This window comes from Advenella sp. RU8, from assembly GCF_048381675.1.
Taxonomy (GTDB): domain Bacteria; phylum Pseudomonadota; class Gammaproteobacteria; order Burkholderiales; family Burkholderiaceae_B; genus Advenella.
In genome coordinates, this window is record NZ_JBLWIS010000007.1 from 55,144 (window position 1) to 111,695 (window position 56,552).

A 56,552-nucleotide genomic window follows, 5' to 3' on the forward strand; every position below is an offset into this window, starting at 1 on the left:
ATTCAAGAATTCCTTCATCTTCCTTTAACTGAAGATGCCTGATTTCATCAGCATTGGCGGGACGCTGATATACCTTCAGCAAACGGGCCTCGGCGCTATATCCCAGGGCACTGAAAGACTCGCTATAGGCGCTGTCGGCACGCACCGGATACAGCATGGGCCGGTTCAGCACCTGGGTACCTTTACCCTTGATGCGAATCACGCTGCCTTCCTGGGCCAGGATATCCAACGCCCTGCGAACCGTATGCCGGTTAACGCCAAAACGCCTGGCCAGCGGCAATTCACCAGGCAATAAATCTCCCGCCTGATAAATAGACAACTCCGCCCTTAGCGTGGCTGCCAATGTCAAATAAACCGGACCTTCTTGTCTAGACAAGTTCATGGTTGAAAAAGGGCAATTGAATGCCCATGATCCTTTAGATGAAAAAGCGGCGTAACCGTTGTGAAATCATGTCAATAATGCTGACCGCGGCAATAATGATTAACAGGATGGCAGCACTTTGCCCAAACTGAAAACCACGGATGGCTTCCCACAACAAGACACCAATACCACCGGCCCCCACCATGCCCACAACCGTTGCGGAACGCACGTTTGATTCAAAACGGTAGAGGACATAGGAAATCCACAGTGGCATGACCTGGGGAATAACCCCGAAAATCACTTCCTGCAAGGCACTTGCGCCAGTGGCGCGCACACCTTCCACCGGGCCGGGATCAATGGACTCGACCGCTTCGGCAAACAACTTGGCCAAGACCCCCGTTGTTCCCAGAAACAAGGCGAGCGTTCCGGCAAAAGGACCCAAACCAACCGCAACCACAAACAGCATGGCAAAAACCATTTCATTGATTGAACGCAAGGCATCCATCAGGCGGCGAACGGGTTGATTGATCCACCATGGCACAATATTGGCTGATGAAAGAATACCCAGCGGAATGCCGGCAATCACGGCCAAAACCGTACCCCATACCGCAATCTGTATGGTGATGATCATTTCGCGCAAATATAATTGCCAATCCGTAAAATTAGGCGGAAAAAAATCTGCGGCAAATTCCAGCATGTTGCCCGAGTCTTTCCACAGCAGTGTCGGATTCATTTCCGCCCCTTGCCAGGACCATCCCAGGATTGCCAGGAACAATCCCCAACCCAACAGGCTTAGTAAAGAGTTGCGTTGCGGCTTTTGCAAATTGATTGGTGAAGTAAGTGTTGTCATATCTTTTCTGTCTCTGTCGTGCATGGCAAATAGCCATGCACTTTTTAAATCCTGCTATTGAAATCAGGATTTGGTGGCTTCCAGTTCTTTCATGCGAGCGGCCAGTTTTTCCAGGTCAGCATCCAGTTTTTGCAACTGGGCCTGTTTATCGGCCTCGGACAGTTTGCTGTCACCTGCCACCTGATTACGCTTTTTAAACAGCTCCAACTGACGGATTGGCAACAACTGGTCATTGCTGGAGGGCTTGAATTTAGCCCAGCCCAGCACATTTAATACAGCCAGTTCTTCCGGTTTGTCACCATAAGTATTGAAGAATTCGGTGAATTTTTCCTTGGCATCATCAGGCAAATTTTTACGCCACACGATCGGATCTGCCGGAATCAATGGGGAACGCCAGATTTCCTTGATAAGTGCGGCTTTTTCAGGGTTTGAAACTTTCAAACGGTCAATGCTTTCGGTGTTATTGGTCGCGATATCAACCTGTTTATTTGCTACCGAGAGCGCGTTGATTTCATGGCTGGCGTTCACGGTACGCTTGAAAATCTTGTTCGGATCAATGTTATTCTGGGCAAAAACGTAATAGCCGGGCACCAGGAAACCTGAGGTAGAGTTGGGATCACCGTTACCAAAATTCAGGTTTTTGGCTTTGCTGATCATGTCTTCAACATTATTGATCGGGCTATCTTTATGCGCGATCAACAGGCTCCAGTAACCGGGCTTGCCATCTTTATCAACCGTTTGATAAATAACTTCACCATTGGCACGATCAACCGCTTCCATGGCTGATTTATTGCCATACCAGGCAATGTCAACTTTATCAAAACGCATGCCCTGAATGATCCCGGCATAATCCGGCGCAAAGAAGGCCTTGATTTCATAACCGGTTTTTTTGGACATATCATCCAGGAAAGGATCCCACAACTGTTTTAAGTTTTGTGAGGACTCCGTGGAAATGATACCGAAATTGATTTCCTTTTTATCTTTTGCATAAACAGCACCTGCTGACAGGGCCGATGCTAATAGGGAAATGCCCACACGCTGGTAAATTGATTTAAACATCATGTATCTCTGGTCTCGGGTTATAAATAAAAAACAAATGAACTAATAAAGGAATACAACAACTTCAAGAAGGGGTTTTTCCAAGTTCTTTCATACGCAAAGAGATTTTTTCCAGCTCCGCATCCAACGGGGCAATTTTTTCCTCTTTTTGCGCGGCACTCAGTTTTTCATCACTTACAATCGCCGACCGTTGCTTAAACAGATCCAATTGGCGGATCGGCAATAATTGGTCATTGTCAGAAGGTTTGAATTTAGACAAGCCCATGTCATTGAGTACCTTCATGTCGACCGCCTCATCGCCATAAGCATCAAAAAACATCTTGATGGCACGCTTGGCATCATCGGACAGGTCGGTACGCCACACAATTGGATTGTCAGGAATCAGGGGAGATTTCCAAATAACCTTCAGTTTCTCGGCTTTATCAGGGCTATTCTTTTTCAGGCGCTCCATGGCACCGGTATTAAAAGTGGCCACGTCAAGCTGCTTGTTAGCCACAGACAGGGCATTGACTTCATGATTGCCATTCATCGAACGCTTGAAAATCTTGTTTGGTTCAACATTATTTTGGGCAAAAACGTAATAGCCTGGCACCAGATATCCCGAGGTGGAGTTAGGATCACCATTGCCAAAATTCAGGTTTGCCGCCTGAGCCAGCATCTCTTCAACGCTATTGATCGGGCTGTCTTTATGCGTAATCAGCAAACTCCAGTAACCCGGTTGCCCTTCCTTGTTCACCAACTGGTAAATCACCTCGCCCTTGGCTCGGTCTACGGCCTCCATGGCCGAGTTATTGCCAAACAAAGCCAGATCCACTTTATTGAAACGCATGCCTTGGATAATCCCGGCATAGTCAGGTGCAAAGAAGCCCTTCACTTGGTAGCCGGTTTTTTTTGACATCTCCGCCAGCAAAGGCTCCCATTTGTTTTTCAGATTCTGGGATGACTCGGTTGAAATAATGCCAAAATTGAGCTCTTTAACTTCCTGGGCTTGTGCAACGCCCATGAGCATAGAAACGGTGAGCGGCAAAGTAGCCAGCACTTTATATATCTTTTTCATCTACATCACTTTTATTTTAAATTTAAATCAGGCAACCTTGCGTTCCACTTGCTTAAGCATTGGTTCGCTTTGTTCTTGCCTGGTTTCTTGATGCTCGGAAAACAACAAATTCGTCCCCAACTCGGCCCCATACAAATCATTCAGAAAATGATTAGTCAGGCCACTGATTGGACCATCGAAGTGCTTTTTGCCATTTTTCAGGGCAACCGCATGTTTACAGTACTTCACCGCATAATCCACCTGATGCAAGGTGACAATCACTGTTTTGCCGTCTTTTTTATTGATATCGGCCAAGGCATCCATCACATTACGGGCAGACTCCGGATCAAGAGAAGCAATGGGTTCGTCGGCCAGGATAATTTCTGCCTGCTGGCAAAGCGTACGGGCAATCGCCACCCTTTGCTGCTGGCCACCCGACAAGGTTGAAGCACGTCGATAGGCATGTTCAAGCAGGCCCACACGTTCAAGTGCGCGCAAGGCCCGTTCTTTTTCTTCAGCATTAAACAAACCCAGGGTGCCACGCAAACGGGACATCCGGCCCAGACAGCCCAGCAATACATTTTGCAGCACGCTTAAGCGGCCAACCAGATTGAATTGCTGAAAAATATATCCAATATCCGAACGAATGCGACGCACGTCACGGCTCAGATGACCATCGCCCTGGACCTGTTTACCCAATGCATGAATGGTTCCGCCATTTGCCCGATCGGCACAGGCCAGGCCCGACAAATGTCTCAGTAATGTTGATTTACCCGAACCTGATGCGCCAATCAGCGCCACCATGGCACCTATGGGTACATCCAGTTCCATATTGAATAAAACCTGTTTGGAACCAAAAGTTTTGTTCAGGTTTTGTACTTGAATAGCTGAAGCCATTTTTCTGCCTTTTTACAAAGGATTAATTCGAAAGATGGCTGCATCATAATGAGGTGATATGACAGGATAGTTAATGATTTATGACGAAATGGCAATATTATTCTTTGATAACCATCCCGAAAACCAGACAGGTTAACCCCGACAAAACCTGACGCTATCTATGTAATAAAAAAGGAATTGCCGAATTTTGGCAATTCCTTGATGACCCAAAAACTAGACAGGTTAAATGAAAAATTTAATTTGTAATAAGCGTACACAATGCAAAAAAAACTTCACCTCCTGTCGCATATTGCCGATTAACCACGCATGGTCACAAACTCTTCCGCTGTAGTGGGGTGAATGCCAATCGTACTGTCAAACCCGGCCTTGGTGACCCCTGCCTTGACGGCAACCGCAAAGCCCTGAATGATTTCACCGGCATCCTCACCCGCCATATGCATGCCTACCACTTTATCAGTGGCCACATCCACAATCAGCTTCATGAAAACCCGTGCGCTACTGCCGCTAAGTGTATGCTTGAGCTGACGAAATTCGGAACGAAATACCCGGATATCGCCAAATTTCTCCCAGGCTTGCTCTTCTGAATAGCCTACCGTGCCGATATTGGGATGGGTAAACACAGCTGTTGGAATATATTCATAACTCATTTTTTTCTGGTTTTTACCAAACAAGTCATCCACCAGCACCATTGCCTCGGCAAGGGCCACAGGCGTAAGCTGGATCCGGTCTGTCACATCACCCAGGGCAAAAATCGAAGGAATCGTTGTCTGATAACGCTCGTTAACCTTGATGGCCCCGTTTTTGGCGGTTTCACCACCCAACTCCTCAAAGCCCAGCCCACTGATATTGGGCGCACGGCCGGTGGCATATAAAATCTGGTCTGCCACCAGGACAGAGCCATCCTCGAGGGTTGCTTTCAGGCCTTCCATGGTTTTTTCAATTGAGGCGATATTCGCATTGACCCTTATATCGACACCCGCCTTGCGCATTTCATCGGCCACAAAATCACGGACTTCACGATCGAAGCCACGCAGGATCTGTTCGGAGCGGTACAACTGGATAACCGTTGAACCCAAACCATTAAAAATAGAAGCAAATTCGCTGGCAATATACCCCCCACCCACCACCAGCAGGCGCTGCGGAAATTCGGGCAGGTCAAATATCTCATTAGAGGTAATCACATGTTCTTTACCCGGCACATCCGGAACGGTGGGCTTGCCACCGGTAGCAATAAGGATATGCTTTGCCGTATAAGTTTGCCCGTTATCAAGCTGAACCGTGTGCGGATCTTGTAATTTTGCCCACCCGCGTACCAACTCTACACCGGCCCCCTTGAAGAGGTTTTCATAAACGCCGTTAAGACGGCTGATCTCTGTAGCCCTACGTTGCTTCAGGGTTTCCCAGTTAAGCACCGGCTTTTCCCCTTCCCAGCCATAGCCATGCGACTCTTCGAATGCCTCGGCATAATGCGCCGCATAACTGTACAATTTTTTGGGAATACATCCCAGGTTCACGCAGGTCCCCCCCAAAGGAGCCCCTTCTGCAGCGGCTACCCGTGCCCCTGTCTGGGCGGCCATACGGGCAGCCCGTACACCACCACTTCCGGCACCAATTACAAACAAATCAAAATCAAATTTATTCTGTTCACTCATTGTTGTTTCCCACGTTAATCATCCGGTTCATTATACGTGCTTTGGCCCGATCTCAGGATTGAAGGAAAATGCCTGCACCGCAATGCCTGTTCCGCCCACCGGAACAGGCATTTCATTTATTCAAAAATCACATTAATTAAATTCAGTAATTAGTTGTTTTAAAACAATATATTTTAAATAAATATATTTATTATGACGGCAAAACCTTTATAAACAGCTTATTGCCTGCGATACTGTAAGCACACTTTCTTGCCCAAGGTGCCGCCATGTCGATCCGTTTTTTTCTTTCCGCTCTTGTCTGTTCCTTGCTGCTGGCGGGTTGTTCCAGCAGTCCAAAGCTTGCCGGTTCATCCAAATACGCCAGTGTCGATGCTGCCAAACGACAACCCGTCATGAAAAACGCCCTGTCTTATATTGGCACCCCCTATCGTTATGGTGGCAACCATCCCGAAGAAGGTTTTGATTGCAGCGGTTTTGTCAATTATGTATTCAACGAAACCGCCAATGTCAAACTGCCTCGCAAAACCTCAACAATTGCCAGCGTTTCAAGACCAGTATCCAAATCGGCCCTGAAAAAAGGCGACCTGGTTTTCTTCAATACTTCGGGCCCTTACACTCATATGGGGATTTATATTGGCGATGACAAATTCGTGCATGCCCCGTCCAGTCGCAATAAGGGAAAAGTCAGGGTTGACTCCTTAAGCAGCCGCTACTTTGCACAGCGGTTTACCGATGCACGAACGCTGTTTATCCAATAGAAAAAGCCCGCCTTAACCAGCGGGCTTTTGTCACAATAAAGCAGGCATGGCCAGCACTTTATAGTGTGGCCATAAAATCATGGTTCTACTGCTTGAATTCTGGCTCGTGCAACCAAGCTGCATGCTTGGGTGCTTTTTTGGTTTTTGACCATTCTTCCAGCATATCCCATTTCACCTCATCAAGCTTGCGATCCATTTCAGGGGTTGCGGTTTTTGCCGCCAACTCTAAACGATGGCCGTTAGGATCACGGAAATAGATGGACTTGAAAATCACATGATCAGTTACCCCAATCACGTCGATGCCCTTAGCCTGCAACCTTGCCTTGGTTTCTTCCAGCTCTTCAACGCTGCCAACCTGAAAAGCAATATGCTGAACCCAGTCGGGCGTATTTTGGTCACGACCCATTGGCGGAGAATTGGGTACCTCAAAAAAAGCCAGGATATTGCCGTTGCCGGCATCCATGAAAATATGCATGTAAGGATCAGGCGCTTTGGTTGAAGGAACCTTGTCTTCTGCGATGGCCAGGACGAAATCCATACCCAGGTTTTCTTTGTACCAAAGTACGGTTTCTTTTGCATCTTTGCAGCGATAAGCAACGTGATGAATTTGTTGGATTGCCATGATATTTGCCTCTAAAAATTTTGTGTGTGTATTTGAGATACCGGATTAATTAGTAACCATGGTTACCATTAAACCAATATTATTTATTGATGTCAACAATAATTAATAAAAATCAATTATTTATTAAAAAAACATTATTTTTTAGGTATCATTAAATTAATAATTTTTGTTACTATATTGCCTTCATCCATTTTTTCCATTATGAACCTGAACCTGGACGATTTCCTTCCTTACCAGATTACGGCATTGGCTGAACTAGTCAGCCAGTCGATTGCCCCTGTCTATCAGGCCCGCCACGGCCTTATGCGGGATGACTGGCGGGTTTTGTTTGCCCTCAACCAAGGCAAACATATGCGCGCCACCGACATCGCCCATCATGCAAGCCTTGATAAAATGCAGGTCAGTCGCGCCATTGCGCGGCTGGAAGAGAAAAAATTGCTGGCCAGAAGCGTTGATGAACAGGACAAACGCAACCTGATCATTTCAGTCACGCCCAAAGGCCGCTCGGTCTATCAGGAAATTGCACCCGGCATGCTGGCCCGCAACCAGTTCCTGCTCGAAGGCCTGCACCAGAACGAACAGGAACAGCTCAAAACCATCCTGCAATCCATCCACCAGCGGGCTGAACAGCTTATCAGGCAAGGCTAGCCCTCTTCAACCCGGCACGCAATTTAAGTTATCATTATTGGCATTCTGAACAGATATAAATACGGACTGGACTTGATTAACAATACACTTACCATTGCCGGGATGGATCCTTCCGGCGGAGCCGGCATACTGGCCGACGTAAAAACAATGAGTGCCCTGGGCACCTATGCCTGTGCTGTCGTGGCGGCACTTACCGCACAAAATACGCAGGGTGTGACCGGTGTACAGGCAATCACCCCCGAGTTTGTCGCCTTGCAGCTGGACACCCTTTTTCAGGATGTACGCATTGACGCAGTCAAGATCGGCATGCTAGGCCATGAGAAAGTCACCCTGGCAGTTACCGAAAAGCTGGCACAATTCAAGCCCGAATATATTGTGCTGGACCCTGTCATGGTCGCCAAAAGCGGGGATGTACTGCTTGAAAAAAATGCTATTCATGCATTAAAAGATGCACTGATTCCCCTGTCTACCATGATTACGCCCAACCTGCCCGAAGCCGGTGTCCTGCTTGATTCCCGTCCGGTTGAGACCATCAAGGAAATGTACCGTGTTGCAGAAAAACTGCGCAAACTGATGTCTGACCGAGAGAACAAATGGGTTCTGCTTAAAGGCGGACACCTGCCAGGCAATGACACCATCGACTTGCTGTATAACGGCGACCAAATGATAGAACTGCCCGGACAGCGGATAGCCACCAAAAACACCCATGGCACCGGTTGCACGCTATCAGCGGCCATTTGCGCCCTCTTGCCGCAACGCCAAAACATCCCGGAAGCCACAAAACAGGCCAAGGCCTACCTGGTTGCCGCAATTGCCCAGGCAGACCGGCTTACGGTTGGCAACGGTCACGGTCCCGTGCAACATTTTCATGCATGGTGGTAAGGATTACGACAAAACACGAATGATCTTAGTACAATAGGTCCAACTTTCATTTGAATGATTACAAGAAGCCAATATGAATGCCCCAACATCTTTAATTGAACAAAGCCGCTTTAACATGGTAGAGCAGCAGATCCGCCCGGCCAATGTTTTTGATAGTGCAGTACTGGATGCCATGCTTGCATTGCCGCGCGAGAACTTCGTTCCCGAACGCTACAAAAACCTGGCTTTTTCCGATATTGAAATTCCATTGGTCATCAACGGAATTGATACCCATGAGACCATGCTGCCACCTAAAATAGAGGCGCGCCTGGCACAGGAACTTCAATTAAAGCCCACTGATGCAGCACTGGAGATCGGTACGGGTTCAGGCTTTCAGGCTGCCTTGCTCAGTCGCTTGTGTGCACAGGTTCTCAGCATCGAAATCGATACGCATATCGCCGCTTTCGCCAAGGAAAATCTGCAGCGTGAAAAAATCAGCAATGTCAATGTTGAAATTGGTGATGGCCGCACTGGCTGGGGCTCGGCCGAGTTCAATGCCATTCTGGTTACCGGTTCCCTGCCCAGCATCCCGGACTCCCTGAAATACCAGCTTGCCATCGGTGGTCGCCTGGTTGCTGTTGTAGGTCAGGCTCCCGCCATGACTGCCGTACGGATTACCCGTACCACAGCCGCCTCCTTCGAAACCGAATCTTTGTTTGAAACCTGCATCAAGCCACTTAGTGGCACCACCGTTTCACACTTCAAGTTCTAGGCATTCTCTTCAGGCGCCTGCCCTGCTTCCCTGATTTTATTCACCAGGGAAGTGGTGGAGCGCTGAAACTCAAAGGGAATGGCTATTGCCTTGCCACCCCAGCTTTTTACCCTTGCCGTTTCTGGCAGTTTTTCCATTTCATAATCGCCACCCTTGACAATAATGTCTGGCTTTAGCTGCTCTATCAGCTCAAGCGGCGTGTCTTCAGCAAAACTAGTAACGGCACTTACGCAAGACAATGCCGCCAACAAAGCCGCCCGGTCTTCCTGACTATTCAAGGGGCGGTCGGGCGCCTTGCCCAGGCGTCGTACCGACTCATCGGTATTGACGGCAACAATTAACGTAGCACCCAGTTGTGCCGCCTGATCAAGATAACTGACATGTCCGCGATGCAAGATGTCAAACACCCCATTGGTAAATACCAGGGGACGCTTTAATTCACCCTTTTCCACTGCCTGCAAACATTGCTCGCGACTGAGTATTTTTTTTTCAAAGCGAATCGTCATTATTGCCTCAACTCCTTATTTATTGAACAAGCCTGCATTGACTGCCAGCCACAAGAAAAGAAATGCATTAAGTGCCAGGACAATCCCGACTACGGTTAACACCCGTTTGGTCTTGACCTGCGTCTGGTTAAGTTTTTCCAGTTCTTTCCTGAGCTGGGGCTGACTATAATCACGAGCCAGGCTGGCATGCACCAAACGGGGCAATTCGGGAATGATCTGCGACCATTGGGGGGCCTCATGCTTGATGCGCTCAAGCAGTCCTTTAGGTCCAATACGGTTCCACATCCATTTTTCCAGGAAAGGCTTGGCAGTTTTCCATAAATCCAGATCAGGATCCAGTTCACGACCCATCCCTTCAACATTAAGCAGGGTTTTCTGCAGCAGGACAAGCTGGGGCTGGATCTCAACATTAAAGCGGCGGGAAGTCTGGAACAGCCGCATTAACACTTGCCCTAATGAAATCTCAGAAAGAGGCCGATCAAAATGCGGTTCACATACCGCCCGCACAGCCGCCTCAAGCTCTTCCTCTCGGGTATTTGGCGGTACCCAGCCCGATTCAATATGGAGCTGGGCCACGCGACGATAATCGCGCTGGAAAAATGCCAGGAAATTTTGGGCCAAATAGTTTTTATCAAATTCGGAAAGGGAGCCAACAATCCCGAAGTCAAGAGCAATGTACTTGCCCATGGAAGCGGGCTGCTCTGACACCAGGATATTGCCCGGATGCATGTCTGCGTGGAAAAAGCCGTCTTCAAACACCTGGGTAAAGAAAATTTCCACCCCCATGCGCGCGAGTTTCTTGATATCTACCCCCGCCTTGCGCAAGCGCTCAACCTGGCTGACCGGAATCCCGTCCATCCATTCCATGGTAAAAACCGTTTTGGAAGTCAGGTTCCAGATAACCTCGGGCACCATGATCAGCTGGCTACGCTCGGGACTGGCAGAAAAATTACGTCTTAACTGACTGCAATTAGCGGCTTCAACCTGCAAATCCAGTTCATCATGCAGGTATTTATCAAATTCGGCCACCACTTCCTGAGGCTTAAGGCGACGGCCATCAGCCAACATTTTTTGTATCAAGCCGGCAAATACCCGCATGATGGCCAGGTCTTTCTCAATCACCTCAAGCATGCCGGGCCTGAGCACCTTAACCGCTACCTGTCGCCCATCATGCAACACCGCCCTGTGGACCTGGGCAACCGAAGCCGATGCCACCGGAACAGGATCAAACTTGGCAAACAGTTGATCAGGAGACTTTCCAAAAGCCTTGGTAATGCTTTCGATGGCAAGCTCAGATGAGAATGGCGGGACCCTGTCCTGCAAAGCCGACAATTCATCGGCAATATCAAGGGGAACCAAGTCACGCCGGGTCGACAACACTTGCCCGAATTTGACAAATATCGGGCCCAATGACTCTAGCGCCAGGCGCAATCGCTCGCCACGCGGTTTCTTGTATTTACGCCCAAGACGAACCACCTTCAGCAAATTAGTTGCAACAGGATGCTTGATACCGCTTAAAACCAGTTCATCCAGGCCATACCGGATTGAAATTAAAATAATCCTGATAAGCCGAAAAAAAGTCATCATCATGAAACACCCCGGTCACTTCGTTTGGTTTGCAGTGCCCGGACTCTGTTTTGCAAGTCATCCAACCGTTGGTTTTTTTGCTTCACCTGTTCCTGAAAGCTTTCAAAAGCAGGACGCGACAATATCATGCGCGCCTCTTCAGACAAATATTCGCTGACATTTTCCGCCCCCCGGCGGACCAGTTCCTGCCCGTTGTCCCGAACAAAACCAAAACTTTTGATAAGCCGTTTGGCCAGAATGGGGCCAACCATACGCCTCAGGTCATGCTCGACATCCCAACGCAAGTCGCGGGCCAGGTCTGACACCAGTTGAGCCAGCCCGGCATCACCCTCAAGGTGCAGCAAGGAAGACAAAAGCTGGGGATTATCACGATTACGGATGGCATCGGGAAGTTCGCTAAACTTGTCTTCAGGCAAGGAAAGACTCACGTTGGGAACGATCGCGGCATCAGCCACGCTTAATGAACCATCATAGTGCAGGGTATAAAGGAACGAAAAACGGGCGATATTGATCCGCACGGTTTTACCTGCATGCGCAGCGACCTTATCCTTGGCCCAAGGCTCTCGGTTAAGTAAGGCGTTCAGCAGATTAACGGAAACCTGATTAGGATGAAGAAAAGAGGGGAACATTTGATGCGTCCGGCAGAAAAAACAGTTTGGCAAACAAACTTCAAGTTTACCTTTTTTTGTCATGGCCCTGCCATAAACCTAAGCGGAACAAAGAATCCAGGCTGGCAAGGCCACCAATATAATCAAGCACAAACAAATAAAGGCGCCCTATAAAAGAGCGCCTTTATGATTATAGGCCGGCCAATTAAATTAAAAAGCAGGCACAGCAATCAGATGGCATCAAGATGCAGAGTCAACGGGAATTTGCTGGATACCCGCCAACAGCCACCCGCCCTGCTCGGGCTTGTACAAGTTCCATACCTCTTCAAAACGGAATGCGGCAGTATTCACCTCTTCACGCAGCATGCCAGAGAAGCGGACACTGGCCAAGTGACCGTCATTGACCTGTTCGATACCCAGCAGCTCTGCATTGAGCAGCACCACTTCAGTCACAGTCTGGCCGGCACGAGCGGTAATTTGCGGTGTCAGCTCGGCAATCAGGTCGTCAGTGAGGTATTCTTTAAGGGCCGGTATATCGCCCTTGTCCCAAATACCCTGAATGGCCTTGAACTGTTGCTTGGCATTCTGCAAGAAAGCAGGCGTGTCAAAATCGGCCGGTACAAACCAGGTTTTATCAACATTGGGGTTTTCGGCAGCAACCACTTCGGGCTGGGTCGTTGAAACCGGCGCAGCCACAGGGGCCGGCGCGGCGGCAGGCATGGCCGGCTTTTGGCCAAACATGGGCTGCTGTTCGTTCTGGCGATACATATTGTTATTGCCAGCGGCACCTTGCATGGCAGGCTTGGCTACGCCACCACGCAGGCGGCGAACGATAAACATGATGGCAAAAATGACAATACCAATCAGGATTGCGCTGGAAAGGAACTCAAGAAAAGCGCCACCTAAGCCCATGCTGGATAACAAGGCTGCAATACCCAAGCCAGCGGCGATGCCCGCGATAGGTCCCAAAAAGCGTGAAAAACCGCTTTTTTGCGCAGCAGCACCGGTTGCAGCAGCTGTACTGCCAGCGGCTGCAGAACGCTGTGTTGTATTGGCAGCTGCCGGAGGAGTCGTTGCTGCACGATTCTGAGTAACGTTACTGGACTGACGGCCAACGCTGCTACCACCACCCATGCGACGCGCTTCGGCATCAAAAGAAACCGTCAGCATGGCGGAGGTTGATACCACCACCAATGCCGCGGCTAAAAATTTGGACCATTTCTTAGTCATTAAAACTAGCTCCTTGTATATAATCGGGCCTGCCTTCGCAGGCGTATCGGCTAATCTTACAAAAAGCTGAACGTTTTCACAAGTAAAAAAAACCAAAAAGGCAAGGCTATTGTTTCAAAACACTACTTTTCAACCATTCCCTGCCCTGTTTTATGACACCAACCGAGCTTGCTTTCAGCCCAGCTTGATACCCTCGTGCACAGCGGCAACGCCCGCAGTCAGGTTAAAATACTGCACCCGATCAAAGCCAACTTCACGCATCATGCCTGCCAGCGTTTCCTGGTCAGGATGCATGCGAATGGATTCGGCCAGGTAACGGTAACTGTCTTCATCGCTGGCAATTTTCTTGCCCAGCCAAGGCAATATATTGAAAGAGTACCAGTCATAAGCAGGTTCCAGTGGCTTGTAAACCCTGGAAAACTCAAGTACCAGCAGTTTGCCGCCCGGTTTGAGCACCCTGAACATTTCAGCCAGCGCTTTTTCTTTATGTGTCATATTGCGCAAACCAAATGCCACCGTTACGCAATCAAAATAATTATCGGGAAACGGCAAGTACTCAGCGTCACAAACCGCTGTAGGCAAGACGACACCTTTGTCGATAAGACGGTCACGGCCCACACTTAACATGGAACTGTTGATATCGGTATGCCAGACCTCTCCAGTATCCCCCACTTTTTTCCCAAAAGCCAGGGCAAGGTCTCCGGTGCCTCCGGCGATATCAAGCACCTTCATGCCCCGGCGTACATTGGCCCGGCCAATGGTGAACACTTTCCAGACCCGATGCAACCCTACCGACATAAGATCATTCATGACATCGTAACGGGAAGCCACCGAGTGAAAGACTTCCGCCACCTTGCTGGCCTTTTCGGATTCATTGACGGTCTTGAAGCCGAAATGGGTGGTTGAATTTTCGCTGCTTTCTTGGTTCGTATCAGGTTTCATACAATAATCTTATTTAAACGGAGTGTTGTCACAAACATGACATAATTAGGCAATACCATAAGTGTCATACATAAGTATTGCATTTTAACATTGGTACCATTACAAATTTTACTTCATTATGGCAAGCACAATCCTCGTAGTAGAAGATGAGCCGGCAATTCAGGAACTCATTTCCGTCAATTTATCCTTTGCAGGTCATAAAGTTTTACGCGCACTTGATGCTGAACAGGCAAAAATCCTGATCAACGCAGAGCTCCCTGACCTGATTCTGCTGGACTGGATGCTACCCGGTGCTTCGGGCCTGAGCCTGGCCAGAAGCCTGCGGTCCGATGAACGGACCAAGGGCATTCCCATCATCATGCTAACAGCCAAAAGCGCTGAAGAAGATAAAGTTGAAGGCCTTGAAAGTGGTGCCGACGACTATATTACAAAGCCCTTTTCACCCAAAGAGCTAATGGCACGCATCAAGGCGGTTTTACGTCGCCGGGCACCACAACTGACCGATGATGAAATTGAAATTGCCGGCCTTAAACTGGATCCGGTTTCCCACCGAATTACCGGCAATGGCAACAACCTGCCCTTGGGGCCCACTGAATTCCGCCTTTTGCATTTTTTCATGACCCACCCCGAACGTGTCTTTACCCGCAGCCAGCTACTTGACCAGGTGTGGGGAGATCATGTGTTTCTTGAAGAAAGAACGGTCGATGTCCATATCCGCCGTTTGCGCAAAGCGCTTGAACCCTCGGACCATCATGGCCTGATTGAAACCGTTCGTGGCAGCGGGTACCGTTTCACCACCCGTCTTCCACAATAACGACCGCATAATGCGATAAAATCCCGTTGGCAGACCAAACGGCCTGTTATTTACCCTTCATTTACACGTTATTTTGGGCATACAGGCCCGGTGGTTGCTTATCATGAGATGGATAAAACCCTTGCTATGGCTTTGTTTCGCAGTATTGTTCTGCATGGGCATTCAATATCTGGCACAGGGTTATTGGGGTATCGTCTCTCTGGGGCTCATCTTTGCGATTTACTATTACCTCGAAGACAAGTACTTCCAACTTACCGTCAAATGGGCCAGGGATACTGAAAATCCGCCCTCTCCCGATCTTGGCAAATATGATGACATTGTCACGCCCATTTACAAGATCCTGCGTTTTCGTGGCAACGAACTGAAAGCACTCAAACACCTGTCCCACAGTGTTTTATCTGCCGCCCAAGCATTGCCCGCCGCTGCCATAACACTAGACCGCAATTTCCATATCGAATGGTGTAACGGCCTGGCGGAAAAAATGCTGGGCCTTAGTTATGAGCAAGACAAGGGATATAACATTTTCAACCTGGTCCGCCTGCCCGAATTTATTGAATATGCACAAAATGGTGACTGGAGCGATTCTTTTGTCACCCACATGGAATCGGATGGCCAGTTCCGATGCCTTAAATTTGACCTGAACCAATATTCGGAAGAAGGCATCCTGATGCTCTGCCAGGATATCACGCAGCTCGAAAAACTGCGCACCACGCAACAAGACTTTGTGGCCAATGTTTCTCACGAAATCCGCACACCGCTTACCGTTCTAATCGGTTTCCTGGAAACACTGCAAGACCTGCCTCCCGAAGCGGTTTCTCCTGAACAACGCAAACAATACGAAACGCTCATGCACGAGCAGGCCCAGCGCATGATGGCGATTGTTGCCGATTTACTGACCCTGTCCACGCTGGAATCCACCCAGGCCAGCAATGGGCAAAAACTGGTGCTGGCCCAGCTGATCGAGTCTGCCGGCCAACAGGCCCACTCCTTGTCCAAAGGCAAGCACAAATTCATTTTTGACATAGACGACAAACTGGCCATTAATGCCCAGCAAACCGAAATATCTTCAGCCATCAGCAACCTGATGACCAATGCCGTTCGATATACTCCTGCCGATGGAACCATTACCGTCAGCTGGCATAAGGACGACAAAGGCAATGCCGTTTTCAGTGTCAAAGACACCGGGCTGGGCATTTCCAAACAGGATATTCCCCGCATCACGGAACGCTTCTACCGGGTCGACAAAAGCCGCTCACGGGCCTCGGGCGGCACCGGACTGGGCCTGGCCATTACAAAACACATCATAATACGGCATAATGCCAAATTGGTCATCGACAGCGAAATCAACAAGGGAAGTACATTCAGCATCATATTTCCCCCCGATAGCATTATTAATGAGCCCGACACCCGTTCATCAAAAAAACTGGCAGTTCACGCCTGAAGGTGATGCGTGCCTGATCATCCGCTTCACGCCTGAAGGCATCAGCACCCGGATCAGCCAGCTTTGCCTGCAGGCGGCCCGAAGCATTGCCAACGCCTGCCTGCCTGGCATCAGCGACATTGTGCCCGCCTATAACTGCGTGGGCGTGCATTACCAGGCTTCCTGCTGGGGCAACATGCCCTATGAAAATCTTTGCCATACTCTGGACGCATTGCTGAAACAACAGCATGACCCTGCCAAGGCAGCAGCCGAAAAAACCGTTGAAATCCCGGTTTGTTATGATCCTGAATATGGCATCGACCTTGAGTTACTGGCAAGCAAATTCCAGTGCAGCATTGAACAGATCATTGCCTTGCATACGTCACGTACGGCACGGGTTTTCATGCTGGGCTTTGCACCAGGCATGCCGTACATGGGCACCCTTGATGAAAAACTGGATGTCCCGCGCCTGGCCACCCCACGCCTTGCCATCGCTGCCGGCTCGGTCGCCATCGCCAACCGGCAAACCGTCATTTACCCCCATGCCTCACCAGGCGGCTGGCATATTATCGGCAGGACACCGATTGCACTGTTTAACCCGGAACGTGCCCCCCACTCACTCCTGTCCCCCGGAAACATGGTCCGTTTCAAGGCAATCAGCAAGGAAACGTTTGCAACCCTAAAGCAGGATAACAATGAGCATCCAGGTCATTAGCCCAGGCGTGCTTTCCACCTTTCAGGATGAAGGCAGGCACCGGTTTCAGTCAATTGGCGTACCCGTTGGCGGTGTCATGAACCAGAGCAGCCTGCGGCTGGCCAATTTACTGGCTGGTAATCCGCCTTCCGAGACAGTACTGGAAATCACCTTAAGCGGTCCCAGGCTGTTGTTTGAAGAAGATGCCTGCATCGCTTTCAGTGGCGCTCCGATACATGCCTTTGCCAATGACACCCCCATACCCGTCAATCGCCCCTTTCTGATACAGGCCGGGCAAACGCTGCATTTCAGGCCAGACCCGCGTTCTGCCATGGCACGCACCTGCCTGGCCGTACATGGCGGATTTGAATTGCCCGCCATGATGGGCAGTTGCAGTACTGACCTGAAAAACCGATTGGGCGGCTATCACGGGCGGGCACTGAAAAAGCAGGACCGGATTGAAATCAAAAAACCGCTGGCCTCCCAGCACCGCCAAACCCTGCTGGATTTTTTCAATGCCCTTGAAATTTATCTTCCCGCCAATTTAGGCTTGCAGAAAAAACACGGCATCAGGGTCATCAAGGGCTATCATTGGGATCATTTCACCCGTGAATCCCAGGCGCGTTTCCTTAACGACTCCTTCAGGATAACACCACAATCCGAACGCATGGGATACCGCCTGCAAGGCCCGGTCCTGGCCTTGCAGTCACCCTTGCAGATCTTGTCCGAACCCACAGCATTCGGCTCCATCCAGGTACCGCCTGATGGCAATCCGATTATCCTCATGGCAGACCGCCAAACCACCGGTGGCTACCCCAAAATCGCGAATGTCATTTCGGCTGATCTCCCGGTTTTGGCCCAAATGCTACCGGGCGAGCATTGCACCTTTTCCCTGCTCGACCTGAAAGAGGCACAAAGATTAATGCTTGATCGGGAAAAAAAGTTCATGACATTGCAAAAACAGCTGGCGCTGATTGCACTGCAATTGTCACAGTGTTACCTTTAAGCATGCAAAGGAGCAATACCGGTGAAAAAATTGGATTTCAATTGTGATATGGGTGAAAGTTATGGACCCTGGACCATGGGCAACGATGATGCCGTCATGCCCCACGTCACCTCAATCAATATTGCCTGCGGCTTTCATGGTGGCGATGCCCACATCATGCGCAAGACCGTGGCCAATGCCATCAAATACCAGGTACATATTGGCGCGCATCCCGGCCTGAATGACCTGCCAGGTTTTGGACGGCGGCCTTTTCCTATTTCTCCCGACCAGGCCTATGACCTGGTTGTGGTCCAAATCGGCGCGTTGGCGGCGGTAGCCAAAACCCAGGGGGGCCGCCTGCATCACGTCAAAACACACGGTGCCCTTTACAACATGGCCGCCAATAACGACGCGTTATCGCGAGCCATCGCACAAGCCGTCATGGATATTGACGGTTCTTTGGTTTTATATGCCTTGGCCAATAGCCGACAAGCATTCATCGCGCAAGAAATGGGCCTGCAAGTTGCACACGAGGTATTTGCCGATCGCAGCTATCAGGATGATGGTACCCTTACCCCCCGTAGTACGCCCGGCGCTATTATCAGCGACCCTATACAGGCCATACAACAAGTCATTTCCATGCTGGAAAAGGGCCATGTGACTGCACTTTCCGGCAAACAGATTCCCATACAGGCGGATACCCTGTGCATTCACGGTGACCAGCCTGGTGCTGCCGACTTTGCACGGCAAATACACGAGGCGTTAAAAAGGCAAGGGCTGTTATAACCCTTGCCTTGCACATGCCTGATGGTTTGGTGCTATTTACACCAAAACGCGCTCGATGCCACCTGTATTGGCATTCTTGACATAATCAGCCATCCAGTTTTCACCCAGTATATGGCGAGCCATTTCCACCACAATATAATCGGCATCAATGGCTATATCGCCCTGATAACGCGCCAGCCCCTGTAAACAGGAAGGGCAGGAAGTTAACAGCTTGACCTCGCCGGCAAAGCCATCAGCGCGCATTGCGGCTGAGTTCTTACGCAGCTCCTCTTCCTTGCGGTATCGAATTTGAGTGGAAATATCGGGACGGCTAACCGCCAATGTACCAGACTCACCACAGCAGCGATCCGCCTTGATGGTGGTATCACCCACCAGGGATTTCACCGTTTTCATGGGATCCTGTTGCTTCAGGGGCGTATGGCAAGGATCATGGTACATATACCGCTTCCCAGTGGCACCATCCAGTTTCAAGCCTTTTTCAAGCAGGTACTCATGGATATCAATCAGGCGGCAGCCCGGAAATATCTTTTCAAACTCATAGCCTGCAAGCTGATCGTAACAGGTACCACAACTGACGACAACCGTTTTAATATCAAGATAGTTCAGAGTAGTCGCCATCCGGTGGAACAGGACCCGGTTGTCGGTAATGATCTGTTCAGCCTTGTCCAGTTGGCCGTTACCACGTTGTGGATAGCCACAGCACAGATAGCCCGGTGGCAGTACGGTTTGTACCCCGGCATGCCACAGCATGGCCTGGGTGGCCAACCCTACCTGGGAAAACAGGCGCTCTGACCCGCAACCCGGGAAATAGAACACAGCTTCGGTATCGGCACTGGTTTTATGTGGATCACGAATAATCGGCACAAAATTCTTATCTTCGATATCCAGCAGTTTACGGGCACTTTGCTTAGGCAAACCACCTGGCATTTTCTTGTTCACGAAGTGAATGATTTCTTCGCGCAGGGAAGCACGCCCAATTGTTGCTGGCGGATGGGCCGTTTGTTTTTTGACAACCGAACTAAGGACCTCATTACCCAGTCGCTGGGCCTTGTAACCAAGATCCATGACCTTGCGGGTCACATTAATCGTGGTGGGGTCAGTGGCATTCAGGAAAAACATGGCGGCCGTTTTGCCTGGACGAACCGATTGCTTGCCCATACGATTGAGTACCGTCCGCATGGCCATGCTAACGTCCCCAAAATCAATATCCACCGGACAGGGGTTATAGCACTTGTGGCATAAGGTGCAATGTTCGGCAACATCTTCAAACTCGGACCAATGTTTCAGGCTAATGCCCCGGCGGGTTTGTTCTTCATACAGGAATGCCTCAACCAACAGGGAAGTGGCCAGAATCTTGTTGCGTGGCGAGTACAGCAGGTTGGCCCGTGGCACATGGGTGGCACAGACCGGCTTGCACTTGCCACAACGCAGGCAATCCTTGATAGAACTTGAGATGGCGCCAATATCACTTTGCTTCATGATCAGGGATTCATGGCCCAACAGGTTGAAACTGGGCGTCCAGGCATTGCGCAGGTCGGAACCCGCAAACAGCTTGCCCGCATTGAATCGCCCTTCGGGGTCAATTTCCTGCTTGTACTGGCGGAACGGAGCCAGTTCGGCGTCAGTCAGGAATTCCAGCTTGGTCAGGCCAATGCCGTGCTCACCTGAAATCACCCCGTTCAGGTCACGAGCAATTTGCATGATGCGCACAACCGTTTCATTGGCCTCACGCAGCATTTCATAATTGTCCGAGTTAACCGGAATATTGGTATGCACATTACCGTCACCGGCATGCATGTGCAAGGCAACAAACACCCGGCCTTTCAGGACGCGGTCATGAATAGCCTGCATCTCGGTAAGGACTGCCGCCCTGTCCGCACCAGAAAAAATCACTTCCATTTTGGCCAGGATTTCTTTCTTCCAGGAAATCCGAATGGTGCGATCCTGCAATACATCAAAAATCCGGCACTCGGGCTGCTCCTGCAATCGCGGCTTCAGGACTTCCATCAACTCGTCCATACCCAGCAGGGAAAGTTTTTCAAGGCTGCCAGCCAGGGACTCATCCATATTGTTCAGCAACCATGACCAGCGCGAAGCCGTCAAGCCAAGCACCTCACGGGCTTCTTCAATGCGGCTGCCAATCACTTCTTCACGGGTCAGCTCTTCATCAAGAAAATCTTCCGATTTGTAAACGGGCAATTCGGTATCAAGAAAAGCCTCAAGCTCTTCTACCAGCTTGAGTTTGTTACGGGTAGACAACTCAATATTGATACGTTCGATTTCTTCGGTGTATTCACCCATGCGATCAAGGGGAATCACAACGTCTTCGTTGATTTTGAACGCGTTGGTATGACGGGCAATCGCGGCGGTACGGGAACGGTCAGCCCAGAATTTCTTGCGTGCCTCGGCACTGACCGCAACGAAGCCTTCCCCGCTACGGCCATTGGCCAGGCGCACCACCTGACTGGCGGCCGCAGCCACCGCATTTTCATCATCACCGACAATATCGCCAATCAGCACCATTTTCGGGAAAGCGTCGCGTTTGCTCTTGGTAGCATAACCCACCGCCCGCAAATAGCGCTCGTCCAGATGCTCGAGTCCGGCCAGTATGGCACCGGTTTTACGGCCTTCGGTATCAAGATAGTCCTTGATTTCAACAATTGACGGCACAGCATCACGGGCCTGCCCGAAAAATTCAAGACAGACCGTGCGGGTATGCTTGGGCATGCGGTGCAGCACCCAGCGGGCAGAAGTAATCAGCCCATCACAGCCTTCTTTCTGGACACCAGGCAAACCGGCCAGAAATTTATCGGTAACATCCTTGCCCAGACCTACTTTACGGAAGGCACTGCCTTCGATATCGATAATTTTTGTACGCAGTTCTTTTGTGCCCGGCGCATAACGGCCGTCAAACCACTTCACTTCAAAGCGGACCTGTCCGGCATCATGGATTTTGCCCATATTGTGCTCAAGACGGGTGACCTCAAGCCAGTTACCATCGGGGTCTACCATCCGCCACCAGGCCAGGTTGTCTAACGCGGTTCCCCAGAGCACGGCTTTCTTGCCACCGGCATTCACGGCCACGTTACCGCCAATACAGGAAGCTTCTGCAGAGGTTGGATCTACGGCAAATACAAACCCGGCAGCCTCAGCCGCCTCAGAAACCCGTTTCGTAACCACACCGGCGCCAGACAGAATCGTGGCAACAGGCTCTTGCAACCCGGGCAGGACAAGCTGTTCTACTGCAGAGAGCGAATCCAGTTTCTCGGTGTTAATCACGGCAGAGCGCCATGACAGGGGAATGGCACCCCCGGTATAACCCGTACCACCCCCACGGGGTATGATGGTTAGCTTAAGCTCGAAACAGGCACGCACCAGGGCCGCCATTTCCAGTTCGGAATCAGGCGTCAGGACAACAAAAGGATACTCGACACGCCAGTCGGTCGCGTCGGTGACATGGGAAACCCGTGACAAACCGTCAAACTTGATATTGTCTTTCTGGGTAATACGACCCATTTCCTGCAGCACTTCAGCACGCAGGGTTTCGGTATACTCGAATTCCGCCTCAAACTCGATCACTGCCTTATGGGCGCGCCTGAGCAGCTCCTGGACCTTGCTGTCATTTTCTTTGTTTGAAGGTTCACGACGACGGTTGATTTCGTTGAGTCGATGGTTAAGCGCCTCTATTAGCAGGCCACGACGTTTGGGATTGTCTAACAAGTCATCCTGAAGATAGGGGTTGCGCCTGACCACCCAGATATCCCCCAAAACTTCGTACAACATACGCGCAGAACGACCCGTTTTGCGAACCCCCCTGAGATCGGACAGCAAATCCCAGGCATCACTACCCAAGAGGCGGCCAACCACTTCCTTGTCTGAAAAGGAAGTGTAGTTATAAGGAATCTCACGCAAACGCCGGACCGGCCCGGCTTGCTCTGCTTCTGACAAAATCTGGGTATCAATAGGTGCGTTCATACTAATAAAAGGCTGGATGAATTTGAAATATATCTGAGGATAAATATCATTTTACGCGGAGAACCCGAAATTTATTAAAGTAAACTGGCTTTATCCTAAAACAGACGCAATAAAACAGCAGTCATGAGCACATATCGCACAAATTTGCCAATTGCCATATAAAAAATACAGGGTAACAAGCGCAGTTTCATCCATCCTGCAACACTGCATAAGGGATCACCCACAATGGGTAGCCAGGAAAACAACAATGCCCAGGGACCCATTTTCCGCAAATACACAGCCAGTTTCCTGAAATAGGTACCACCCAGTTTTTGTTGCTTGCGACGCCTTTCCTGCAAGCGTGCTGCCGGACTTTGCCCATCAGCAAACTGATGCGTTTTTTTCCAGTGATCCACCCCTTTTTTGGCCCAATAGCCCATATAGTAGGACACCACGCCGCCAATTGTATTACCTGCCGTTGCAACCAATACGGCCGCCCAGAACATATCGGGGGACAACTTGAGATAAGCAAACACGGCTGGCTCAGAGCCCATGGGCAACAAGGTTGCTGACACCAGGGCAATCAAAAAAATAGCCGGCAACCCCACTGCGGGCAAAGCCAATGTTTGCAGCAGCCATTGCACGGCTCCCATCATTTCATTTTCCATACTACCTGTAACTCACGTAAATTTTTATGAACCGGTCCTGATTCAAGTCTGGGCAAACCGGAAGTTGCTATGTTAATCTGTAATATATTGTTTGATCCTTAACTCCCCCAACATGTCCACAGATTATCTAAAACGTATTTTGACATCAAAAGTTTATGATGTTGCCACAGAGACCCCACTGGAACCCGCAAAACTGCTTTCTGCCCGTATCCAGAATACTATTTTGCTTAAACGTGAGGATACTCAATCCGTTTTTAGCTTCAAGATCCGGGGAGCCTACAATAAAATGGCCAATATGTCAGCCGAAGCACGCTCACATGGCGTGATTTGCGCCTCGGCAGGCAACCACGCCCAGGGCGTTGCGCTTTCCGCCAAAAAATTGGGTTGCCGTGCCGTGATTGCCATGCCTGTCTCCACTCCCAAGGTCAAGGTAGATGCGGTCAGGCGCCTGGGGGGTGAAGTCGTGCTGCACGGCGGCAGTTATACCGAAGCCTACGAACACGCCCTAACGCTGCAAAAAGAACAAAACCTGACTTTCGTACACCCTTTTGACGACCCCGATGTGATTGCCGGCCAAGGTACCATTGCCATGGAAATCCTGCGCCAGCAACCCAATTCCCTGGATGCCATTTTTGTGTGCATTGGCGGTGGCGGCCTGATTGCCGGCATTGCCGCCTACATCAAGCAATTACGCCCGGATATCAAGGTAATCGGTGTCCAAACCGAAGACTCGGACGCCATGATCCGCAGCATTCGGGCCGGACGTCGGGTTACCCTGAACGATGTCGGGCTGTTTGCCGACGGCACAGCGGTCAAACAGGTGGGCGTTGAAACCTTCCGCCTGGCAAAAGAATATGTCGATGATTTCGTGACGGTAGACACAGATGCCATTTGTGCCGCCATTAAAGATGTTTTCCAGGACACCCGCAGTGTTCTCGAGCCCTCGGGTGCCTTGGCGCTGGCGGGTGCCAAGCGCTATCTGGCTGAACACAAATGGAAAAACAAAACCGTGGCAGTCATCACTTCCGGCGCGAACATGAACTTCGACCGCCTGCGTTTTGTGGCCGAACGTGCCGATGTCGGTGAAGCCAAAGAAGCTATTTTTGCCGTCACCATGCCCGAAATCAAAGGCAGCTTCAAGCAGTTATGCACTGCCTTGGGTTCCCGCAACGTGACCGAATTCAATTACCGGATCTCGGATGCCAACAAGGCTCATGTGTTTGTGGGTGTCCAGATAAGCTCGGTGGAAGAGGCGGAAAAAGTGGCGACCCGCTTGCGTCGCAAAAAATTCGATGTCCTTGACCTGACTTCCGATGACTTGGCCAAATCACACCTGCGCTATATGGTGGGCGGGCATTCGTCTCTGGCAGAAAACGAAGTATTGTACCGCTTTGAATTCCCCGAGCGCCCGGGTGCCTTGATGAAATTTCTCGACACCATGAATCCTGAATGGAATATCAGTCTCTTCCATTACCGGAATCAAGGAGCCGATTACAGCCGCGTCCTGGTAGGCATCCAGGTGCCACCGGCAGACAAAAAAGCCTTCAAGGAATTCCTGTCAACTATTGGTTATCCATTCGTCAAGGAAACCGACAATCCCGCCTACAAACTGTTTTTATAAGCGGTTACTGCATCAAGACAAAAACGGGGCAATGTTAATTTGCACCGTTTTTATTCCATTTATCAGAACTCACAAACCGTAAAAACCGACAAACCGCTTTCGCGGATCAGCGTGGATCCACCAAGATCGGGCAAATCTATAATAGCTGCGGCCTCAACCACATTGGCACCCAGACGCTGCAACAAACGACTTGCCGCAACCATGGTACCACCGGTGGCAATCAGGTCATCAACCAGCAAAACCCGTTGGCCAGGCAGCACTGCGTCCGTGTGCATCTCGACACTGGCATTGCCATATTCCAGCTTATATTCTTCGGCTACCGTATTGAAGGGCAATTTGCCGCTTTTACGCACCGGTACAAAACCCAGATTCAGTTCATAGGCCAGCACACTGCCAATAATGAATCCACGCGCATCGACACCGGCTACCAGATCCATGCGCTGGCGCATGTAACGGTAAACAAAAATATCAATCAAGGCACGAAAGCTGCGCGGATCCTGAAGCACGGGCGTAATATCCCGAAATGTAATGCCTTCCTTGGGCCAGTTAGGCACACTTCGTATCGCATTACGAACAAGCTCATTGGGATCAATCATCATGGTTTCTCAAGGTAGGTTGATGAAATTTACGAAAAAACACGGTTATCGTGCCAACGCCTGGTCTGCTGCTGAAATCGTAACAGTCGAAGAAACGCGTCTGGCCTTTTCCAGCGCCTGCTGCACCTCTGCCGCCGATGCCAGGGCAACGCCCATACGCCGTTTTACATAAGACTCTGGCTTGCCAAACAAGCGCAAGTCGGTTCCCTCTTCTGCCAGTGCCTGCGCCACATTGGCAAATTTTATGGCCTTGGCTTCAATACCGCCATAAATCACGCTGCTGGCACCCGGCTGACGCAATTGCGTATTAACCGGCAAACCCAGCAAGGCCCGGGCATGCAAATCAAACTCGCTTTGTAACTGGCTGATCATGGTAACCATGCCGGTATCATGGGGTCGCGGACTGACTTCGGAAAACCAGACCTGCTCACCTGCCACAAACAATTCCACCCCAAACACACCCATGCCGCCAAGGTTTTCAGTTACGGTTCGGGCAATTTCCCGGGCTTTGTCCAGGGCTTTCGGGTTCATGGGATGCGGCTGCCAGCTTTCAATATAATCACCATCAAGCTGTTTATGGCCAATCGGTTCGCAAAAAGCGGTCTGGACCTGACCGCTAACGGGATCACGATATCGAACCGTCAGCAGGGTTATCTCATAATCGAAATTGATAAACCCTTCGACAATTACCCTGCCTTTACCGGTGCGTCCACCCTCTTGGGCATACATCCAGGCCTTTTCCAGGTCTGCGGCAGATTTGAGCACCGACTGCCCCTTACCCGAGGAGGACATGACCGGCTTGATCACACAGGGATAGCCAATTTCATTATTGATGGCTGCCTCAAGCTCATCAAGCGTATCAACAAACTGGTAGGGCGAAACCGGCACACCAAGGGTTTCTGCAGCCAGCCTGCGAATACCCTCACGATTCATGGTAAGTCGTGCGGCACGGGCGGTGGGTACCACCCTTGCCACGCCCGCTTCTTCAAGTTCCACCAGCAAATCGGTGGCAATCGCTTCAATTTCAGGAACGATAACATCGGGCTTTTCTGCCAAAATAATGCGCCGGAGCGCTTCCTTGTCAGTCATGGGCACCACATGTGAACGATGCGCCACCTGGTGAGCAGGTGCGTTTTCATAGCGATCAACCGCTATCACCTCTACACCGAACCGCTGCAGGGCAATTGTCACTTCTTTACCCAGTTCTCCGGAACCCAATAACATCACCCTGACGGCGGCTTCGGACAAAGGTGTTCCCAAGAGAGGGACTGACGAGTCTTTCATAATCCACTACACTTCCAAAAAATTGATACATAACCCGCTGATTTTCACCACATTATAGGGCCATGCACGCATGAAATACGGTTTTTTCGGTGAAACTGGCAAAACCATGTTTTAGTATTCCCGATATGATTAAAATCACGGAATGATGAAGAATATTGAATACGCTCCCGAAAAGGCGCTGCAAGCAGGACGCCGGACCATTCAGGCTGAAGCACAGGCGCTGATGGATCTTCATGACCGCCTTGACGAAAACTTCAGCAAAGCCATTGCCTTGCTCCTTGGTTGCCAAGGACGGGTTGTGGTTATGGGACTGGGCAAATCCGGACATATCGGCCGCAAGATCTCCGCCACCTTGGCATCTACCGGATCGCCCAGCTTTTTTGTGCATTCCGGCGAAGCGGTACATGGCGACCTGGGCATGGTCACGGGCAGGGATATCGTGATTGCCATTTCCTATTCAGGCAACTCCAACGAATTGTCAACCGTCCTGCCAGTAGTGCGCAGGCTGGGTACCAAGGTCATCGCCATTTGCGGCCATACCAATTCTGACCTGGCTAAACTGTGTGACGTGTTTCTGGATGCCAGCATCAAAAAAGAGGCTTGCCCACTTAACCTTGCCCCTACCACCAGCACGACGGTGGCCCTAGCCCTTGGAGATGCCCTGGCGGTTACCTGCCTTGAGGCGCGCAATTTTGGCGAGTCAGATTTTGCCCGTTCCCACCCGGGTGGGGCGCTGGGCCGTCGCCTGCTCACTTATGTCAGGGATGTCATGCGACAGGGCGATGACCTGCCACTGGTCCATCCTGACATTCCCTTGCCTGAGGCCCTGAAAGAAATGTCACTCAAACGCATGGGCATGACTGCGGTGATCAATGACAAAAATGAGCCCATCGGCATCTTCACTGATGGTGACCTGCGTCGCCTGATTGTCCGCCACGGTGACATCCGTCACCTTACCATGCATGAGGTCATGTCCTCCCACCCGAAAAGCATTGCGCCCGATGAACTTGCCGTCGAAGCGGCATCACTGATGGAAAAAAACAAACTCAGCCATATGCTGGTCGTTGACAAACAAGGCATCCTTGTGGGTGCCATGCACATGCACGACCTGATGGTTGCAAAGGTTATTTAAAGGCTTATGAAACCCACTCTATCCATTCCCCATCCCGCTGAATCCCTGGTACTTTCAAAAGTACCTGCCCACATACGTGAAATCGCTGCCACCATCAAGCTGGTCGCCTTTGATGTTGACGGTGTGCTTACCGACGGCAGCCTTTGGTACGGAGAAAACGGCGAACAATTCAAACGTTTTCACGCGCTTGATGGCCATGGCCTGAAAATGCTGCAGCAAAGCGGGGTGATTGTTGCCCTGGTGACCGGACGCGAAGGCTCTGTCGTACCTCGCCGGGCGGCAGAACTGGGGATTGGCGAACTGTACCAGAATGTCCGCGACAAAAGCCAACTGATTGACGACCTGGCCAGCCGCCATGGCGTGGGACTGGAACAAATTGCGTTTATGGGTGATGACATCATCGATTTGCCCGCCATGCACAAGTCCGGCCTGTCCATCAGTGTACCCAATGCCCCTTTGTATATCGCCCAGGCAGCCCAATGGGTTACCTCATTGCCGGGTGGTTCGGGTGCGGTACGGGAATGCTGTGACATGATCCTGGCAGCTCAAGGCGCCTTAAGCCAATATTTCCACTCAAGTCGACTTACCGGCCCAGTCATTCAATAAAAATGAAAGAACGCCTTCCAGCCCTGATCGCCCTGTTCATGCTGCTCTGCCTGGTTATTACCACCTGGTGGGCAGCCGATTATGCGCAGCGATCCATCCCACTGGACCCGCCAGCCCGCATCTCGCATGAACCCGATGCCTGGTCAGACCGTTTTATCATGCTTAGCTCTGATCCGGACGGTGTGCCCAAAAACCGTCTTGAAGGGGATTCCATGAAACATTTCCCCCATAATGACTCCTATGAAATTGTCAATGCCATCTCTACCGGGCAACGACCAGGTTCCGCCATTACCACCGGACGAGCCGACTTGGCGACCATGTTCAATAATGACAAAACCATCCTCATGCGGGGTAACGCCCATTTGCAGCGTTTTCCATCCGAAGACACCTCAGCCCTGGACATCACCAGCAGTGAACTGATCATCTACCCCGAAAAAGACATTATCGAAACCGATAAGCCGGCTACCGTCATACAGGGAAATTCCCGTATGAACGGCAAGGGAATGACCTACAATAACCAAACTCGCGAGCTGAAAGTTTATTCCAATACGGATGTTTCCATCTCGAACAAAGACCTGCCTTCCCAATCGTCAAATACCGACCAAGCTCCTGAAGAGAATAACCGGCCATGAAATCGTCATTGATAAAACTGATCTTCCCCTTGCTGATGCTTAACGCGCCCGTGCTGGCACAAGTAAGCGCGCCTGCCACCAACGCCCAACCCGAACCGGAAACCCTGGTACTGTCCGATACCCTGAATTACGATGACAAGACCAAAACCAGCGTTTTCAATGGCAATGTCATTCTCACCCGCGGGCAAATGAGGCTAACTTCAGACACCCTGAAAATCCAGGAAGATGCCCAAGGCTTCCAGCATGGTACGGCCACCGTCAACAGCGGTAAAGTACGTATCTTCGAAGAGCGTCCCGAGACCTATGAAACCATCCGTTCGGAAGGTGACCGTGCCGAATATAACGGCAAGAACGACACCGTCAAAATGATCGGCCATGCCATTGTCAACCGTTACATTTGTGGCCGTTTAATCGATACCATCAGGGGCGAGGTCGTTATCTACAACAACAAGAACAATACCTATGCCGCACAGGGTGGTCCGGCAGCTGTCGATCCCGGCCGCGTCCGTTCCGTCGTGAAACCGCAATCGGCGGCCGATGCTGCAACTGAAGCCTGCCGTAAACAGTACAATAACAAACCCATGCCCAGCACAATTAACTGATTTATTTTTGCATGAACACATCCGCCAGCTCCAGCCTGAATACCCATTCCTCTGCTTCAAAAGGCCTGCTCCAGGCAATCGGCCTGCGTAAAACGTATAGTGGCAGAACCGTCGTCCAGGATGTTTCCCTGTCGGTTTCAAGTGGAGAGGTCGTCGGCCTGCTGGGACCTAACGGCGCAGGCAAAACCACCAGCTTTTACATGATCGTCGGCCTGGTACCCGCCGATTTCGGACGCATCGAAATTGACGGACAGAACATTACCGGCCTGCCTATCCACCAACGGGCCAGGATCGGACTATCCTACCTGCCCCAGGATGCCTCGGTCTTCCGCCGGCTAACCGTCGAGCAAAACATCAAGGCGGTGCTTGAGTTGCAATATGACCCCAAAACCGGCAAACAACTTGACCGCACACAGGTTAAAGAACAGCTGGAAAACCTGCTGGTCGAACTGCAAATTACCCATATTCGCAACAATGCCGCACTTTCGCTTTCAGGCGGTGAACGTCGCCGGGTGGAAATCGCCAGGGCTCTGGCCACCCATCCGCGCTTCATTTTGCTTGATGAACCCTTTGCCGGTGTTGACCCTATCGCCGTGATTGAAATCCAGCGCATCATCCGCTTCCTGAAAAACCGCAATATCGGTGTCCTGATTACCGACCACAATGTGCGTGAAACACTGGGCATCTGTGACCGTGCCTACATCATCAGCGAAGGCAAGGTCCTTACTGATGGCGCCCCGGCAACCATTATCAAAGACCCAGAGGTACGCAAGGTTTATTTGGGTGAGCACTTTAAAATGTAAATGCGGGATGTTTGATTTAAGGCACTTGCTTTAAAAAAAATAATCTATAAACTAGAGTCATGACTAACTTAAAGTGATATGGATCTTCCAAAAATTCAATTACCTTAAGTTTTCTGCGCATGCACAATGCGGTTTAAAACACTCTATGGAGCAATTATATGAATATAAATATCAGCGGCCATCATTTAGAAATTACGCCAGCCATCAAGGAATATGTAGAGAGCAAAATAGGGCGTGTCCTCAAACATTTTGACCATGTTATTGATGCCCAGGTGATCCTGTCACTTGAGCCGCTTAAACATATCGCTGAAGTTACCATGCGTGTTCCAGGCAAAGATATTCACTGCGCAGCCGAAGAAGAAAACCTTTATGCAGCCATTGATCTCCTGAGTGACAAGGCAGACAGGCTTGTCATCAAGTACAAATCCAAACTGCAAGATCACTCTAATGACTCAACAAAACGCATGACTGTCGCATAAACTTGATGCAATATCAATACCTTGTAGATACCCAGCCTTCAGGCTGGGTTTTTAGTGCACAAAAAATATTAAAGAAATTGCTACTTTCTGCAAGAAAATCATATAATCCGATGTATGAACCAATTAACGCAAATTTTAACCCCCGAAAATACGCTTCTTGACGTAAGCGCAACCAGCAAAAAACGGGCATTTGAACAAGCTGCCCTGTTATTTGAAAACAATCAGGGCATTGCCCGTTCGGTTGTCTTCGACAGCCTGTTTTCAAGAGAACGATTAGGCTCTACTGCCCTTGGACATGGCGTTGCCGTCCCGCACGGACGTATTTCAAAACTGAAACAGGCAACCGCTGCTTTCATGCGTCTGGCAAACCCTATTCCTTTCGATGCGCCCGACGGGCAGAATGTACAATTGCTGATTATTCTGCTGGTACCCGAAAGTGCCACCCAGCAACATCTGGAAATCCTGGCGGAAGTCGCCCGTATCCTATCCAACGATACTATCCGGCATCAACTGCTATCCGAAAATGATCCTGCAAAAATTTACGATCTCCTGACGCAATCTTCCTGATTATGACCATGTTAAGCATCCAAGAACTTGTTGATGAAAACATTGAAGCCCTTGGCTTGACCTGGATTGCGGGAATGGATGCCGGTAACCGTCATTTGCCTGCATCCAACACGGCAGCCGCAGATCTGCTTGGGCATCTTAATGTGGTTCACCCATCACGAATACAGGTTTTTGGTAAAGAAGAACTGGTTTTCTACAAAAAGCTAAAAGAGACGGCGCGGGAAAAAGTGCTCATTGAACTGGCCGAAGGCGGTGTTCCGGCAGTTATTATTGCCGAAGGCCTTGAAACGCCGGTTGAACTGACTACTTTTTGCTCAAAAAATCAAATTCCCCTGCTGTCCAGCCAACACGATGCGGCTCATCTTATTGATGTCTTGCGTATTTACCTAGGCAAGCGCTTTGCCCCCACCACCACCGTTCATGGTGTTTTCATGGATGTACTGGGCATGGGTGTCCTGATTACCGGAGAATCCGGCTTGGGCAAAAGCGAACTGGCACTCGAACTCATTTCCCGTGGCCACGGCCTGGTAGCCGATGATGCCGTTGAATTTTCACGCACCAATCCCACCATGATCGAAGGGCAATGCCCCGATCTGTTACGTAATCTGCTGGAAGTCAGGGGGCTGGGCCTGCTGGATATTCGCACCATTTTCGGTGAAACAGCGGTAAGGCGCAAAATGCGACTCAAGCTGATTGTGCACCTGGTGCGTGCCAACAGTGAAAAGTTTGAACGCCTGCCCATCCAGGACCAGACCCAGGAACTCCTGGGCCTCCCCATCCGGCGCGTCATGCTGCAGGTAGCTGCCGGCCGCAATCTGGCAGTCCTGGTCGAAGCCGCAGCCCGCAATACCATTCTTAAATTAAGGGGTATTGATACGCTGGGTGAATTCATGGAAAGGCAGGCACAAGCCATTATGAAAAACAGTAATTTGCAGTAACCAAAGACGGCAAAATGTTATCAATTTATACTTTTTCCAATCCTTATTGTTAATGTAATAAATTTTGTTTATTCTGTATGATGTTCAATCACTTGATTTCATACAAAAAACATGTTTCATGTCGTTCTCATTACCGGCATTTCCGGTTCAGGCAAATCAGTAGCTATTCGCCAACTTGAAGACCAAGGCTATACCTGCATTGACAATCTTCCCGTTAAATTCCTGCATGACTTCATTGCCAGTGCACGCGAGGACGGTCTTGAAAAAGTGGCTGTTGCAATTGATGTACGTTCTCCCGGTGAACTGGCCAACTTACCCGATGTCATCAGCGCGATACGCGCTATGGGTACGCCCTTGCAGGTTATTTTCCTTGAAGCAGATGACCGCACACTAAAACAACGCTATTCCGAATCCCGTCGCCGACACCCGCTAGCCTATCGCCTGCAACAAAAAAATGGCATTGCCCCTTCACTGGGAGAGTGTATTTCCCATGAGCGCGAATTGCTGGCCCCCCTGCGAGATCACGAACATGTGATTGACACTTCCGACTTGCCTCCCATCCAGTTACGGTCCTGGATCAAGGATTTAGTGGTCCCTGACAACAACAATGTGTTACTAACTTTTGAATCTTTTGCATTCAAAAGAGGCGTTCCTAGTGACGCGGACCTGGTTTTTGATGTAAGATTCTTGCCTAATCCTCATTACGACAAGGACTTACGTCCCCTTACTGGTCGTGATGAGCCCGTAGCAACATGGCTATCGCAGTTTGATAGCGTGTCTGAAATCATTAACGATATCACTGCATACATCCAGAAATGGTTGCCGTTTTATATGCAGGATACGCGTAGTTATCTTACCGTCGCCATAGGTTGTACCGGCGGACAGCATCGATCTGTATACGTTGCAGAAGAACTGGCGAAGCGCTTCAGTTCACATCGACCCATACGCGTTCGACATCGTTCACAAGTACCAAAGAACCTTACATGAAGAATCAAAAGCATCAACATCTTTTCCTGGCCTTATGTGTGACATTTTCATCATATGCCGCACATGCCAGCACTACTGAAAAAGAACATCCCAAAGATGTCGTTGAAGTGCAAAAATCCATGCAGGTTGATCCTGGCAAAGACCAGAAAACCAATACTTTCAGGATTACGGCCAATGGCATTTTCCCGGAAAGCAGCTATGACACGGCTTTCGGGGAAAACCTGCGCAGCCTGGATACGGCTGAAATTGATACCAGTACAGAAATCGAGCCGGAGGAAATCACACCGGCCTCAAGTACCGGCTTCAAGGCCCAGCCTTCATACCGCAGCCATGCCCGGGCATATACCATCAAGGGCAAGCGTTATGTGCCATTTGCCAATAACATTACCGATTTCTCCCAGGTGGGCACTGCCTCATGGTACGGCCCCGGCTTTCATGGCAAACGCACGGCCAATGGTGAGAAATACAACCAGAACATGATGACTGCCGCCCATAAAGAGTTGCCCCTGAACAGTGTGGTCAAGGTTACCCGGGTTTCGACTGGTGAAAGCATTACCGTCAGGATCAATGATCGTGGTCCCTTCCACGACAACCGCATTATTGACCTGTCTTATGGCGCAGCCAAAAAACTGGGCATTGTGAATAAAGGTAGCGCCAAAGTCAAAGTTGAACTGATCAAGAACAACGCCAAAGGCAAAAAAGCCGGCAAAACGATGCTTTAAGCATTTTTCAGTTCAAGGGCGCGTGCATACACAACATTACGCGCCAGCCCGGTTAGCTGTGTGGCAATCTTCACGCTGTCTTTAACCGAAACCGTTTCCAGTAATACTTCCAAAAGCCCGGTTACCCGAACCAATTGTTCATCCTCATCAGCTCGCGGTGCTGACTCGAGGATCAACACAAACTCACCCAACTGACGATGAGGGTCCTGCGCAAACCAGTCCTCCAGTTCACCAACAGGCAGGGTTACGATCTGCTCAAAGCGCTTGGTTAATTCGCGAGCCACGGTTAAACGGCGACCGGCACCACAAACCAGCAACAAGTCACGGCAAAACGCCAGGATCCGGTGCGGTGACTCGAACATGACCACTGGCATCTCCATCTCCCCCCATTTTCGCAGCCATTGCTGCCTGGCAGCTGATTTCTGCGGCACAAATCCGGCAAAAGCAAAAGTGGGGTTCTCATCACTGCTTACCCCACTGCCCATCAGTGCCGTAATTACCGCGGAAGCGCCTGGAATTGGCCTTACCAACAAACCCTGTTGCCTGACTTCACGAACAATCCGCCCACCAGGGTCACTGACCGCCGGTGCGCCAGCATCCGATATCAGGGCCACGCGCTTGCCTTGCTGCAAAAGCTGGATAATTTCCTGTGCTACCCGGGCCTCGTTATGGCGGTGGGCAGGCATCAGGGGCGTATTGATTCCCCATGCATTCAGCAACACCCGTGAGGAACGGGTATCTTCCGCGGCAATCACGTCGGCCTGACTCAGGGCAAAAACCGCCCGGGGACTGATATCGGCCAGATTGCCAATAGGGGTTGCTACTACATACAGGCAAGCCTCCGGCCAGCTTTGCTGCTCCAGGTCTGCCGTTACCTTTTTCCATGCTGCATAAAAAGGTCCCTCTTCTATCGCCATAACGCTCTCTTTTTGTAAAAATAACTGCCATGTAATCCATCTGCCATTATCGCTGATCACTTCCTTTTGGCGGCCTAAAAAAACAGCCTCTAACAAAAAATGCCCAACTCCACCGACAACACCATTTTTGAACTCGCGCTAGCCGCCCAGCAAAAACGGGCAAAGGCCGGCAAACATCGCAAGCCCGCCACCCGCAAACCTTTTTACGACCATAAATTGTCGGCACGACAAACCACTGGTCTACAAGCAGAACAACAAGCCATTGAGTATCTTGAAACACAGGGCCTGAAAAAAGTTGCCCGAAACCTGAGTTGCCGGTTTGGTGAAATCGATGCCATCATGATTGATGGCAATACGCTGGTATTTATCGAAATCAGGCTACGCAACCACCAGCAGTTCGGGGGAGCTGCCGCCAGCATTACCCCGGCCAAGCAAAAACGCCTGCGAGCCAGTGCCTCCATTTATCTCCCGCTGCTCAGCCACCGGCATTTCGGTGGCAAAACCCCTTTTTGCCGGTTTGACGCCGTTTGCATGGATCATGGACAGATGGAGTGGATCAAGCATGCATTTTGAACCAGAACGCTTTCAACCTGATAAAATCATTTTACTCTTCCGGCAAACAGCGTCATTGCCACTTATGTTTTAATGCAATTAATCACAAGTATTTTTGCGCACTCATGCGATAATCAGGGTCATGGATATTTCTACCAGAATCAATTTACACTTTCAAGACGCCATCCAGACGATGGAAAACAGCGCGTCTACACTCATCTCACCGATTGCGCAAAGTATTGATATATTAGTCCAGGCAATCAGCAACAATGCCAAAGTGCTGGCTTGCGGCAACGGAGGCTCCGCCGCCGATGCGCAGCACTTCATCGCCGAATTGGTAGGACGATTCGAGCGCGACCGCATTCCGTTTGCCGGCATCTGCCTAAATACGGATACCTCTATCATGACTGCCGTCGGCAACGATTATGGCTTTGATGTCATTTTCGAGCGTCAGGTACAGGCACTGGGACAGCCCGGCGATGTGCTGGTAGCCATGTCTACCAGTGGAAACTCCAGCAATGTTATCAAGGCAATCCAGGCCGCACACGAACGCAACATGGCAGTCATCGCCCTGACCGGTAAAAATGGCGGAGCGATTGCCGGCATGCTGACCGATTTCGATGTTCATTTATGTGTTCCCCACGATCGCACCATGCGCATACAAGAAGTGCATGGCTTGTTGCTGCATGTGTTGTGTGATGGTATTGATGCATTCTTACTAGGAGATATTTCATGAAATTAAAGCGTGCAGCACGAATCATTCGCCCTACCGCTTTACTTGCTCTTGCCCTGGGTTCCAGTACCCTGTTGTCCGCATGCGTTCCCTTGCTGATCGGTGGTGCAGCAACCACTACAGCCGTGGTCGTCTCTGACCGACGCACTTCAGGCATGCAATTAACCGACAAAAATATTGGCATACGGACCGAAAACCGCATCAATGAAGAACTCAAAGACACCGTCCGCATTAATGCCATGGCCTATAACCAGCGGGTCCTGTTAACCGGCGAGGCACCAACGCTTGCCGCCAAAGAACAGGCGGCCGCCATCGCCAAGGGTGTTCCCGATGTGAAAGCCGTGCTGAACGAAGTGGTTGTTGCACCACCTGCCTCATTCAGCACCCGGGCCAATGACAGCTGGATCACCTCCAAGGTAAGAACGGAACTTCTTACCACCAAAAATGTCCCATCAAGTACCATTGATATCACCACCAGCCGGGGTGTCGTCTACCTGATGGGCCAGGTCACGCCCATCGAAGGGGATCGTGCCGCCTCGGCTGCAGCAGGCATCAGTGGTGTTAACAGGGTGGTCAAAGTATTTGACCTGGTTTCAGGTACGGGTGGTACTACGCCTTCATCCGTTACATCATCAACCGGCAGCATGACCGTCCCTGGTACAGAAGTAAATCCTTCAACGACGCAAACCTACCCTTTGAACTGATGAAAAAAATTATTGTTTCCGTTATTGTTGCACTGGCTGGCATCGGCACCTGGATTACCCTGAGCGCAACCGAAGCCGCGCCCAACGTTTCCTTTACCAGCCTGGAAGGCAAGCAATTCCAGACCAGTGACCTGCAAGGCAAAGTGGTCTTGGTCAAATTCTGGGCAACCAATTGTGTTACCTGCATCCAACAAATGCCCGACACCATTGCCTATTACAACAAATATAAAGACCAGGGCTACGACACCATTGCCGTTGCGATGGCCTACGACCCCGAGCCTTTTGTCAAAAACTACACCCGTGACAACAACCTGCCATTTACGGTTACACTTGACAAAGATGGCAGCGTCGCCAAAGCCTTTGATGATATTAAATATACCCCAGTGTCATTCCTGCTAGACCGGCAAGGCAATATTGTTAAACGCTATATTGGCAATTATGATAAAGCCATCTTTGAAAAAACCTTGCAGGATACGCTTGCCAAAGCCTGATTTCGTTTAACTTTTTAATTTGTGACCAAAAAATGACCGACATTTTGCCACAGGATATCAATGTTGTTCCGCCCTCTGTAAAAGCGGATATCATTTCCGAATCCCTGCCTTATATTCGCCGTTTTCATGGCAAAACCGTTGTTATCAAATATGGTGGCAACGCAATGATCGAAGAAAGCCTGCAACGCAGCTTTGCCCGCGATGTTGTCCTGCTCAAGCTGATTGGCCTGAATCCCATCGTCATCCATGGTGGTGGCCCACAAATCGACAGCGCCCTCAAGCGTTTGGGTAAAGACGGCAATTTCATCCAGGGCATGCGGGTTACCGATGCAGACACCATGGAAGTGGTTGAATGGGTTCTGGGTGGTCAGGTCCAGCAGGACATCGTCATGATGATCAACGAAGCCGGTGGCAAGGCAGTTGGCCTGACCGGCAAGGATGGCGGCCTTATTCAAGCACGCAAAAAATTAATGCCGAACCGGGAAAATCCTGAAGCGCCCCTGGATATCGGTTATGTAGGCGACATCACCAGCATTGACCCTGCCGTTGTCAAGGCCCTGCAAGATGACCAGTTTATCCCTGTCATCTCTCCGATTGGCTACGACCCTGAAAATGGCGATGTCTACAACATCAACGCCGACGTTGTGGCTGGCAAAATGGCCGAAGTCCTGTTGGCTGAAAAGCTGCTCATGATGACCAACACTCCGGGCGTGCTCGACAAATCAGGCAATCTGCTACGCCGTCTTTCTGCCAAGGTTATTGATGAGCTTTTCGCCGATGGCACCATCTCGGGTGGCATGTTGCCCAAGATCTCATCGGCACTGGATGCCGCCAGGAACGGGGTCAACTCTGTCCATATCCTTGATGGCCGTGTTCCGCATTGCCTGCTGCTTGAAATCCTTACCGATAAAGGCGTAGGCACCATGATCACTGCTTAAGCATGGCCAGTTCCAACCTGATCAAGCCCCTAAGCACAAAAGCCATACACAAAAAAACAGAGCGTGTATGGCTTTTTGACCTGGACAACACCCTGCACGATGCTTCCCATGCCGTGTTTGCCCAAATTGATGTCAGCATGACCAAAGCCATCATGAAAGCGCTTGATATCGGCTTTGTGCAGGCTACCGCATTACGGCAAAAATACTGGGAACGTTACGGTGCCACCATGATTGGCATGGAACGCCATCATGGTGTAAATGCTTCACGCTTCCTGCACATGAGTCACGACTTTCATGCGCCTGATTTTGTCAAACCCGAGAAAAACCTGGCAAGGCTATTGCAAGAAGCACCTGGCATCAAATACATCCTGACCAATGCCCCTCACTCGTATGCCTGCTCGGTCCTTGATACCCTGGGCATCCGTCATTGCTTTGCCGGCATCTGTTCAATTGACCAAATGTGCCTGCAAGGCACCTTTCGTCCCAAACCTTCACCCGCACTCATGCACCAGCTGCTTTGCCAGCTCAAGTGCAAACCCACTGAAACCATACTGGTGGAAGATACCCTGAAAAACCTGAAAATCGCCAAGCAGCTGCACCTGAAAACAGTGCATATTTTCAATGCGGGCACCCCCTTCAGCTCAAAACATAAAATCCGCCCTGCTTATGTTGACCTGCGAGTGAAGTCGGTTCACGAGCTTTTACGCCATCCGTTTTCTTATACATAAAAAAGCCGGCATATATACGCCGGCCTTTTTAGGTACGGATTGGGTATTACCGCTTAATTCTGGCTAATCACCCGACTTTGCTTGTCCAGGACTTCATTAATGTTTTTTGCTGGCATATAACCATTGATACGGCTACCATCCCCAAAAAACATGGCAGGGGTTCCCTGCACACCCAGATCCCTGCCCAAGGCAAGAAGACTGCTGATGGGGGTTTCTTCACATTCTGCCGCTGGCGGGGTCTCGTTCTTGCCCATCCAGTTTCCCCATGCTTGGGCCTGATCTTTGGCACACCAGATATTTTTGGCTTTCACCATGGAGTCCGGCGCCAAGATAGGCATCAGGAACGTGTAGACAGTTACGTTATCAACTTCCTCAAACTCTTTGTACAGCTTTTTACAATAGCCGCAATTGGGGTCTTCAAAAATAGCCACTTTTCTTTCGCCATTACCAATAACCCGTTTTACCGCCTTTTCAATCGGCAAGGTATCAAAAGGGACTTCGGATAATTTGGCCACCCTTTCACTGGTGACGTCGGCTTTGGTCTTGGCATCAATCAGGTTGCCGGCAATCACAAAATCGGCTTTTTCAGTGGTGTACACAATATTGGCACCCATCTGGACTTCATAAATACCCTCATAAGGGGTTTTCTCGACGGCAGTAACATCTACCTCGAAGGCAGAGGCAATGGCTGCTTTAATGTTGTCAGTTGTGTTTGTTGCCTCTTGTGCCATAAGGGGTGAACAAGCAAGGCCCAGCATACAACAGACCGATAATGCCTTAAGCCTTGCCCATTTATTCAAATGCAATTTCATTCCAACAATTTCCTGTGTAAAGCGGGCCCCTGCCCACCATATATAAAGATCAATTAAAGCCCGGAGGCAGCGGCAATCAAACGCTGCTTGACAAACGGCAAGCGTTGCACAACATCCATACCAGCATTGCGCAAGAAGGCCAAAGGACCCGATGATGGCGTGCCAAACAGCTTATGCAAGCCATCAGTAGCCAGCCGCATGGCCAGAATGGCTTCCGCGCGTTCGGTTTGATAGCGTTCCAATACTCTAAGATCTCCAAATGACCGAAAAGGTTCCTTTTCAGTCAATATGCGGCATAAAACCCGCGCATCAACCAGCCCCAGATTAAGGCCTTGACCCGCCAGGGGATGCACACGATGGGCGGCATCCCCCACCAGGGCAATGCCCGATGCCACCATGTTCGCTTTTTCAAGTGTCAGTGGAAAGCCGTACATGGAGCTGCGCACACTTACCTTGCCCAACCTGCCCTGCGTGATTTCATCCAGCCTGTGTGGCAACTCTATAGCCAGCTGCTCGGGGCTCATGGCCTGCAGCACTTTGGCCTCTTCATCCCGCAATGACCATACCATGGAAACCTGATGGCCATCATTGGTATCGGGCAATGGCAGGAAAGCCAGAATGCCATTGGGACGAAACCACTGGATGGCCGTATTCAAATGCGGTTTTTCAGTAGTTAATTGCAGGACCAGACCAGTATCACCATAAGGCTTTGCCTCATGCGCCAGGCCCGCTGCCTTGCGCAAAGGGGACAGGGCACCGTCGGCACCAATAAACAAACTAGCCTGTACGGTCTGGCCCTTTTCAGTGACCACCTGACCAGGTGAATAACTTTGCATTTTGTCGTCAATCCAGGGCACACCAAAGATCTGCACCGCCTGGAACAAGGCCTGCTCTATTTCACCCGACTCCATGATCCAGGCCAACTCGGCCTGTGCCGCCTGCCAGGCATCCAGCACCACCGTGCCGTCCCGGTCACCATGGATTTCCATGCTTTCAACGGGCACAATCCGTTCAGCAGGAATGGAACTCCACACGCCAAGCTCCTGCAGAAAAAGCTGGCTGGCTGAAGAAATCGCATAAATCCTGGGATGATACTGCTGCCCCAGATTGGCCATGGGTTTTTTCCTGGGCCCCAGCAAACACACATTTACTCTTTGCCTGGCCAAAGCCAGCGCGCAGGACAGTCCAACAATACCGCCACCGCAAACCACTACATCATATTTACTCATCTTGCACTCGGTGCTCCAGCCTGTTTAGGCCATAAAATCCAAACTTCTCCCTGCTGCTTCATTTTACCAGCCCGATTACCGGCCTCGGGGCCACTACCCCAGAAAAAGTCAGTCCGTGCGGCCCCCTTGATGGCTGCGCCGGTATCCTGGGCAAACACCACCGTGTTTAATGGGGCTGAAGAGCCTGGCTGGGTTGTTGATAAAAACAGGGGAGACCCCAGCGGCACAAAAGCGGGATCAACCGCCACTGACCTTTCAGCAATCAAAGGAATGCCATACGCCCCTTTGGGGCCAATCGCTTCATCAGTCACATTTTCAGGCTGGAAAAAAACCATCGCCTGATTGGCATTCAGCATTTCATTGACACGACCGGGATTGGCCTTGGCCCAAGCCTTGATATTTTGCATGGATGCTTTGCTGGCAGGCATTTCACCCTTATCGGCCAGCCACTTGCCGATAGAAGTATACGGGCGGCCGTTATGATCGGCATAAGCCAGGCGCAGGGTTTCTCCGTTATCGAGCAGGACTCGGCCAGAGCCCTGGATTTGCAGGAAAAACGCTTCAACGGGGTCATCCAGCCAGGCAATAACCGGCGGTTTGTTGGCGCTGGCATTAATTTGTTCGCGCGTATCGTAGGGCACGACTTTATTGTCAACCAGCTTGCCCCGAATGCGCTTGCCGGCCAACTCGGGATAAACGCTGCCCAAGTCGATAGTTAGCAAATCTGCGGGCGGTGCGTACATGGGCCACTGGTACTGACCTTCTTGCGACAAAGCGCCCCTGACAACCGGTTCATAGTAACCGGTTACCGTGTTGCTGCTGCCATTTGCACCGGAAACCTTCCAGGGCTGCAAATAGGTTTCAAGAAAACGCTTGACGAAAGCAGCATCATTGCTGCGGGCAGGCTGCCCTGACTCGGCAACCGCCTTGCAAACAGGTTGCCACGCCTGTGGCGTGGCTCGTGCCGGGATGGTCAGCGAACCTGAGATAGGTCGCATCAGGCCACGGCAATTGTTCACCAAGGTCAGCCAGAGATTGTCTACTTGCGCCTGATCCCATCCAGGCAAGTCGGACCAGGACATCTGGGTATACTGTCCCGACAGTTTACGCGGGGCCGTTTGTGCAAATGCAGACAAAGGTGGCACCGCCAAGGGTGCGTCAATGGCAACCGCTTCGGTTTTTTCGCCAGGGACATAGGGGGTACCGCCCGAGCAGGCAGCCAGCAATACTGCCGAACTGACTGCAAGGACCAGAAGACGAAGTTTCATCATTACGCTTTTCCGTTCTTAATGTAGGGTGCGGGGGATGGTAAGCACGAATTCGGGAATATCCACATCGAAAGGCACCCCGTTTTCACCAACACAATGGTAACTGCCCCTCATGGTGCCATAGGGTGTACTGAGCGGGCAACCGCTGGTGTATTCAAACGTATCCCCTACGGCAATCAGTGGCTGCTGCCCGATCACGCCCAGTCCCCTGACTTCCTGGACCTGCTCGTTGCCATCCTTGATAATCCAGTGCCGGCTGATGATTTGTGCCGCAAACAAGCCGTTATTCCTGATACGTACCGTATAGATAAAAAAATACTGCCTTTTTTCAGGATCCGATTGCTCCGGCAGATATTGCGGAATGACTTCAACCTCGATGCTGTCAGATTTCAAAAGAATTCTCCTGAATGAATTATCACACTATTTTATGTGAAATAATAACCGCTTATTGTACTTCCACCACCCATAATTACGAAAAATCATCATGTCATTACAGCATGTTACCCGAATTGCGCCCAGCATCCTGTCCGCCGACTTTGCCCGTCTGGGAGAAGAAGTCCGCACTGTCGTTCAAGCCGGTGCCGACTGGATCCACTTTGATGTCATGGACAACCACTATGTCCCCAACCTGACGATCGGCCCAATGGTTTGCGAAGCGATTCGCCCTCACACCACCGCTCCCATTGATGTCCACCTGATGTGTGAACCGGTTGACAGCCTGATCCCGATGTTCGCCAAGGCAGGGGCCAATATCATTACTTTCCATCCCGAGGCTTCCCGTCACATCGACCGTAGCCTGGGACTCATCCGGGACCATGGCTGCAAGGCAGGCCTGGTCTTCAACCCCGGCACTCCGCTTGGCTTCATGGACCATGTCATGGACAAGCTCGACGTGATCCTGCTGATGTCGGTCAACCCGGGTTTTGGCGGACAAAAATTCATTCCCAACACCCTGGACAAACTGCGCCAGGCCCGCGCGCGCATCAACCAATGGCAAAACGCGGGTGGCCAACCCATTCTACTCGAAGTTGACGGTGGCGTAAAAACCGACAATATCGCCCAGATCCGTGCCGCCGGTGCAGATACCTTTGTGGCCGGTTCCGCCATTTTCGGCCAGGCCGATTATGCCTCCATCATCGCTGAAATGCGCCGCGAAATCGCCAAAGGCGAAGCCTCGCTTGCATCGGCAGGCTAAAGGCCACCATGACCATCAACGCCGTACTCATCGACCTTGACGGAACCTTGGTAGACAGTATTCCCGACCTTGCGCAGGCTGCCAACGCCATGCGCATGGAATTGGGCATGCATACCCTGGGACAAGATGTCATTGCCAGCTTTGTAGGCAAAGGCATCGACAACCTGATCGCCCGCACCATCAATGCCAGCCTTGAAAAGCAAGCGCTCCCTCCCGAGGTTTTCAATCAGGCGCGTGAAATTTTCATCCGGCATTACCATTTGGTCAACGGCGATGGCAGCACGGTTTACCCCGGTGTCATTGATGGCCTGAAAGCCATGAAAAGGCAAGGCCTCAAACTGGCCGTGGTAACCAACAAAGCCGAGGAATTCACCCTGCCCCTGCTAACCCACACCGGCCTGATCGGTTTTTTTGATCTCATTGTGTCAGGTGATACCTGCGCAAGAAAAAAACCACATCCCGAACCGCTATTACATGCGTGCGAAAAACTGGGCCATCCGCCCGAGAACAGCGTATTTATTGGCGACTCGATTAACGATGTACAGGCAGCGCAGGCGGCTGGCATGCCCGTGCTGATCCTGCCTTATGGATATAACGAAGGAAATAGTGTACAAACCCTTAAAGTAGATGCTATTATTGACTCCATGACTAGCGCAGCCCAATGGCTGGCAAATCAATGATAGATTCAGGAAAACAGCAACGCCCATGAAAACTCTTTTTAATGCATTCGCTTCTTCTTATTGCGCCAATTATTGGCGCTGGTGGCGTTTGTGTTCCGGGATTTTCAAGTAAAAAGGCGTGTCCACGCATCCTTAAAGTCAATCAAGCAGTAAACAAAAATTCCCGGTAACCTGTATGGCTAGACCGGGTTTTTTTATTTCTGCCCGGTCTAATTGAAAAAAAATGAGACCAATATGATGACTGAAATTGAATTCAACGCATTAGCAGCACAAGGCTACAACCGTATTCCGATCGTCAAGGAAACCTACGCAGACCTGGATACCACCTTGGGGATTTACCTCAAACTGGCCCATACCGGCAAAGAATCAGGCCGCATGAGCTGTCTGCTGGAGTCGGTGGTAGGTGGAGAACAGTTTGGCCGTTACTCGTTTATTGGCTTGCCTGCCAAAACCGTCATCAAGGCAAGCGGACAGCACACCGAAGTCATTACCGATGGCCAGGTAGTTGAAACCCATGAAGGTGATCCGCTTGAATTCATCAAAAATTTCCAGCAACGTTTCAAGGTAGCAACCCGCCCTGGCATTCCCCGTTTCGCCGGTGGCCTGGCCGGTTACTTCGGCTACGATACCGTTCGCAACATCGAACCCAGCCTTGGCCCAGCCGTCAAACCTTTCCCGCATGGCCAGGAAGAAGGCATCCCCGACATCATGCTAATGCAGGTTGACGAGCTGGTCATTGTAGACAACGTGATTGGTCGCACCTATCTGATGATCTATGCCGACCCGGCCGTACCTGAAAGCTATAGTAAAGCCCAAAAACGCCTTCTTAAACTGCGTACCATGCTGCGCAAACCGGTTGAAATTCCTTACAGCCTGCCCAGCATGGTCACCGAAGAAATCCGTGACTTCAAAAAACAGGACTACATCAATGCCGTCCTGAAAGCCAAGGAGCATATTGCTGCCGGTGATTTGATGCAGGTCCAGGTAGGCCAGGTGATTGCCAAGCCATTCCGTGATTCCCCCCTCTCCCTGTACCGGGCCCTGCGTTCCCTGAACCCCTCTCCATACATGTATTTCTGGAACTTCGGTGATTTCCACGTTGTAGGATCCTCACCTGAAACCCTGGTTCGCCAGGAGGTTTTCCTGGATGAAAACAAGCAGGAGCAGTCCTCCATTACCATCCGTCCCCTGGCTGGCACCCGCAAGCGCGGCGAGACCCCCTCGGAAGACGCCGCACTGGCTGAAGAACTCAGGGCCGACCCCAAGGAGATCGCCGAACATGTCATGCTGATTGACCTGGCCCGCAACGATGTGGGCCGCGTGGCACAAACCGGCACGGTCAAAGTCTCCGACCAGATGAATATTGAACGTTACTCGCATGTCATGCACCTGGTTTCCAATGTCAAGGGCACACTCAAGCCAGGCATGGGCGCCATCGATGTCCTGCGCGCCTCCTTTCCTGCCGGCACCCTGACCGGCGCACCCAAAGTCAAGGCTATGGAAATCATCGACGAACTTGAACCGGTACGCCGTGGCATATACGGTGGCGCTGCTGGCTACTTAAGCTACAACGGCACCATGGATGTGGCGATCGCGATTCGCACCGGCGTAATTAAAAACGGCATGCTTTACGTTCAAGCGGCCGCCGGTATCGTGGCCGATTCCGACCCCGAAAAAGAATGGCTCGAAACCGAAGCCAAGGCACGCGCCGTCTTGCGTGCGGCAGAACAGGTCCAGTACGGCCTTGACCAACCCGTTTAACAGTCATAAAAAGGATAACAACATGTTGCTGATGCTTGATAACTATGATTCATTCACCTATAACCTGGTGCAATATTTTGGCGAGCTGGGTGAAGATGTCCGGGTCGTGCGCAATGACCAGATGACCGTTGAAGAAATCGCTGCCCTCAATCCCGACCTGATTTGTATTTCACCTGGTCCCTGCTCGCCCGCCGAGGCTGGTATTTCAGTGGAGCTCATCAAATACTTTGCTGGTAAAAAACCCATTCTGGGGGTTTGCCTGGGGCACCAATCCATTGGTGCAGCCTTTGGCGGCAAGATTATCCGCGCCAAACAAATCATGCATGGCAAAACCTCCCCGATTACCCATACCGGCACCGATGTCTTCAAGGGTTTGCCATCCCCCTTCACGGTTACCCGCTATCACTCGCTGGCCATCGAACGCGAAACCCTGCCCGACTGCCTGACCGTCACGGCCGAAACCGCAGACGGTGAAATCATGGGTGTGGCCCACAAAACCTTACCGATTTATGGCGTGCAATTCCATCCCGAGTCTGTCCTCAGCGAACATGGACATGCCCTCCTGCAAAATTTTCTGGATATGAGCAAAAAATGAAAATCACCTATACCGAAGCGCTGACCCGTTGTATTGAACACCGTGAAATATTCCACGATGAGATGCTGCACCTGATGCGCCAGCTGATGAATGGCGAAGTACCAGAAACCATTGCCAGCGCCTTGCTGATGGGCCTGCGGGTCAAAAAAGAAACCGTGGGCGAATTGACCGCCGCGGCAACTGTCATGCGCGAGTTTGCCACACCGGTCAACCTGGACAACACGGATGACCTGCTGGACATGTGCGGCACTGGTGGCGATGGTAGCAACACCTTCAACATTTCAACCACTGCCATGTTCGTTGCCGCGGCAGCAGGCGTGAAAATTGCCAAGCACGGCAACCGCAGCGCCTCTTCATCCTCTGGCAGTGCCGATGCCCTGGAAGCCATGGGCGCCAGGATCGAATTGCAACCCGACCAGGTTCGCGAGTGTATTGAAAACACCGGCATCGGCTTTATGTACGCCCCTCACCACCATGCGAGCATGAAAAATGTAGCCGCGGTACGCAAGGCACTGGGTGTTCGGACAATGTTCAATATCCTAGGCCCCCTGACCAACCCGGCCAAGGCAGGCAACCAGCTCATGGGGGTTTTTCACCCCGACCTGGTTGGCATTCAGGTTCGTGTCTTGCAGCAACTGGGCGCCAATCACGTGCTTATCATCCACGGCCTTGATGGCATGGACGAAGCCTCTCTGGGCGCTGCCACCCTGGTTGGCGAACTGAAAAATGGTGTCGTCAGTGAATATAAAATTCACCCTGAAGATTTTGGCATGCAAATGGTCTCCAACCGCAGCCTGAAAGTAGATAACCGGGAAGAGTCGTTGGAAAAAATACTTGAGGCCCTGGATAACCATGAAGGGCCGGCCCGCGATATTGTTATTCTCAATGCCGGCCTGGCCATTTATACCGGTAACAAAGCCGCCACGATCCAGGAAGGCATCCACCAGGCGCGTGAATTGATTGCGTCCGGCGCAGCAAAGGCTAAAATGGAAGAATTCTGCGCATTCACAAGGAAATTCAACTCATGAGCGATATTTTAGCCAATATATTGGCAGTCAAAAAAGAAGAGGTTTCTTCCCAGAAACAGATCCGCAGCGAAGCGGACCTGCTGCGTGAAGCCCAGGCCCGGCAAGATGTCCGTGGTTTTGCCAATGCCTTGCGCGAAAAAATCGATGCCGGCAAGGCTGCGGTGATTGCGGAAATCAAAAAAGCCTCACCTTCAAAAGGGATTATCCGGGAAAACTTCAATCCGCCCGAGATCGCCCGCAGTTATGCCGCCAATGGTGCGGCCTGCCTGTCCGTATTAACCGATGTCCAGTTTTTCCAAGGCTCAAACGACTACCTGCGCCAGGCCCGGGCTGCTTGTCCGCTACCCGTGTTGCGCAAGGATTTCATGATTGATCCTTACCAGATCATCAATGCCCGCGCCATGGGAGCCGACTGTATTTTGCTGATCGTGTCGGCACTGTCCAAAGAACAGCTCAAGGAATTTGAAAAACTGGCATTTGAACTAGGCATGGATGTCCTGGTCGAGGTCCATGACCGTGCTGAACTGGACATCGCCCTGGAGCTTAAAACCAATCTGATCGGCATCAACAACCGTAACCTGCGTACGTTTGAAACCTCGTTGCAGAACACCCTGGACCTGTTGCCCTTTATTCCTGAAAACCGCACCGTAATTACCGAAAGCGGCATTCACTCACATGAAGACATACAAAAAATGAAAGACCATCATGTGTATGGATTTCTGATTGGTGAAGCCTTCATGCGTGAACCCGACCCGGGCCTGGCCCTGGCCGATTTCATCAGGGAATAAGTCAATGACTGACTCATGCGTCTTGTGCAGGGCCAGCAATGAATCGCTCATTTGGCAAAATGAGCAGGTTCGCGTCATCAATGCCAATGAACCGGACTACCCCTGCTATACCCGCATCATATGGCAACAGCACGTCAAGGAAATGACCGACCTGCCCGCGGCAGATCAAATAGCCTTCATGCGCTATGTATTTTGCGTGGAATCGATTCAGCGACACCTGCTCAGCCCGGACAAGATCAATCTGGCCCAGTTCGGTAATATGGTGCCGCACCTGCACTGGCATATCATTCCCCGTTTCAGGCAAGACCGGCACTTCCCCGGTTCTACCTGGGGCAACCCACGCTTTACCGATAACGAAGCGCCAGGCGAATGGCATAAGCACCTGGCTGAAATGAACCGACTGAAACCGGCCTATCACCAGGCCCTGGCGCTTGCACTGACAAAAATCTAAATGACTGCATCAAATTGCTTCAATGGCTCACTTTTCGACCAGCTCAAGCGCTGCCACCCGCACTGGCAAAGCCTGTTCAGCCAACCTGCCATTAAACCGGTACTGGACAACATTAACCGTTTCCTGGACAAACGGCTGCAGGCAGGTGCCATTATCTATCCTGCAGCGCCGTTCAAAATCTTCGAGCAGCTGGGACCGGACGACATCAAGGTAGTCATTCTGGGCCAGGATCCCTACCATGGCCCCGGCCAGGCACAAGGACTGGCTTTTTCCGTACCCGACAACATCAGGACACCGCCCAGCCTGCGCAATATATTCAAGGAACTTGCCAGTGAATACAATAACATCAAGCTTGAACGAAATGACCTGAATGCCTGGGTTAGTCAGGGCGTCATGCTGCTGAATACCGTGCTTACCGTTGAAAACGGCCAGCCGGCCTCCCATGCCAGGCTAGGCTGGCACAGCATTACCGACGCTGTCATCCACCATCTTGCCAACCAGCCTCATTGTGTCTTCCTGTTATGGGGTGCCCACGCCCAAAGCAAAATCCCCCTGATCATGGCAGGCAAAGGCAACCACCTTATCCTGAAAAGCAACCACCCTTCTCCTTTATCGGCCAGCCGTCCACCCGAGCCTTTTCTTGGCAATGGGCATTTCCAGGCCTGCAATGAATGGCTTTTAGCCAATGGATTAACCACCATCAACTGGTCACTGAAACAAACAGATACAAAACAAATACAACAACTTGACTTAAATATCTGATTTAACGCCTTTTCATCTTTACAAGTTAGTAAAAACCCTCTATGATACGGTTCTTACTGCAAATTGATTGGCATTTTATTCAGCAGTCTTACGGCTAATTCAGCCCTCATGCCAACCATCATCGCTCCTACCTCCTGACCTGCGCTGTTTAAATACATCCATTGGTTGATCCGGTCGGCACGATGCTCCGATCAACAACTCGTCTGGCCTTACCCCTTTCGTTTTCTGTTTGCTCACACATTCATACTTCGCATGAATCGCGTCCTATCGTGTTCGTCCATGCCTGTGGTATTTGATGTTTCTGCGCAATACAGACACATCCCCAGGCTTGTTACTTAACACTTTAAGGACACTTATGTCATTCGACACTCTTGGTTTATCGCCCATTCTTCTGTCTGCACTGCAAAAATCCGGTTATACCGAACCGACTTCCGTGCAGTCCGCCTCTATTCCTCAGGCACTCGAAGGGCATGACCTGATTGTTTCTGCCCAAACCGGCAGCGGCAAAACAGCCGCCTTCATGCTACCCTCCCTGAATCGCATCGCAAACATGCCTGCCAACAAAGGTGCAGGTGTACAGGTTTTGGTACTGACCCCAACCCGTGAATTGGCCCAGCAAGTTGCTGAAGCCACCAAAACCTATGGCCAAGGTATTCAAGACTTGCGTATTGCCACCGTGGTTGGCGGCATGCCCTATGGCGCCCAAATCAAAATGCTATCGCGTCGCGTAGACGTGCTGGTTGCCACTCCAGGCCGCTTAATCGACCACCTGAATGCAAAACGCGTCAACCTGTCACAGGTTCACACCCTCATTCTGGACGAAGCCGACCGCATGCTGGACATGGGCTTCATTGAAGATATTGAAAGCATTGTGGCCAAAACACCGGCCAGCCGCCAAACCCTGATGTTCTCTGCAACATTCGAAGGTTCTGTTGCCCGCCTGGCCGCAGAAATGCTGAATGAACCCAAACGCATTGACATTTCAAACCAGAAACAAAAACACACCAACATCACGCAAACACTGTTGTACGCAGATGACGCGGCACACAAAATGCGCCTGCTTGATCACCTGCTGCGTGACGCCTCTGTTGAACAGGCGATTGTTTTCACCGCAACCAAGCGTGGTGCCGACGCCCTGGCTGACCGCCTTGACGAAGAAGGTTTCTCGGCATCCGCCCTGCATGGTGACATGAACCAGCGCCAGCGTACCCGCACCCTGACCCAGCTTCAGCGCGGTCGCCTGCGTGTTCTGGTGGCCACCGATGTTGCCGCCCGCGGTATTGACGTGCAAGGCATCAGCCACGCCATCAACTATGACCTGCCAATGCAGGCCGAAGACTATGTTCACCGCATCGGCCGTACTGGTCGTGCCGGAAGAAACGGTCTGGCCTTCACGCTGGCTACCCACAGCGAAAAACACAAAATCCGCCGTATTGAACATTTCATTGGCCAAACCCTGAATGCCGATACGATTGAAGGCCTTGAGCCCACCAAAACCGCCGAAAGCTCACGCGGACGCAAAAGTGGCAAAGGCGGCGGCGGTGATCGAAAATTCAGCAAAGGCAAGGAATTTGCCCGCTCAGGTTTTTCCATGAGAAAAGGCAAACCGGAAGGTTCTTTTGACAAGCCACGTAGCGAATTTGCTGATCGTCCTGCCCGCGCAGCTTCCGGTGACCGTCCTTCTTACGGTGACCGCCCAGCCCGTGCAGATCGTCCTTCTTATGGTGATCGTCCAGCCCGTGCAGATCGTCCTTCTTATGGTGATCGTCCAGCCCGTGCAGATCGTCCTTCTTACGGTGATCGTCCTGCTCGTGCAGCTTCCGGTGATCGCCCATCTTATGGCGATCGTCCTGCCCGTGCAGCTTCTGGTGACCGTCCTTCTTATGGCGACCGTCCCTCATTCGGTGATCGTCCCGCAAGATCGGCACGCCCCGCTTCCCGTAGCGACCGTCCGTCTGGAAAAGGTGACAAAGAAGCTTTTTCACATAGCAAGAAAAAAACCACTGCTCGCACTTGGGCATAATCAAGCTATTTAGTTAAGCTTAAATTCAAAGGGAATCGTTTTTAACGATTCCCTTTTTTATTGCTGGCAACGCTAGCATTTTCCGTTAGCAAGCAGAACCAGAAGCCTGCGGTTCGTTTTGTTCTTCCTGCAGCTTGCGCCACATGATCTTGCCGGTATTAGACTTGGGCAAACCATCCACAAACTGCACCAACCTGGGTGCCTTGTAAACCGCCATGATTTCCCGTGCCCAGTCAATGATCTCCTGGCCAGAAACCCTGCCTTCATAACCGGGCTTAAGCACCACCAAGGCCTTGACCACTTCCCCCTTACGCTCATCCTGAATACCAACAATGCACACCTCATGGATGGCCGGATGCTGGTACATGGCATTTTCAACCTCGCTGGGCCAAACCTTGTAACCGGAAACGTTAATCATGCGCTTCAAACGGTCGCTCATGAAGAAATAGCCATCTTCATCAATACGCGCCAGGTCACCCGTCCTGAAAAACCGCTTGCCATCCAGTTCAATAAAGGACTCTTCGTTGGCCTGCTCATTATTCCAGTAACCCTTCATGACCTGCTTGCCACTGGTAACCAGTTCGCCCACTTCTCCCTGCGGCAATTCCTGCAATGTACCCGGATCGACAATCCGCGAATCCACATCCTGGGTGGGGATACCCAGACACTGGCGTTTGGCGTGAGCCACCGGATTGCAATGCAGGAATGAGGCCGTCTCGGTCATGCCATAACCTTCGTTATAAACAATGTCAAAACGTTCCTTGAGCATGGTTGCCACCGCCTCGGGCATGGCCGCACCGCCACCACCCAGCAAAGCCAGGCTGGACAAGTCACGTTGCAATACATCAGGTTGCGAGAAACAATCCAGCACCATCGCGGGTGGTGCCGTCCAGACCGACACCCGGTGCTTTTCAATCAGGGCCAGGGCCTGCCCGGCATGCCATCGCGGCATCATGACCACGGTTGCCCCCAGCATGATGGGCAAATTCATGCCATTTTGCATGCCCAGCATATGAAACATGGGTGCCACCGCCAGAAAAACCGATTCGGCATGCAGGCTGCGCCATATGGCTGAACTATTGAGTGAAGCCAGCAAGGTTGCATGCGTATGAATGCAACCCTTCGGATGACCGGTGGTGCCCGAGGTATAGGGCAGGACGCAGAAGTCGTCAGGATCAACCTGTACTGGACTCAAAGGCAAGGCAGCGGCCACAGCCGCCGCAAAATCAACCAGTCCCGGTGCAGGTTCCCATGCTTTTGCCTGCTTGACCAGATCTGGCAAGTCCGGATTATTCAAGTCGGCAACAAAATCGCCATAAGCATGCACCATGACATGGCGCAAGCCATCTGGCCGATTTTGCGCCATGCAGGGCAGGATTTGCGGTAACAACTCTTGGGCTACAAATGCACAGCGTGCACCACTATCCTCCATGTAGTACTGGATTTCCGGGGTGGTGCACATGGCGTTTACCGGTACGATCACCCCACCCAGTTGCAGTACCGCGTAATACACAATCACAAACTGCGGACAGTTCTGGCTCATTAATAAAACACGGTCGCCTTTGGCTATGTGCATTTGCTTTTGCATATAGCCGGACATCGCATCGACATATTGTTTCAGCCTTGCATAGCTGATATTTTCACCGCAATACACAATCGCCGTTTTTTCAGGGTACCGCAAGGCAGCGGCCTCCAGAAAATGGGGCAACGTCACCTGCGGTACCATGCAAGAAAGCGGTACACCCTTGGGCCAGAATTTATTTTTAGCCTGCTTCACTTTTATTATCTCCTCCTGATTCAATATGTCTTTGCGGTTACCGGTTTAATCCAGGCGTAACCCCGTTTCCCTGACAATCTTGCCGTAGCTCTCCAGGTCGGCTTTGACAATTGCCTCATATTCCTCGGGCGTATTGCCAACCGGCCTTAGTCCCATATCGACCAAACGGTCATGAATTTTTGGCATACGCATTACTTTCTGGATTTTCTCGCTTAACAACGCGACAACAGGCTCCGGCGTACCGCGTGGGACAAAAAATCCAAACCAGCCATTGGAATTGAAACCATTCAGGCCCATTTCCTTGAACGTTCTTGTATCAGGCAAGGAAGTCAGGCGCTTGGCACCAGTCACCCCCAGAATCTTGAATTTATCAGACTTAAGGTGCGGACTGATTGCCGTAATATCAATAAAGGCAGCGGTCAGCTCGCCCCCCAGCATGGCGGTCACCTCGGGGCCCGAGCCACGATAGGGTACATGCATGAGATCTAGCCCGTTAACCAGCTTGAACTGTTCACCATGCAAATGAGATGAGGTGCCGTTTCCGTATGAGCCATAGGAATATTTACCCGGATTCTGTTTCACATGGGCAATAAACTCTTCCATGGTATTGACCGGCAAATCATGCTTGACCACAAACACATCTGATGACAGCGCTACCTGTGACACCGGTGCCAGTTCTTTTTCCACATCATAAGGCAGGCCCTTGTAAAGCCATGGTGCCTGAACCAATGCCGTGATACCCAGCAATACGGTGTAACCGTCAGGGGCGGCCTTGGCCACTAACTGGTTGCCAATCGTGCCACTGGCACCCGGCTTGTTTTCAACCCAAACTGTGGCGCCCAGTTCTTTGGCAAGTTCACCGGTAATCATGCGGGCAATGGTGTCGGTGCCACCACCAGGCGGATAGGGCACCACCACACGAATGGATTGATTAGGATAATTGCCACTTGCCGCCTGTGCCGGTTCGGCCAACAAGCCGCTTAACCCCAACACGGAAGCACACATCATGGATAAAGCGGTACGTCTTGTAAATTTCTTCATTTCTGTCTCCTGTCAATTCAGAATCTACTGCGATTGTTGAGGAACGCCGGCCAGTTGCTGTTTTTTATATCCGGCACGGGTTCCAATTACTGCTTGGTTACGACTCAACTAGCGTGGTGCCATCCTGATGGCTCCGTCAAGCCGGATGGTTTCGCCATTCAACATGGCATTTTCCAGCATTTGCTGCGCCAGCGAGGCAAATTCAGCTGGATAACCCAGGCGGGCCGGGTGCGGTACCGAAGCGCCCAAAGCAGATTTGACATGCTCTGGCAGCCTTGCCAACAGGGGCGTATCAAACAGGCCTGGTGCAATGGTGTTGACCCGAATCTGGCGCTGTGCCAGGTCACGGGCGGCAACCAGCGTCATGCCCACGATACCGGCCTTGCCTGCCGAATAAGCGATCTGGCCAATCTGGCCCTCATAAGCCGCCACTGAGGCCGTCAGGACGCAAGCGCCCCGCTCATTGTCAATCGGTTCGTTTTTGGCCATGGCCGCAGTGGCCAGCCTTAATGAATTGAAAGTGCCAATCACATTGACCCGGATAATGGCCTCGAATTTTTCCAGTGAACCGGGCTCCCCGTCTTTTTCCACCAAGCGGATAGGGCCACCATAACCGGCACAATTAACCAAGGCACGCAACGGTGCCAGCGAAACCGCCTTGTCCACCGCCACCTTCATCTGTACCGGATCGCAGACATCCGCCTTGACAAAATGCGCTTTGCCACCCAATTGATTAGCCACTTCCTGGCCCTTGTCATTCAAATCGACAATGACCACATCCATCCCTTTGGCCAACAATTTTTCAACCGTAGCCAAACCCAGCCCCGATGCGCCACCCGTCACAAGTGCCGACATATTTTCCTGCAACTGCATAATGTATCTCCTACCTTATAATAATTAGTTCAATCTTTCAATAATAGTGGTATTTGCCATACCACCGGCCTCACACATGGTTTGCAGGCCGTAGCGCTGTTGATTGTCCTCCAGTGCATGCAACATGGTTGTCATCAGGCGGATGCCCGATGCCCCCAATGGATGGCCCAGGGCGATTGCCCCACCCCGCGGATTCAGGCGACCGTCATCCACCTTGAGTTCGCGCTGCCAGGCCAGTGGCACGCAGGCAAAAGCCTCATTGACTTCAAAATGGTCAATCTCTTCGGTTGTCAGGCCACTCTTTTCAATGGCTTTGCGGCTTGAGCTAATAGGCGCCGTTAACATCAGCACCGGATCATCACCCCGCACGTCAAAAGCCACAAAACGAGCACGGGGCTTCAGGCCCAGCTTGTCTGCCATAGCCCGGCTCATGATGAGCATCGCAGAGGCACCGTCACTGATCTGGGAAGAATTGCCTGCCGTTACCTGCCATTCGATATGCGGAAAGCGGGTTTCCATATCCGGAT

Annotated in this window: 60 protein-coding genes (2 of these 60 only partly in view); 35 read left to right on the top strand and 25 right to left on the bottom strand. The window is 51.1% G+C overall.

Annotation, left to right across the window (positions count from 1 at the left end; all coding sequences use genetic code 11):
• The 6 genes from phnF to gorA all read right to left on the bottom strand — a co-directional run.
• Positions 1 to 382, bottom strand: the start of a protein-coding gene (gene phnF / locus ACM5Q9_RS09930) for a phosphonate metabolism transcriptional regulator PhnF (RefSeq protein WP_418144576.1). The gene continues 401 nt to the left of window position 1, outside the view; 382 of the gene's 783 nt are visible here — the first part of the coding sequence; it begins with the start codon at positions 380 to 382; its stop codon lies beyond the left edge, outside the window.
• Positions 383 to 416: 34 nt separating this feature from the next.
• The gene (gene phnE, locus ACM5Q9_RS09935) at positions 417 to 1,211 is read right to left on the bottom strand and encodes a phosphonate ABC transporter, permease protein PhnE (protein ID WP_418144577.1); all 795 of its coding nucleotides are present in this window, start codon (positions 1,209 to 1,211) and stop codon (positions 417 to 419) included.
• Between the two features lie 63 nt (positions 1,212 to 1,274).
• Positions 1,275 to 2,270: a phosphonate ABC transporter substrate-binding protein gene (phnD, locus tag ACM5Q9_RS09940; protein ID WP_418144672.1), complete on the bottom strand. Its 996-nt coding sequence runs from the start codon at positions 2,268 to 2,270 to the stop codon at positions 1,275 to 1,277.
• A 64-nt stretch (positions 2,271 to 2,334) separates the two neighbouring features.
• Complete coding sequence (gene phnD / locus ACM5Q9_RS09945) at positions 2,335 to 3,327, bottom strand: phosphonate ABC transporter substrate-binding protein (RefSeq protein WP_418144578.1); 993 nt, start codon at positions 3,325 to 3,327, stop codon at positions 2,335 to 2,337.
• Between the two features lie 27 nt (positions 3,328 to 3,354).
• Entirely contained in the window at positions 3,355 to 4,203 is an 849-nt protein-coding gene (gene phnC, locus ACM5Q9_RS09950; protein WP_418144579.1) for a phosphonate ABC transporter ATP-binding protein, read from the bottom strand.
• Between the two features lie 296 nt (positions 4,204 to 4,499).
• Entirely contained in the window at positions 4,500 to 5,855 is a 1,356-nt protein-coding gene (gene gorA / locus ACM5Q9_RS09955; RefSeq protein ID WP_418144580.1) for a glutathione-disulfide reductase, read from the bottom strand.
• A gap of 266 nt (positions 5,856 to 6,121) precedes the next feature.
• On the opposite strand from gorA, the gene ACM5Q9_RS09960 reads away from it, so the two are divergent.
• A complete protein-coding gene (locus tag ACM5Q9_RS09960) occupies positions 6,122 to 6,613 on the top strand; it encodes a C40 family peptidase (protein WP_418144581.1) in 492 nt (163 codons plus the stop codon).
• Positions 6,614 to 6,698: 85 nt separating this feature from the next.
• On the opposite strand, the gene ACM5Q9_RS09965 is transcribed toward ACM5Q9_RS09960, so the two are convergent.
• Positions 6,699 to 7,235: a VOC family protein gene (locus tag ACM5Q9_RS09965; RefSeq protein ID WP_418144582.1), complete on the bottom strand. Its 537-nt coding sequence runs from the start codon at positions 7,233 to 7,235 to the stop codon at positions 6,699 to 6,701.
• 177 nt (positions 7,236 to 7,412) lie between these two features.
• Between ACM5Q9_RS09965 and ACM5Q9_RS09970 the strand changes: the two genes are divergently transcribed.
• The 3 genes from ACM5Q9_RS09970 to ACM5Q9_RS09980 all read left to right on the top strand — a co-directional run bounded on the left by ACM5Q9_RS09970 (position 7,413) and on the right by ACM5Q9_RS09980 (position 9,516).
• Positions 7,413 to 7,883, top strand: a complete 471-nt coding sequence (locus ACM5Q9_RS09970; protein ID WP_418144583.1) for a MarR family winged helix-turn-helix transcriptional regulator — start codon at positions 7,413 to 7,415, stop codon at positions 7,881 to 7,883.
• Between the two features lie 72 nt (positions 7,884 to 7,955).
• Entirely contained in the window at positions 7,956 to 8,765 is an 810-nt protein-coding gene (thiD, locus tag ACM5Q9_RS09975) for a bifunctional hydroxymethylpyrimidine kinase/phosphomethylpyrimidine kinase (RefSeq protein ID WP_418144584.1), read from the top strand.
• A gap of 73 nt (positions 8,766 to 8,838) precedes the next feature.
• Complete coding sequence (locus ACM5Q9_RS09980) at positions 8,839 to 9,516, top strand: protein-L-isoaspartate O-methyltransferase family protein (RefSeq protein WP_418144585.1); 678 nt, start codon at positions 8,839 to 8,841, stop codon at positions 9,514 to 9,516.
• On the opposite strand, the gene rfaE2 is transcribed toward ACM5Q9_RS09980, so the two are convergent.
• The 5 genes from rfaE2 to ubiE all read right to left on the bottom strand — a co-directional run bounded on the left by rfaE2 (position 9,513) and on the right by ubiE (position 14,389).
• Positions 9,513 to 10,025, bottom strand: a complete 513-nt coding sequence (gene rfaE2, locus ACM5Q9_RS09985; RefSeq protein ID WP_418144673.1) for a D-glycero-beta-D-manno-heptose 1-phosphate adenylyltransferase — start codon at positions 10,023 to 10,025, stop codon at positions 9,513 to 9,515. The genes ACM5Q9_RS09980 and rfaE2 overlap by 4 nt on opposite strands.
• Before the next feature lie 12 nt (positions 10,026 to 10,037).
• Entirely contained in the window at positions 10,038 to 11,609 is a 1,572-nt protein-coding gene (ubiB, locus tag ACM5Q9_RS09990) for a ubiquinone biosynthesis regulatory protein kinase UbiB (RefSeq protein ID WP_418144674.1), read from the bottom strand.
• Complete coding sequence (locus ACM5Q9_RS09995) at positions 11,609 to 12,238, bottom strand: ubiquinone biosynthesis accessory factor UbiJ (RefSeq protein WP_418144586.1); 630 nt, start codon at positions 12,236 to 12,238, stop codon at positions 11,609 to 11,611. Before ACM5Q9_RS09995 ends, ubiB begins: the two co-directional genes overlap by 1 nt.
• A gap of 219 nt (positions 12,239 to 12,457) precedes the next feature.
• Positions 12,458 to 13,447 (bottom strand): Tim44 domain-containing protein, encoded by a 990-nt coding sequence (locus ACM5Q9_RS10000; protein WP_418144587.1) that lies wholly within the window; start codon positions 13,445 to 13,447, stop codon positions 12,458 to 12,460.
• Positions 13,448 to 13,621: 174 nt separating this feature from the next.
• Complete coding sequence (ubiE, locus tag ACM5Q9_RS10005; protein WP_418144588.1) at positions 13,622 to 14,389, bottom strand: bifunctional demethylmenaquinone methyltransferase/2-methoxy-6-polyprenyl-1,4-benzoquinol methylase UbiE; 768 nt, start codon at positions 14,387 to 14,389, stop codon at positions 13,622 to 13,624.
• A gap of 118 nt (positions 14,390 to 14,507) precedes the next feature.
• Here ubiE and phoB point away from each other — a divergent pair, with 118 nt between their 5' ends.
• The 5 genes from phoB (at position 14,508) to ACM5Q9_RS10030 (ending at position 19,088) form a co-directional block, all read left to right on the top strand.
• A complete protein-coding gene (gene phoB / locus ACM5Q9_RS10010; RefSeq protein ID WP_418144589.1) occupies positions 14,508 to 15,203 on the top strand; it encodes a phosphate regulon transcriptional regulator PhoB in 696 nt (231 codons plus the stop codon).
• Positions 15,204 to 15,357: 154 nt separating this feature from the next.
• On the top strand, positions 15,358 to 16,644 hold the full coding sequence (gene phoR, locus ACM5Q9_RS10015) for a phosphate regulon sensor histidine kinase PhoR (protein WP_418144590.1): 1,287 nt from the start codon (positions 15,358 to 15,360) through the stop codon (positions 16,642 to 16,644).
• A complete protein-coding gene (pxpB, locus tag ACM5Q9_RS10020; RefSeq protein WP_418144591.1) occupies positions 16,598 to 17,338 on the top strand; it encodes a 5-oxoprolinase subunit PxpB in 741 nt (246 codons plus the stop codon). The genes phoR and pxpB overlap by 47 nt, the downstream gene beginning before the upstream one ends.
• Positions 17,319 to 18,323, top strand: a complete 1,005-nt coding sequence (locus ACM5Q9_RS10025) for a biotin-dependent carboxyltransferase family protein (protein WP_418144592.1) — start codon at positions 17,319 to 17,321, stop codon at positions 18,321 to 18,323. Before pxpB ends, ACM5Q9_RS10025 begins: the two co-directional genes overlap by 20 nt.
• Before the next feature lie 21 nt (positions 18,324 to 18,344).
• Positions 18,345 to 19,088: a LamB/YcsF family protein gene (locus tag ACM5Q9_RS10030; protein ID WP_418144593.1), complete on the top strand. Its 744-nt coding sequence runs from the start codon at positions 18,345 to 18,347 to the stop codon at positions 19,086 to 19,088.
• Between the two features lie 36 nt (positions 19,089 to 19,124).
• Here the strand turns inward: ACM5Q9_RS10030 and ACM5Q9_RS10035 are convergent, their stop codons facing one another.
• Together ACM5Q9_RS10035 and ACM5Q9_RS10040 are read right to left on the bottom strand one after the other, a co-directional pair.
• Complete coding sequence (locus ACM5Q9_RS10035) at positions 19,125 to 23,063, bottom strand: DUF3683 domain-containing protein (RefSeq protein ID WP_418144594.1); 3,939 nt, start codon at positions 23,061 to 23,063, stop codon at positions 19,125 to 19,127.
• Positions 23,064 to 23,158: 95 nt separating this feature from the next.
• Positions 23,159 to 23,710, bottom strand: a complete 552-nt coding sequence (locus tag ACM5Q9_RS10040) for a YqaA family protein (protein WP_418144595.1) — start codon at positions 23,708 to 23,710, stop codon at positions 23,159 to 23,161.
• 112 nt (positions 23,711 to 23,822) lie between these two features.
• Between ACM5Q9_RS10040 and ilvA the strand changes: the two genes are divergently transcribed.
• Entirely contained in the window at positions 23,823 to 25,331 is a 1,509-nt protein-coding gene (ilvA, locus tag ACM5Q9_RS10045; RefSeq protein ID WP_418144596.1) for a threonine ammonia-lyase, biosynthetic, read from the top strand.
• A gap of 62 nt (positions 25,332 to 25,393) precedes the next feature.
• Here ilvA and ACM5Q9_RS10050 read toward each other — a convergent pair whose 3' ends face one another.
• Both ACM5Q9_RS10050 and purT read right to left on the bottom strand, forming a co-directional pair.
• On the bottom strand, positions 25,394 to 25,930 hold the full coding sequence (locus tag ACM5Q9_RS10050; RefSeq protein ID WP_418144597.1) for an adenine phosphoribosyltransferase: 537 nt from the start codon (positions 25,928 to 25,930) through the stop codon (positions 25,394 to 25,396).
• Between the two features lie 42 nt (positions 25,931 to 25,972).
• On the bottom strand, positions 25,973 to 27,211 hold the full coding sequence (gene purT, locus ACM5Q9_RS10055) for a formate-dependent phosphoribosylglycinamide formyltransferase (RefSeq protein WP_418144598.1): 1,239 nt from the start codon (positions 27,209 to 27,211) through the stop codon (positions 25,973 to 25,975).
• A gap of 142 nt (positions 27,212 to 27,353) precedes the next feature.
• Between purT and ACM5Q9_RS10060 the strand changes: the two genes are divergently transcribed.
• From ACM5Q9_RS10060 to ACM5Q9_RS10105, 10 genes are all read left to right on the top strand, one after another.
• Positions 27,354 to 28,343, top strand: a complete 990-nt coding sequence (locus ACM5Q9_RS10060) for a KpsF/GutQ family sugar-phosphate isomerase (protein WP_418144599.1) — start codon at positions 27,354 to 27,356, stop codon at positions 28,341 to 28,343.
• Between the two features lie 6 nt (positions 28,344 to 28,349).
• A complete protein-coding gene (locus ACM5Q9_RS10065) occupies positions 28,350 to 28,949 on the top strand; it encodes a KdsC family phosphatase (protein WP_418144600.1) in 600 nt (199 codons plus the stop codon).
• A 2-nt stretch (positions 28,950 to 28,951) separates the two neighbouring features.
• Entirely contained in the window at positions 28,952 to 29,581 is a 630-nt protein-coding gene (gene lptC / locus ACM5Q9_RS10070) for an LPS export ABC transporter periplasmic protein LptC (RefSeq protein ID WP_418144601.1), read from the top strand.
• Positions 29,578 to 30,183 (top strand): lipopolysaccharide transport periplasmic protein LptA, encoded by a 606-nt coding sequence (lptA, locus tag ACM5Q9_RS10075; protein WP_418144602.1) that lies wholly within the window; start codon positions 29,578 to 29,580, stop codon positions 30,181 to 30,183. Before lptC ends, lptA begins: the two co-directional genes overlap by 4 nt.
• A gap of 11 nt (positions 30,184 to 30,194) precedes the next feature.
• Entirely contained in the window at positions 30,195 to 30,986 is a 792-nt protein-coding gene (lptB, locus tag ACM5Q9_RS10080) for an LPS export ABC transporter ATP-binding protein (protein WP_418144603.1), read from the top strand.
• Positions 30,987 to 31,144: 158 nt separating this feature from the next.
• The gene (gene hpf / locus ACM5Q9_RS10085) at positions 31,145 to 31,465 is read left to right on the top strand and encodes a ribosome hibernation-promoting factor, HPF/YfiA family (protein ID WP_418144604.1); all 321 of its coding nucleotides are present in this window, start codon (positions 31,145 to 31,147) and stop codon (positions 31,463 to 31,465) included.
• 114 nt (positions 31,466 to 31,579) lie between these two features.
• Entirely contained in the window at positions 31,580 to 32,032 is a 453-nt protein-coding gene (ptsN, locus tag ACM5Q9_RS10090; protein WP_418144605.1) for a PTS IIA-like nitrogen regulatory protein PtsN, read from the top strand.
• 8 nt (positions 32,033 to 32,040) lie between these two features.
• Positions 32,041 to 32,970 (top strand): HPr(Ser) kinase/phosphatase, encoded by a 930-nt coding sequence (gene hprK / locus ACM5Q9_RS10095; RefSeq protein ID WP_418144606.1) that lies wholly within the window; start codon positions 32,041 to 32,043, stop codon positions 32,968 to 32,970.
• A gap of 111 nt (positions 32,971 to 33,081) precedes the next feature.
• Positions 33,082 to 33,957, top strand: a complete 876-nt coding sequence (gene rapZ / locus ACM5Q9_RS10100; RefSeq protein ID WP_418144607.1) for an RNase adapter RapZ — start codon at positions 33,082 to 33,084, stop codon at positions 33,955 to 33,957.
• Positions 33,954 to 34,679, top strand: coding sequence for a septal ring lytic transglycosylase RlpA family protein (locus ACM5Q9_RS10105; RefSeq protein WP_418144608.1), 726 nt, complete (start codon positions 33,954 to 33,956; stop codon positions 34,677 to 34,679). Before rapZ ends, ACM5Q9_RS10105 begins: the two co-directional genes overlap by 4 nt.
• On the opposite strand, the gene rsmI is transcribed toward ACM5Q9_RS10105, so the two are convergent.
• The gene (gene rsmI, locus ACM5Q9_RS10110) at positions 34,676 to 35,596 is read right to left on the bottom strand and encodes a 16S rRNA (cytidine(1402)-2'-O)-methyltransferase (protein ID WP_418144609.1); all 921 of its coding nucleotides are present in this window, start codon (positions 35,594 to 35,596) and stop codon (positions 34,676 to 34,678) included. The two genes, ACM5Q9_RS10105 and rsmI, sit on opposite strands and share 4 nt — an antisense overlap.
• Before the next feature lie 99 nt (positions 35,597 to 35,695).
• On the opposite strand from rsmI, the gene ACM5Q9_RS10115 reads away from it, so the two are divergent.
• From ACM5Q9_RS10115 to ACM5Q9_RS10140, 6 genes are all read left to right on the top strand, one after another.
• Entirely contained in the window at positions 35,696 to 36,169 is a 474-nt protein-coding gene (locus ACM5Q9_RS10115) for a YraN family protein (RefSeq protein WP_418144610.1), read from the top strand.
• A 121-nt stretch (positions 36,170 to 36,290) separates the two neighbouring features.
• Positions 36,291 to 36,884 carry a phosphoheptose isomerase gene (locus ACM5Q9_RS10120; protein ID WP_418144611.1) on the top strand — a complete coding sequence of 198 codons (594 nt, stop codon included), beginning with the start codon at positions 36,291 to 36,293 and terminating at the stop codon, positions 36,882 to 36,884.
• Positions 36,881 to 37,585 (top strand): BON domain-containing protein, encoded by a 705-nt coding sequence (locus ACM5Q9_RS10125; protein ID WP_418144612.1) that lies wholly within the window; start codon positions 36,881 to 36,883, stop codon positions 37,583 to 37,585. The genes ACM5Q9_RS10120 and ACM5Q9_RS10125 overlap by 4 nt, the downstream gene beginning before the upstream one ends.
• Positions 37,585 to 38,076 (top strand): TlpA disulfide reductase family protein, encoded by a 492-nt coding sequence (locus tag ACM5Q9_RS10130; RefSeq protein ID WP_418144613.1) that lies wholly within the window; start codon positions 37,585 to 37,587, stop codon positions 38,074 to 38,076. Before ACM5Q9_RS10125 ends, ACM5Q9_RS10130 begins: the two co-directional genes overlap by 1 nt.
• 32 nt (positions 38,077 to 38,108) lie before the next feature.
• On the top strand, positions 38,109 to 39,014 hold the full coding sequence (argB, locus tag ACM5Q9_RS10135) for an acetylglutamate kinase (protein WP_418144614.1): 906 nt from the start codon (positions 38,109 to 38,111) through the stop codon (positions 39,012 to 39,014).
• A 2-nt stretch (positions 39,015 to 39,016) separates the two neighbouring features.
• Complete coding sequence (locus ACM5Q9_RS10140) at positions 39,017 to 39,742, top strand: pyrimidine 5'-nucleotidase (protein ID WP_418144615.1); 726 nt, start codon at positions 39,017 to 39,019, stop codon at positions 39,740 to 39,742.
• Between the two features lie 53 nt (positions 39,743 to 39,795).
• Here the strand turns inward: ACM5Q9_RS10140 and ACM5Q9_RS10145 are convergent, their stop codons facing one another.
• The 4 genes from ACM5Q9_RS10145 to apaG are packed head-to-tail and all read right to left on the bottom strand — an operon-like array spanning position 39,796 to position 43,444.
• Positions 39,796 to 40,554 carry a DsbC family protein gene (locus tag ACM5Q9_RS10145; RefSeq protein WP_418144616.1) on the bottom strand — a complete coding sequence of 253 codons (759 nt, stop codon included), beginning with the start codon at positions 40,552 to 40,554 and terminating at the stop codon, positions 39,796 to 39,798.
• Between the two features lie 53 nt (positions 40,555 to 40,607).
• The gene (locus ACM5Q9_RS10150) at positions 40,608 to 41,783 is read right to left on the bottom strand and encodes an FAD-dependent oxidoreductase (RefSeq protein ID WP_418144617.1); all 1,176 of its coding nucleotides are present in this window, start codon (positions 41,781 to 41,783) and stop codon (positions 40,608 to 40,610) included.
• Positions 41,780 to 43,054 (bottom strand): murein transglycosylase A, encoded by a 1,275-nt coding sequence (locus ACM5Q9_RS10155; RefSeq protein ID WP_418144618.1) that lies wholly within the window; start codon positions 43,052 to 43,054, stop codon positions 41,780 to 41,782. Before ACM5Q9_RS10155 ends, ACM5Q9_RS10150 begins: the two co-directional genes overlap by 4 nt.
• A gap of 15 nt (positions 43,055 to 43,069) precedes the next feature.
• Positions 43,070 to 43,444 (bottom strand): Co2+/Mg2+ efflux protein ApaG, encoded by a 375-nt coding sequence (gene apaG, locus ACM5Q9_RS10160; RefSeq protein WP_418144619.1) that lies wholly within the window; start codon positions 43,442 to 43,444, stop codon positions 43,070 to 43,072.
• A gap of 91 nt (positions 43,445 to 43,535) precedes the next feature.
• Here apaG and rpe point away from each other — a divergent pair, with 91 nt between their 5' ends.
• The 9 genes from rpe (at position 43,536) to ACM5Q9_RS10205 (ending at position 52,334) form a co-directional block, all read left to right on the top strand.
• Positions 43,536 to 44,246 carry a ribulose-phosphate 3-epimerase gene (rpe, locus tag ACM5Q9_RS10165; RefSeq protein ID WP_418144620.1) on the top strand — a complete coding sequence of 237 codons (711 nt, stop codon included), beginning with the start codon at positions 43,536 to 43,538 and terminating at the stop codon, positions 44,244 to 44,246.
• An 8-nt stretch (positions 44,247 to 44,254) separates the two neighbouring features.
• Entirely contained in the window at positions 44,255 to 44,926 is a 672-nt protein-coding gene (locus ACM5Q9_RS10170) for a phosphoglycolate phosphatase (protein WP_418144621.1), read from the top strand.
• A gap of 237 nt (positions 44,927 to 45,163) precedes the next feature.
• Entirely contained in the window at positions 45,164 to 46,687 is a 1,524-nt protein-coding gene (gene trpE, locus ACM5Q9_RS10175) for an anthranilate synthase component I (RefSeq protein ID WP_418144675.1), read from the top strand.
• 22 nt (positions 46,688 to 46,709) lie between these two features.
• A complete protein-coding gene (locus ACM5Q9_RS10180) occupies positions 46,710 to 47,282 on the top strand; it encodes an anthranilate synthase component II (protein WP_418144622.1) in 573 nt (190 codons plus the stop codon).
• The gene (gene trpD, locus ACM5Q9_RS10185; protein WP_418144623.1) at positions 47,279 to 48,310 is read left to right on the top strand and encodes an anthranilate phosphoribosyltransferase; all 1,032 of its coding nucleotides are present in this window, start codon (positions 47,279 to 47,281) and stop codon (positions 48,308 to 48,310) included. The genes ACM5Q9_RS10180 and trpD overlap by 4 nt, the downstream gene beginning before the upstream one ends.
• Positions 48,307 to 49,098: an indole-3-glycerol phosphate synthase TrpC gene (gene trpC / locus ACM5Q9_RS10190; protein ID WP_418144624.1), complete on the top strand. Its 792-nt coding sequence runs from the start codon at positions 48,307 to 48,309 to the stop codon at positions 49,096 to 49,098. The genes trpD and trpC overlap by 4 nt, the downstream gene beginning before the upstream one ends.
• Before the next feature lie 4 nt (positions 49,099 to 49,102).
• The gene (locus tag ACM5Q9_RS10195) at positions 49,103 to 49,549 is read left to right on the top strand and encodes an HIT family protein (RefSeq protein ID WP_418144625.1); all 447 of its coding nucleotides are present in this window, start codon (positions 49,103 to 49,105) and stop codon (positions 49,547 to 49,549) included.
• Positions 49,550 to 50,311 carry a uracil-DNA glycosylase gene (locus ACM5Q9_RS10200; RefSeq protein WP_418144626.1) on the top strand — a complete coding sequence of 254 codons (762 nt, stop codon included), beginning with the start codon at positions 49,550 to 49,552 and terminating at the stop codon, positions 50,309 to 50,311.
• Between the two features lie 355 nt (positions 50,312 to 50,666).
• Complete coding sequence (locus ACM5Q9_RS10205; protein WP_418144627.1) at positions 50,667 to 52,334, top strand: DEAD/DEAH box helicase; 1,668 nt, start codon at positions 50,667 to 50,669, stop codon at positions 52,332 to 52,334.
• Between the two features lie 85 nt (positions 52,335 to 52,419).
• Here ACM5Q9_RS10205 and ACM5Q9_RS10210 read toward each other — a convergent pair whose 3' ends face one another.
• From ACM5Q9_RS10210 to ACM5Q9_RS10225, 4 genes are all read right to left on the bottom strand, one after another.
• Positions 52,420 to 54,111, bottom strand: coding sequence for a long-chain-fatty-acid--CoA ligase (locus ACM5Q9_RS10210; RefSeq protein ID WP_418144628.1), 1,692 nt, complete (start codon positions 54,109 to 54,111; stop codon positions 52,420 to 52,422).
• Positions 54,112 to 54,156: 45 nt separating this feature from the next.
• Positions 54,157 to 55,152 (bottom strand): Bug family tripartite tricarboxylate transporter substrate binding protein, encoded by a 996-nt coding sequence (locus tag ACM5Q9_RS10215; RefSeq protein WP_418144629.1) that lies wholly within the window; start codon positions 55,150 to 55,152, stop codon positions 54,157 to 54,159.
• 108 nt (positions 55,153 to 55,260) lie between these two features.
• On the bottom strand, positions 55,261 to 56,025 hold the full coding sequence (locus ACM5Q9_RS10220) for an SDR family NAD(P)-dependent oxidoreductase (protein WP_418144630.1): 765 nt from the start codon (positions 56,023 to 56,025) through the stop codon (positions 55,261 to 55,263).
• A 24-nt stretch (positions 56,026 to 56,049) separates the two neighbouring features.
• Positions 56,050 to 56,552: the 3' portion of a thiolase family protein gene (locus ACM5Q9_RS10225; RefSeq protein WP_418144631.1), read on the bottom strand. It continues 679 nt past the right edge of the window; the window shows 503 of its 1,182 coding nt (coding positions 680–1,182); its start codon lies beyond the right edge, outside the window; its stop codon occupies positions 56,050 to 56,052.

Coding starts and splice junctions, on each gene's coding strand:
- phnE (WP_418144577.1), bottom strand. CDS start 1,211: ATGACAACACTTACTTCACCAATCAATTTGCAAAAGCCGCAACGCAAC.
- phnD (WP_418144672.1), bottom strand. CDS start 2,270: ATGTTTAAATCAATTTACCAGCGTGTGGGCATTTCCCTATTAGCATCG.
- phnD (WP_418144578.1), bottom strand. CDS start 3,327: ATGAAAAAGATATATAAAGTGCTGGCTACTTTGCCGCTCACCGTTTCT.
- phnC (WP_418144579.1), bottom strand. CDS start 4,203: ATGGCTTCAGCTATTCAAGTACAAAACCTGAACAAAACTTTTGGTTCC.
- gorA (WP_418144580.1), bottom strand. CDS start 5,855: ATGAGTGAACAGAATAAATTTGATTTTGATTTGTTTGTAATTGGTGCC.
- ACM5Q9_RS09960 (WP_418144581.1), top strand. CDS start 6,122: ATGTCGATCCGTTTTTTTCTTTCCGCTCTTGTCTGTTCCTTGCTGCTG.
- ACM5Q9_RS09965 (WP_418144582.1), bottom strand. CDS start 7,235: ATGGCAATCCAACAAATTCATCACGTTGCTTATCGCTGCAAAGATGCA.
- ACM5Q9_RS09980 (WP_418144585.1), top strand. CDS start 8,839: ATGAATGCCCCAACATCTTTAATTGAACAAAGCCGCTTTAACATGGTA.
- ubiB (WP_418144674.1), bottom strand. CDS start 11,609: ATGATGACTTTTTTTCGGCTTATCAGGATTATTTTAATTTCAATCCGG.
- ACM5Q9_RS09995 (WP_418144586.1), bottom strand. CDS start 12,238: ATGTTCCCCTCTTTTCTTCATCCTAATCAGGTTTCCGTTAATCTGCTG.
- ACM5Q9_RS10000 (WP_418144587.1), bottom strand. CDS start 13,447: ATGACTAAGAAATGGTCCAAATTTTTAGCCGCGGCATTGGTGGTGGTA.
- ubiE (WP_418144588.1), bottom strand. CDS start 14,389: ATGAAACCTGATACGAACCAAGAAAGCAGCGAAAATTCAACCACCCAT.
- phoB (WP_418144589.1), top strand. CDS start 14,508: ATGGCAAGCACAATCCTCGTAGTAGAAGATGAGCCGGCAATTCAGGAA.
- phoR (WP_418144590.1), top strand. CDS start 15,358: ATGGGCATTCAATATCTGGCACAGGGTTATTGGGGTATCGTCTCTCTG.
- pxpB (WP_418144591.1), top strand. CDS start 16,598: ATGAGCCCGACACCCGTTCATCAAAAAAACTGGCAGTTCACGCCTGAA.
- ACM5Q9_RS10025 (WP_418144592.1), top strand. CDS start 17,319: ATGAGCATCCAGGTCATTAGCCCAGGCGTGCTTTCCACCTTTCAGGAT.
- ACM5Q9_RS10035 (WP_418144594.1), bottom strand. CDS start 23,063: ATGAACGCACCTATTGATACCCAGATTTTGTCAGAAGCAGAGCAAGCC.
- ACM5Q9_RS10040 (WP_418144595.1), bottom strand. CDS start 23,710: ATGGAAAATGAAATGATGGGAGCCGTGCAATGGCTGCTGCAAACATTG.
- ilvA (WP_418144596.1), top strand. CDS start 23,823: ATGTCCACAGATTATCTAAAACGTATTTTGACATCAAAAGTTTATGAT.
- ACM5Q9_RS10050 (WP_418144597.1), bottom strand. CDS start 25,930: ATGATGATTGATCCCAATGAGCTTGTTCGTAATGCGATACGAAGTGTG.
- purT (WP_418144598.1), bottom strand. CDS start 27,211: ATGAAAGACTCGTCAGTCCCTCTCTTGGGAACACCTTTGTCCGAAGCC.
- ACM5Q9_RS10060 (WP_418144599.1), top strand. CDS start 27,354: ATGATGAAGAATATTGAATACGCTCCCGAAAAGGCGCTGCAAGCAGGA.
- ACM5Q9_RS10065 (WP_418144600.1), top strand. CDS start 28,350: ATGAAACCCACTCTATCCATTCCCCATCCCGCTGAATCCCTGGTACTT.
- lptC (WP_418144601.1), top strand. CDS start 28,952: ATGAAAGAACGCCTTCCAGCCCTGATCGCCCTGTTCATGCTGCTCTGC.
- lptA (WP_418144602.1), top strand. CDS start 29,578: ATGAAATCGTCATTGATAAAACTGATCTTCCCCTTGCTGATGCTTAAC.
- lptB (WP_418144603.1), top strand. CDS start 30,195: ATGAACACATCCGCCAGCTCCAGCCTGAATACCCATTCCTCTGCTTCA.
- hpf (WP_418144604.1), top strand. CDS start 31,145: ATGAATATAAATATCAGCGGCCATCATTTAGAAATTACGCCAGCCATC.
- ptsN (WP_418144605.1), top strand. CDS start 31,580: ATGAACCAATTAACGCAAATTTTAACCCCCGAAAATACGCTTCTTGAC.
- hprK (WP_418144606.1), top strand. CDS start 32,041: ATGTTAAGCATCCAAGAACTTGTTGATGAAAACATTGAAGCCCTTGGC.
- rapZ (WP_418144607.1), top strand. CDS start 33,082: ATGTTTCATGTCGTTCTCATTACCGGCATTTCCGGTTCAGGCAAATCA.
- ACM5Q9_RS10105 (WP_418144608.1), top strand. CDS start 33,954: ATGAAGAATCAAAAGCATCAACATCTTTTCCTGGCCTTATGTGTGACA.
- rsmI (WP_418144609.1), bottom strand. CDS start 35,596: ATGGCGATAGAAGAGGGACCTTTTTATGCAGCATGGAAAAAGGTAACG.
- ACM5Q9_RS10115 (WP_418144610.1), top strand. CDS start 35,696: ATGCCCAACTCCACCGACAACACCATTTTTGAACTCGCGCTAGCCGCC.
- ACM5Q9_RS10120 (WP_418144611.1), top strand. CDS start 36,291: ATGGATATTTCTACCAGAATCAATTTACACTTTCAAGACGCCATCCAG.
- ACM5Q9_RS10125 (WP_418144612.1), top strand. CDS start 36,881: ATGAAATTAAAGCGTGCAGCACGAATCATTCGCCCTACCGCTTTACTT.
- ACM5Q9_RS10130 (WP_418144613.1), top strand. CDS start 37,585: ATGAAAAAAATTATTGTTTCCGTTATTGTTGCACTGGCTGGCATCGGC.
- argB (WP_418144614.1), top strand. CDS start 38,109: ATGACCGACATTTTGCCACAGGATATCAATGTTGTTCCGCCCTCTGTA.
- ACM5Q9_RS10140 (WP_418144615.1), top strand. CDS start 39,017: ATGGCCAGTTCCAACCTGATCAAGCCCCTAAGCACAAAAGCCATACAC.
- ACM5Q9_RS10145 (WP_418144616.1), bottom strand. CDS start 40,554: ATGAAATTGCATTTGAATAAATGGGCAAGGCTTAAGGCATTATCGGTC.
- ACM5Q9_RS10150 (WP_418144617.1), bottom strand. CDS start 41,783: ATGAGTAAATATGATGTAGTGGTTTGCGGTGGCGGTATTGTTGGACTG.
- ACM5Q9_RS10155 (WP_418144618.1), bottom strand. CDS start 43,054: ATGATGAAACTTCGTCTTCTGGTCCTTGCAGTCAGTTCGGCAGTATTG.
- rpe (WP_418144620.1), top strand. CDS start 43,536: ATGTCATTACAGCATGTTACCCGAATTGCGCCCAGCATCCTGTCCGCC.
- ACM5Q9_RS10170 (WP_418144621.1), top strand. CDS start 44,255: ATGACCATCAACGCCGTACTCATCGACCTTGACGGAACCTTGGTAGAC.
- trpE (WP_418144675.1), top strand. CDS start 45,164: ATGACTGAAATTGAATTCAACGCATTAGCAGCACAAGGCTACAACCGT.
- ACM5Q9_RS10180 (WP_418144622.1), top strand. CDS start 46,710: ATGTTGCTGATGCTTGATAACTATGATTCATTCACCTATAACCTGGTG.
- trpD (WP_418144623.1), top strand. CDS start 47,279: ATGAAAATCACCTATACCGAAGCGCTGACCCGTTGTATTGAACACCGT.
- trpC (WP_418144624.1), top strand. CDS start 48,307: ATGAGCGATATTTTAGCCAATATATTGGCAGTCAAAAAAGAAGAGGTT.
- ACM5Q9_RS10195 (WP_418144625.1), top strand. CDS start 49,103: ATGACTGACTCATGCGTCTTGTGCAGGGCCAGCAATGAATCGCTCATT.
- ACM5Q9_RS10200 (WP_418144626.1), top strand. CDS start 49,550: ATGACTGCATCAAATTGCTTCAATGGCTCACTTTTCGACCAGCTCAAG.
- ACM5Q9_RS10205 (WP_418144627.1), top strand. CDS start 50,667: ATGTCATTCGACACTCTTGGTTTATCGCCCATTCTTCTGTCTGCACTG.
- ACM5Q9_RS10215 (WP_418144629.1), bottom strand. CDS start 55,152: ATGAAGAAATTTACAAGACGTACCGCTTTATCCATGATGTGTGCTTCC.
- ACM5Q9_RS10220 (WP_418144630.1), bottom strand. CDS start 56,025: ATGCAGTTGCAGGAAAATATGTCGGCACTTGTGACGGGTGGCGCATCG.